This window comes from Phenylobacterium sp. VNQ135 (genome assembly GCF_049445735.1).
Lineage (GTDB): Bacteria > Pseudomonadota > Alphaproteobacteria > Caulobacterales > Caulobacteraceae > Phenylobacterium.
Genome location: NZ_JBMSDS010000005.1, coordinates 273,287 through 326,249, shown reverse-complemented (window position 1 = coordinate 326,249; position 52,963 = coordinate 273,287). Strand labels below are relative to the sequence as shown.

Below are 52,963 nucleotides of genomic sequence, written 5' to 3'. Positions count from 1 at the left end.
CAGCAGGGCCTCGGCCTCGGCGCGAATGCGAGCGGCCTCGTCCAAATCCGCCTTGATCTTGGCGGCCTTAGCGTCCAGCCCCGAGGCGGCGAGCTTGAAAGCGCCCGCCATCCAGAGGATCGCTAGGAACACGATCAGACCCGCGCCGACCCACAGCTCGGGGTTGGCAAGGTTCCAGAACTCGGCGTGGAAGATCGCGGGCATCGCTTATCCCTGGCTCTTAACGGCGGCAGCGACGGCGTCGCGCGGCGCCTTAGCGCCGGTCAGCTTCTCGATCATCGCCTCGGCGGCGTCGGTCGCAACGGTCGACAGCTGCTGCATGGCGGAGTCGCGGGCCGCGCGGATGCGGGTCTCGGCTTCAGCCTGCTTAGCGGCAAGTTCCGCTTCGAGAGACGCACGACCGGCGGCGGTTTCGGCGGCAGCCTTGGCGCTGGCCTCGGCCGCCGTCCGCTGGGCGGCGGCGCGGGCGTCGGCAAGGGCGCGCTTGGCGGCCTCGGCCTGAGTGTCGGCCTCCTGCTGCACGGCGCGCGCGCTGCTCAGCGCCTGCTCGATCGTATTGGCCCGTTCATCGAAGACACGCCGCATGCGCGGCGCGAAGACCTTCGATATCAGGATGTACAGCGCCACGAACAGGATGAGCAGATAGGCGATCTGGCCGCCCCAGTGCTCGAACTGGAACTGCGGCAGGCCACCGGAGCCGTGCTCCGCGCCTGTCGAAGTGGTCGCGCCGTGTTCGCCCACGCTCGCCGCCGAAGCTTCGGCGGCGTTCTCGACCGAGTAGGTCGTCGCGGGATCGGTCTCTACAGCCATAACTGAACGGTTCCGAAGTCAGAAGTTCGCGCGGGCCTAAGCGCCGTGAGGCGAGCCCGCGCCAGCGGACTGGTGGATCAGCCGAACTTCAGCAGGATGCCGAGCACGAACGACAGGATGCCCAGGGCTTCGGCCAGAGCGGCGCCCACGAACAGGTTGCCGATCTGGGTCGCGGCGGCCGACGGGTTGCGCAGGGCGCCCGACAGGAAGTTGCCGAAGATGTTGCCCACGCCGATGCCGGCGCCGATCATGCCGAGGGTCGCGAGGCCCGCGCCGATTTGCTTAGCAGCTTCAAGTTCCATGGATCTGTTCTCGTCCTAGTGGTGGATCAGGAAACGGGTCAGTGGCCGTGGCCGAGGTTGACCACGTCGTTGAGGTAGATGCAGGTCAGCACGGCGAAGACGAACGCCTGCAGGAAGGCCACGAGGCATTCCAGCGCCGTCAGCGCCACGACCATGCTGAGGGAGAGGGCTGCGCCGGGGATGCCCAGCAGGCCCAGGCCGCCGCTGGCGGCAAGGCCGCCCAGCGCTACAACGAAGCCGGCGAACACCTTCAGGGCCACGTGGCCGCCCAGCATATTGCCGAACAGACGCAGCGCCAGGGTGACCGGCCGCAGCAGGAAGGAGACGAACTCGATCACCACGATGACCGGCAGCAGCACCCACGGCACGCCCGAGGGCACGAAGAGCTTGAAGAAGCCGAGGCCGTTCTTGGCGAAGCCGACGATCAGCACCAGCAGGATCGTCATGAGGCCGAAGGTGGCGGTGATCGCGAGCTGCGAGGTGACCGTGAAGGTCAGCAACAGGCCCAGCACGTTCATCGCCAGGATGAACATGAAAATGGTGAACACGAACGGGAAGTACTTCTTCCCATCGTGGCCGATGATCGACTCGGCGAGATTGTCGATCATGCCGAAGAGGGTTTCACCCACGGCCTGGAGCCGCCCCGGGACCACCTGCATCCGTGCGGTGACCAGCGACAGGAAGGCGACCACGGCCACGAAGGCGATGGTCATCGCCATGTGCGAGTTGGTGAACGCCAGCTCGGTCCGGCCGAACAGCGGCAGGTTCACGGTCCCGAAGTCGACGAGCTTTTCGATCTGGAACTGGTGGATCGGGTCGTTCGCGGCCATCGGCCCTACGGCTCCTCGTCGTCGTCATCGAACGGAATCGCCTGCGGCGGTTCCGCATCCTGCTTCGCCATCGCCATCAGGCGGTTGGCCGTTCGCCGCGCCATCCAGATCGACAGGGCAAACCCCAAGAGGACTCCCCCGATCAACCCCCACGGCGTGGTGTTGAAGACCCGATCGACGATGAAACCGGCCGCCAATCCCACCAGCACCCCGCCGAGCAGTTCGGCGATGATGCGGTAAGCCTGGCTGACGGCCTGCTCACCGGCGTGCGACGTCACCGGACGCTGGGTCCGGGCCCCCAAGGCGGCCGCCCGTTCGTCGAGGCGTCGGAGCGCCTCTTCGCGTGCGTCATCAGCAGGGGCCATGAACGTGCAATACGAGTTCCCCGGGCGGCTGATGCCCCCCGGCTTGATCGCGGCGGAACCTATAGACGCGAAGTCGGCGCGTCAAGGCTACCTGATCACCTCTTAATCGGTTGATATTGCTCATGTATTCGGCGGGGTCGGGCGCCTCCGCGGCAGCTGCGACTATTGCGCCGCCATGGCCTCGGCTTGGCGGAGGTCGACCGAGACGAGTTGCGATACCCCGCGCTCGGCCATGGTCACCCCGAACAGCCGGTCGGTTCGCGCCATGGTGACCGGGTTGTGAGTGATGACGATGAAGCGCGTTTCCGTCCGGCGGCACATCTCGTCGATCATGTTGCAGAACCGGTCGACGTTGGCGTCGTCGAGGGGAGCGTCCACCTCGTCCAGTACGCAGATGGGCGCCGGCTGCGCGAGGAAGACGGCGAAGATGAGCGCCGCTGCGGTCAGGGCCTGTTCGCCGCCGCTCATCAGGCTCATCGACGCCAGCCGCTTGCCCGGAGGGCAGGCGTAGATCTCGAGCCCCGCCTCGAGGGGATCGTCTGATTCGACCAGCCGCAGTTCAGCCTGCCCGCCTTGGAACAGCGTCTGGAAGAGCGTCTTGAAGTGCTCGTTGATGACGCCGAAGGCGGCCGTCAGCCGCTCGCGGCCCTCGCCGTTGAGCTCGTCTATACCCTGGCGCAGGCGCGCGATCGCGCCGGTCAGGTCCGACCGTTCCGCCTGCATCGTCTCAAGCCGGGCTGCATATTCCCCAGCCTCCTCCTCCGCGCGCAGGTTCACAGGCCCGATTCCCTCGCGCTGCCGCTCGAGGTTGAAGAGGTGAGCCTCCATTCCTTCGGCGTCGGTGGGGACGGCCACGGCCTCGTCGCTCAGTTTCCGCCCGAGCGCTTCGGGTTCCATCTGGGCCGTGTCGCGGATCATCGCCGTGACTTCGGCGAGTCGCTGCGTAGCGGCCTCCGAATGCGCCGTGAAGCTGGCGCGCAGCTCGCGGGCTTCGCCCGCCTGCGCTTCGGCGGTGCGCAGCGCCCGGTCGGCTTCCGCGCGCTCGTGCTCCGCTGCAGCCAGGGCGTCGGAGGTCTTGGCGCGACGGGCCTCGGCGCTAGCCAGTTCGTCGAGCAGCTTCTCCCGGCGGGCCTCCAGCGTGGAGGGCGCCGCGCGAGCGGCCTCCAGGGCCGCATAGGCCTTCGTGCGAGCGTCCGCGAGTTGCTCGAGACGCTTGGCGGCCGCGGTCGAGCGACGGGTCCAGTCGTCGCGGTCGCGGACGAGAGATTCGAAGCGGCGGCTACGTCCGACGCGCTCGCGGATCTCCTGCTCGTGCGCCGATCGCGCGGCGGAGGCCGCCTCACGGGCCGCAGCCGATGCGCTGCGGGCGGCGGCGAGGCGTTCGGGCAGATCGTCTTCACCCGACCCGCTCGAGGCCTCGGCGCGCACCGCGGCGAGCTGCCCCTCGTGCTCGCCAAGCTCGGCTTCGAAGCGGCCGATGAGGTCGTCCAGCGATGCTGCACGCGCTTCATTGCGCGCCGCCTCCTGGTCGAATCGCTGCAGCGCCGCCCGCGCCTGTGCGGCCCTTTGCTCAAGCACGGGTGGTTCGCGCCGGGCGTTGCGAAGCCCTTCCTCGGCCTTGCGGAGTCGCTCGGCGGCGGTCGCCTGTGCCTCGCGGGCGGCCTTGACCCTGGGCTCGAGCTTTTCGATCTCCCTCTCGACTTCAGCGAGCCGCGTCTTTTGCTCGAGGCGCACAGCGGCGGGCTTCGGCGCTTCAGCCCGCGACGTGAAGCCGTCCCAGCGCCAGAGATCGCCTTCGCGCGACACGAGCCTTCCGCCGGGCGGCAGCAGCTTCTGCAGCCGCTCGCCGTCAGCGCGCTCGACGACGGCGACGTAAGCTAGGCGCGCCGCCAGGGCCCTCGGCGCCTTGACCAGCGGAGCCAATGGCGCGGCGCCGTCCGGCCAAGCCGGTTCCGGCGCCTCGCCACCACCCCAGAAGGCCGGGGCTGCCGGGTCGAGGGCGGCGTCAAGATCATCGCCCATCGCCGCCGCCAGCGCTGCCTCGTACCCCCGGTCAGGCGCGACCGAGTCCAGGGCTGGCGCGAAGCCGCCGCGCTTGGCCTGGGCGACCAGGCCGGCCAGGGCGCGGGCTTCAGCGGTGAAGCGCCCGAGCTGTTCTTCGAGCTTGCGCGAGCCCTCGCGCGCGGCGCCTTCGCCGGCAACGGCTTGAGTGCGTTCCTCCTCGGCGCCGTCCAGCGCCGCTCGGGCGGCCGTCAAGGCGGCCTCGGCCGCCTCCAGGTCAGCCTTCGCCTGCGCCGCCTGGGGGTTGATTGTCGTGGCGACCGCCTGCCGCTCCTGACGGGCCTGGTCGAGGGCGCGTCGGGTCCGGGCGACGCGGCCTTCGGCTTCTTCCAGGCGGGCGCGGGCCGCTCTCACTTGGGCGTCACGAGCCGCCAGCTCCCCAGCAAGCCGCTCGACGTCAGCTTCTGCGGCAGCGCGCGCAGACTCAGCGGCCCTGGCAGCCGTCTCGAGCTCCGGTCCGCGTTCCGGTGCGGCTGCGATAGCAGCCTCGATCGTCGACAAATCCTCTGCCAAGCGCTTGAGCGCGATCTCGGCGTCTTCGACGATATGCGTCTCGCGCGCCTGATCGGAGTCGATCCGCTCCACTTCGCCGCTGAGGCGGGCCAGTTCTGCAGCGTGCGCCTCTTCCTCTCGCTCGAGGCGGTCCTTGTCGATCGCAAGCTTGTGCAGCACCGCTGCGGCAATGGTCTCCGCTTCCCGCAGTGGCTTGAGGGCCTCTTCCGCCGTGGCCGCTCGGATCGTGGCGGCCGCCGCGGCGCTCGCCGTCTCTTCCACAGCCCGGATCGCCGCCGCGGCCTCGGCTGAAAGCCGCTCGGCCGCCGCCTTCGCTTCGGCATACTTCGCGTAGAGCACCGCGCCCTGCAGCGCGCGAATCTCGGCCGAAAGGCGCCTGTAGCGCTCCGCTTGGCGCGCCTCGCGGCGCAGGCGGTTCAGCGCGGTCTCGAGTTCGCCCGCCACATCGTCCAGGCGCGCGAGGTTGGCCTCAGCTGCCCGAAGGCGCAGTTCGGCCTCGTGGCGGCGGGAGTGCAGGCCGCTGACGCCAGCTGCCTCTTCCAGGATCAGTCGCCGGTTCTGGGGCTTGGCGGCGATCAGCTCGGAGATCTGTCCCTGCCGTACCAGCGCGGGCGAGCTCGCGCCCGTGGATGCGTCGGCGAACAGGAGCTGGACGTCACGGGCACGCACCTCGCGTCCGTTGATGCGGTAGGTGGACCCTTCGCCCCGGTCGATGCGGCGGACCACCTCGATGACCGGATGGTCGTTGAAGGCGGGCGGAGCCCGTCGTGCCGCATTGTCGATGGTGAGTGACACTTCGGCGTGGTTGCGGCCGGCGCGGTTGCCGCTGCCAGCAAAGATCACGTCGTCCATGCCGCCCGCGCGCATCGCCTTGGCGGAATTGGCGCCCATCACCCAGCGCAGGGCCTCCAGCAGGTTGGACTTGCCGCAGCCGTTCGGCCCGACGATGCCCGTGACGCCGGGCTCGATCCGGAACTCGGTCGGATCGACGAAGGATTTGAACCCCGACAGTCGCAGCCGCTGGAAGTGCACCTTAGATCAGCGCCTCCCGCCCTTGGCTGCGGCCGCGATCGCCGCGTCCATGTCGGCGACCGTAGGGACGGTCGAACCCGTCATGCGCTTGCCGTTCACGAAGAAGCTGGGGGTGCCGTTGACCTTGTCGACCTCGATGCCGTAGCGCACGCGCGCCTCCAGGGCTTCGAGCGCCTTCTCGTCGCGCAAGCAGGCTTCGAACTGCGCCTCGGTCAGGCCATTGTTCTGCGCGATCTCCACGAAGATCGGCTTGATGTTGCCGGTCTGCCAGCGGCTCTGGCTGCGCAGGATCTCGTCTACGACGTTGAAGTACTTGCCCGGCCCGGCGCAACGAGCCGTCAGGAAACCCGCGGCAGCCACCTGTTGCGGCGGCGTCAGCAGTTCGCGATAGGTCCAGCGTACCTTGCCCGTGTCGATGTATTTGGCCTTCATCGTCGGGAAGACCTCTTCGTTGAAGTGCGCGCAGTGCGAGCAGCTCACCGAAAGATACTCGACGACATGGACCGGCGCCTTCGCCAAACCCAGGGTCATCTCCGGTCCCGGGTAGGCCGCCGCCGCGCGGGCGAACACCGGCGCCGACGCCAGGGCCAGGCCCGCGCCGATGATCAGGGTGTCGCGGCGGCGGACGCCCGCCATCTTACTTCGACGCCTCGGCGATCGCGGCGTCGAGTTCGGCCATGCTGATCTCGCCTTCCTTGATCTTCTTGCCGTTGACCACGAAGGTCGGCGTGGCGGAGATGCCGTCCTGCCGGATGGCCTTCTCGACGCGTTCGTTCAGGGCCGTCAGCGCCGCCTCGTCCTGAACACAGGCGTTGAACTGCTCCTCCGTCATGCCTGCCGACTGAGCGACGCGCAGCAGGCCGCCGCGCATGTCGCCGCTCTGGAACATCTCCTGCTGGCCGCGGAAGAGCGCGTCGATGACCGTGAAGTATTTGTCCTTGCCGGCGCAGCGCGCCACCAGGAACCCGGCCGCAGCGACCTGTTCGGGCGGCGTCAGGAACTCCTTGAAGGTGTAGTGCACCTTGCCGGTGTCGATGTACTTGGCCTTGAAAGCCGGGAAGGTGGTCTCGTTGAAGGCCGCGCAGTGGCTGCAAGTCACCGACGCATACTCTACGACCTTAACCTTGGCGTTCGCATCGCCGAGGCTCATGTCCTCCGCCGACACGGTCCCGGTTCCGCCGCCCTTGTTGCAGCCGGCGAGCGCGAGGCTGGCGCCCGCTGCGGCGATGAGAAGAAGGCGGCGGCTGAAGATCGACATCGAGACACCTTTCGGCAGTTCTGAACGAAAGATTAAAGCGCGATTCCCGCAAAGGGGCGCAAATGCCGCGCTGACGCACCGTAAGCGGCGTTGAAGCACGGGTTTCAAGACCTTTTAGCGTCGGGCCCGCAGGACTCCACGACCTAGGGCGAGCAACGCTGTCTTCAGTTTGCCTTCCGGAGCTGCCGCCAGCCCTTGCGCCAGTTCCGCCTCCGCGGCTGCGTCCAGCGGCGCCTGACGACGACGCGAGGTCGGCGCCGGCGCTTCCGAGCGCCGCAATGGTCCCTGCACGATGCGCAGCTTCTGAACGGCGTCCGGACCGAGGAACAGGTTCACGCGAGCCAGGATATCGTGCGCCTGGTGCTGCACGATGGCCGCCGAAGCGCCGGCGACCCGGATCTCGAGCGAGGAGGCGGCTCCGTTGCGCCCCTTCACCAGCTTCACAGGTTCCGTGCGGCGGGCTATGTCGGGGCCGACAATCTCCTTCCAACGGGCCGAAAGGGCGCTCGCGCCCTGGCCGAACTTCGCATCCAGGTCGCGTACATAGCCGGTCAGCGCGCGGCCCGCTGGCGGCGGCGGCCGGTGAGCCGGACGGCTGCGCTTGCGCTTCAGGATCTCCAGCGCTTCGGCGGTGCTGGGCAGGCGGCGTCGCATGGCGTCATCTTTAGACCGACCGGCCGTCGGCGCGAAGCGCAACCGGGACCCGGCGCCGCAGATGCGCACCGGCGTGCGCCGGGCTAAGACAGCGGCCGTGTCCCTCCGCGCCCAACTCCTGAGCTGGTACGACGCCCACGCGCGCGAGCTTGCTTGGCGCATCGGGCCGGGCGCGCGCGCCACCGGCGTCCGCGCCGACCCCTACCGCGTGTGGTTGTCGGAGGTCATGCTGCAGCAGACCACCGTGCCGCATGCGACGCCCTACTTCCTGAAGTTCACGCAGCGCTGGCCGACCGTGAACGACCTGGCCGCCGCGGCCGACGAAGATGTCATGGCCGCCTGGGCCGGCCTTGGGTACTACGCCCGCGCCCGCAATCTCCTGGCCTGCGCGCGCGCTGTCGCCGGCGAGCACGGCGGCGTCTTTCCGGATAGCGAAGAGGGCCTGCGGAAGCTGCCGGGCCTCGGCGCCTATACGGCTGCCGCAGTGGCCGCCATCGCCTTCGACCGACCGTCGAACGTGGTCGACGGCAACGTCGAGCGCGTGATGGCCCGGCTGTTCGCAGTCGAGCCGCCGTTGCCGGACGCGAAGGCCGAATTGAAGCGGCTGGCGGGTGCGCTGGTGACCGACGACCGCCCCGGCGACTGGGCCCAGGCCCTCATGGACCTCGGCGCCACGATCTGCCGGCCAAAGTCGCCCTTGTGCGACCGCTGTCCAGTGCTCGACCACTGCGCCGGCTTCGCGACGGGTGCGCCCGAGGCCTACCCTCGGAAGACCGCCAAGGCTGAGCGGCCGCATCGGCACGGGGTAGCCTATGTCCTGACCCGGGGCGACGAGGTCGCGCTGGTCCGTCGGCCCCCGAAAGGCCTTCTGGGCGGCATGCTGGCCCTGCCGACCAGCGACTGGCGGGCTGAGCGGTGGAGCGACGCCGAGGCCCTGCGCGCGGCGCCGGCCGAGGCGGCCTGGCGCGGCGTGGGCGAAATCGAGCACGGCTTCACCCACTTCATCCTCACCCTGCGACTGCTGCGGGCCGAGGGCGACGCCGTCGGGGTGATCTGGAGTCCGAGGCGCGACCTCGACGCGCTGCCCAGCGTCTTCCTCAAGGCTGCACGAGCGGGGCTGACGAACCTGCTCTAGTCCGGCTCGCCCGTCGGAAACACGAAGAGCAGGACCACGAAGGCTAGCAGCGACATGGCGAGCGCCGCCCCCGGAATGGCCGGCACCCCGAAGGCGGCCAGCGCGGCCCCGCCCAGCCCCGATCCAAGCGCCTGGCCGACGGAAATCACCGAACCGTTGAGCGCCATGGCGACGGGCGCGCCGTCGGTCATGTGGATCAGGCGGGCCTGCACCACCGGCGTCATCGAGAAGAGCGCCGTCGCTGCGACGAAGATGGCCAGAGCCACGAGGAGCATGCTGGGCCAGCCGGGCGGCAAGGCGTGGTGGGTCGCTGCGAAGTGCAGGGTCATGGCCGCCGCCTGGATCGCGAACCCCTGGAGGATCCAGCTCTTGCCAGCATAACGGTTGGCGGCCCGCCCGCCGAGCCACAGGCCGAGGATCGAGCCGACGCCGATCATCATCTGGAAGGCTCCGACGCCTGCGCCCGTGACCCCGGCGCCGACCCGCACGAGCGGCGCGATGTAGAGGTTCACGGTCATGTTCGCGGCGAAGAGCAGGAAGGTCGTCATGTACAGGGGCCAGATATGGCCGACCGGCAGACGGCCGCCCTGCCGCGGCGGAGGCGGGTTCACCCGGGGCATGAAGGCCAGCACGCCGGCGAGCGCCAAGGTCGACAGTCCCGCCGCAAAGACGAAGGTGGCGCGCCAGCCGAACACCGAGCCCACCACGCTGCCGAGCGGGATGCCGAGCACGAAGGCGAACGTCATCCCGCCCGCCGTGATGGCGATCGCAGAGCCACGCTTCTCCGGCGGGGCCAGGGCGGCCGCAGCGATGCTGGCCGACGGCCCAGCGACGGCGCCGGCGAGACCCGCCAGCGCGCGCAGCCCCAGCAGAGTCGCAAAATCGGGTGTGATGGCGCAGGCCAGGTGCGCGCCGACGCCCAGCGCCAGCGAGACCGTCAGCACGATCTTCCGATCCACGCGACCCAGCAGCCAGGCCACCGGCGGTCCAAGCAGGGCGGCGGTGAGCACATAGGCCGTCTGCAGCTGGCCGGCCACGGCCGTCGAGACGCCGAGGTCGCGCGCCATCACCTCCAGCAGGCCGGCGAAGATGAACGCGGCCGAGCCGAAGGCGAAGGTGCAAAGCGTGAAGACGAGGACGCGCGGGCTCATCCCCTACGCGTCTAACAGGCGTTCGAAGCTAGGCCGAGAGCTGAGAGCGCACCTTGGCGCGCAGCACGTCGATGGGGGCGAGGCCCTTGTCGGACTTGAAGTGCCAGTAGGTCCAGCCGTTGCAGGCCGGGGCGGACTGCACCATGGCGCCGACCTTGTGGATCGAGCCTGAGAGGTCGCCGACCACCAGGCTGCCGTCCGCACGCACGCGCGCGGCGTTGCGGCCCTTCGGGCAGTAGAGCACGTCCCCCGGACGCAGGAGGCCCGCCTCGACGATCGTGCCGAATGGGATGCGCGGCTCGGACCGCTTCGAGCCGGTCACCGCCATCTCCTCGGCCGTCGCGGGGATCACCTTGGCGATCCGCTGCTTGGCGATCTTTGCGTACTCGGCCTCGCGCTCGATGCCGACGAACTTGCGGCCAAGCCGCTTGGCGACGGCGCCGGTGGTGCCGGTGCCGAAGAACGGATCGAGGATGACGTCGCCCGGCTTGGTCGAGGCGAGGATCACCCGGTGCAGCAGGGCTTCGGGCTTCTGGGTCGGGTGGGCCTTGGCGCCCGCGTCGTCCTTCAGGCGCTCGTCGCCCGTGCAGAGCGGCAGCGTCCAGTCCGAGCGCATCTGCAGCTCGTCGTTGGCCATCTTCATGGCGTCGTAGTTGAAGGTGTAGCGCCGGCCGCCGCGCGACTTCGACGCCCAGATCAGGGTCTCGTGCGCGTTGGTGAACCGGGTGCCCTTGAAGTTGGGCATGGGGTTGGACTTGCGCCAGACGATGTCGTTCAGGATCCAGAAGCCCAGGTCCTGCACGGCGACGCCGACGCGGAAGATGTTGTGATAGCTGCCGATCACCCAGATCGCGCCGTCGTCCTTCAGCACGCGGCGGCATTCCTTCAGCCAGGCGCGGGTGAAGGCGTCATAGGCCTCGAAGCTCTCGAACTGGTCCCAGTGGTCGTCGACGGCGTCGACCTTGGAGTTGTCGGGGCGTAGCAGATCGCCGCCGAGCTGGAGATTGTAGGGCGGGTCGGCGAAGACCAGGTCCACGGAACGGTCCGGGAGCTTGCGCAGCTCCTCCAGGCAGTCGCCCTGGATGATGGTGTCGACCGGAAGGCCCATGCTGAAACCCTAGAGGAACAGGAGCCTGAATCCTCGGGCCTTATGGTGAAGGGCGCGTTGACGCGCATGGTCAACGGAAGGTTAAGCCTCGAAAGGCAGCTCTTCCTGCAGGGCGTCCTCGAAAGCCATCAAGGGATCCTTGCCCATCAGCGCCAGCTTTACCGGCCCCCAGTTCAGGCGGTGGATCTCGCAGGGACCGAGGCTGAGCAGGGCCTCGGCGTGGATGGGCGCGCGATAGCCCTTGTGGCTGGCGAAGCCATAGCCGGGATAGCGCTCGTCCATCTCGGTCATCAGGCGGTCTCGGGCGACCTTGGCCAGGATGGAGGCCGCGGCGATCGACTTCGACTTGCCGTCGCCGCCGACGACCGTCTTCACCTCGCACGGCAGCTTGAAGCGGTAGTTGCCGTCGACGAGGGCGAACATCGGCTGCACGGCCATGGCCTCGATGGCCCGGCACATGGCCAGCCCCGTGGCGTGCAGGATGTTGAGGCTGGCGATCTCCTCGACGCTGGCGAAACCGACGCCCCAGGCCACCGCCTTGGCCTTGATCTCGATCTCCAGGCTCTCGCGGGCCTTGGCCGACAGCTTCTTGGAGTCGTCCAGACCCTTCGGGACCTTGCGCGGGTTCGGGTCGAGGATGACGGCGGCGGCCGAGACCGGACCGGCCCAGGGACCGCGGCCCGCCTCGTCGACGCCGCAGACCGGGCCGCCGACGAACGCCTTCTCGAGGAGCAGGGTCGGACCCTTGGCCATCAGCGGGCGAGCTCCTTCACTTCATCGTGCCGGAAGCAGCAGGTGAGATGGTCGTTGACGAGGCCGGTGGCCTGCATCCAGGCGTAGACGATCACCGGGCCGACGAACTTGAAGCCCTTGGCCTTCAGCGCCTTGGACACCTCGACGGCGAGCGGCGTCTGGGCCGGGACCTGGCCTGCGTCCCACGTATTCTGGAGCGGCTTGCCGTCCACGAAGCCCCAGCAGAAGTCGGCGAAGTCCTCGCCGCGGTCGCGCATGTCCAGGTAGATCTTCGCGCCCGAGATGGCGGCGTCGATCTTGGCGTTCGAGCGGATGATGCCGGGATTGGCCATCAACCGGGCGCGGTCGGCGTCGTCGTAGGCGGCGACCTTCTCGGGATCGAAGCTGTCGAACGCCTCGCGGAAGGCCTCGCGCTTGCGCAGGATGGTGATCCACGAGAGCCCCGCCTGGAAGCCATCGAGCACCAGCTTCTCCCACAGGGCGCGGGAGTCGTACTCGGGCACGCCCCACTCCTCGTCGTGGTAGCGCTCGTAGAACGGATCGCCGTTCATCCCCTTCCAGGTGCAGCGGGTCAGGCTCATCGCGGGCACCCTCGCCCCAGGCGGCGGAACTTCTCAAGGTCCGTTTCGCCGCATCCGGACATCTAAGCGGCGTTATCCCCAGCACTTTGCGGAAACCAGGCCGGCACCTCGACCTGGGCCGCACGGTCGCCGGCGGTGAGCGGGACCCCGAGCGCGCGGTCGAGGCGGACGAGAGCGATCGCTCGGCCGTCCATGCCGGATAGCACCTCGCCGGCGCGCAGGTCGCCGGCCAGCAGCTCCGTGCCCGGCTCAGGCGCGGGGCCGTCGAAGACGATCGGCAGCATGCGGTTCTTGATCGTGCCGCGGCGCTTCATGCGCGAGGTGGTCTCCTGGCCCACGAAACAGCCCTTCTTGAAGTCGATGCCGGAGAGCAGGTCGAAGTCGGCCTCGATGGGATAGGTGCTATCGCTTCCCCAGTCGGCGCTGCCGGGCACGCCGAGCGCGAGCCGGTGGGCGTCGTAGGCGGCCTCGTCGGCGTCGGCCCGGGCCGGACCGTAGATACGACGGCCGAGTTCGGGCAGGCGGGGATCGGCGACGCCGGCGGATCCGGCGGGGAACTCGGCGAAGACGGGCAGGTCGCTGGCGGCGAGGTCGACCTTGGCCCGCAGGCGATAGATCGTCAGGCGCTGGAGCAGGGCGTCCCGGTGCTCGGCGGCCACGTCGATCAGGGCGCCGTCCTCGGTCCCGACGAGGAACAGGTCGTACAGCAGCCTGCCCTGGGGCGTCAGCAGGGCGCCGAAGCGCGCCTCCCCGGGCTCCAGCGTCTCGACGTCCTGGGTGAGCAGGCCTTGCAGGAAGGGGCGCCAGTCGGGCCCGCCGATGGCGATTACGGCTCGGCTGTTCAGCGAAGCGACAGTCATGCCGGGCAATTTGGGATGCGCCGCGGTGGAGCGCCAGCGCCGGCTTCGGCTATTGGAGACGCCATGTCGTCCGGTCCGTTCCCGATTCTGTTCATCACCGCCACGCGGATCGGCGACGCCGTGCTGTCGTCGGGGCTCATCCGGCGGCTGCACGACGAGATCCCGAACGCGCGCTTCACGATCGTCGCCGGGCCGGTCGCCGCGCCGCTGTTCGCCGAGGTCCCGAACCTCGACCGCGTGATCGTCATGGAGAAGTCGAAGACCGGCGGCCACTGGTTCGAGCTGTGGCGCGAGGTGCGCAAGCGCCGCTGGGGCCTGGTGGTCGACCTGCGCGGGTCGGGGCTGACGAAGTTCCTGCGGACGCGCCGCCGCGCGATCCACCGCAAGAGCGCCGAGCCGGTGCACAAGGTGATCGAGGCCGCCCGCGTCCTGAAGATCGAGGACGAGCCGGCGGCGCCGTTCCTCTACGCCTCGGCCGACACCGAGGCTTACGCAGCCGAACTGGTGAAGGGCGAAGGGCCGATCCTGGCGCTCGCGCCGGCCGCCAACTGGATCGGTAAGACCTGGCCGGTCGAGCGGTTCGCCCAGGTGGCCATGCGGCTGCTGCGCGAGCCGGGACCGCTGCAGGGCGGGCGGCTGATGATCGTCGGGGGATCCCGCGATGCAGGCCTCGTGAAGCCGCTGCGCGACGTGGCCCAGAGCCGCATCATCGACCTGACGGGCAAGGACCTGCTGACGGCCTACGCGGCGCTGAAGCACGCCCGGCTATTCATCGGCAACGACAGCGGGGCGATGCATCTCGCCGCCGCGGCGGGCGCACCGACCATCGGCCTCTTCGGTCCCTCGGACGAGCGGTTGTACGGTCCGTGGGGGACGAACACGCGGGCGGTGCGGGGGCCCCGCGAGTTCGAGCAGATCCGCAGCGTCGATCCGGGCCTGGACCAGGCGATCTGCCACATGATGGACCTGCCGGTGGAGAAGGTGGTACGCGCGGCGAAAGAGCTCCTCGCCGCGACGGAAGGCTGACCCATGCCCGAGACCTACGACCTGATCGTGCGCGGCGGCGAGGTGGTGAACCATGCGGGCCGCGGGGCGGCCGACGTGGGCGTGCGCGGCGGCAAGGTGGTCGCCATCGGCGACCTTTCCCAGGCCAGCGCCGGCGAGACCTTCGACGCGAGCGGCCTGACGGTCATGCCGGGCGTGATCGACACCCAGGTCCACTTCCGCGAGCCCGGCCTCGAATGGAAGGAAGACCTGGAGACCGGCTCCCGCGCGGCGGTGCTGGGCGGCGTCGTCGCCGTCTTCGAGATGCCGAACACCGAGCCGACCACGACGGACCCGGCGGCGCTGGAGGACAAGCTGGCCCGCGCCGCCGACCGCATGCACTGCGACCACGCCTTCTACGTCGGCGGGACGCACGAGAACGCCAGGTTCCTGGGCGAGCTGGAGCGGCTGCCGGGCTGCTGCGGCATCAAGGTGTTCATGGGCGCGTCGACCGGCACGCTGCTGGTGCAGGACGACGAGGGCATCGAGATGGTGCTGCGCCACATCCACCGGCGCGCCGCCTTCCACTCCGAGGACGAGTACCGCCTGGCCGACCGGCGGCCGCTGGCGCGGACCGGCGACTGGACCAGCCACTACGAGGTGCGCGACGCCCAGTCGGCGATCCAGTCGACCGAGCGGCTGGTGCGGCTGGCCAAGCAGCTGGGCAAGCGGATCCACGTGCTGCACGTGACGACGCGCGAGGAGATCGAGTACCTGGCGCAGCACAAGGACGTGGCGAGCGTCGAGGTGACGCCGCAGCACCTGACGCTGGCGGGGCCTGAGGCCTACGAGCGGCTGAAGGGCTACGCCCAGATGAACCCGCCGATCCGCGGTCCGGAGCACCGCGAGGGCCTGTGGGCCGGGATCGCCAGCGGCGTCGCCGACGTGATCGGCTCGGACCACGCGCCGCATACCAAGGAGGAGAAGGCGCGGCCCTATCCCGCCTCGCCTTCCGGGATGCCGGGCGTGCAGACGCTGCTGCCGGTGATGCTGACCCACGTGGCGGAAGGCCGTCTGTCGCTGGAGCGGCTGGTGGACCTGACGAGCCATGGAGCCAACCGGGTCTTCGGCCTGGCCGACAAGGGACGGCTGGCGGTGGGCTACGACGCGGACCTGACGATTGTCGACCTGAACGCCCGCAAGACGATCCGTCACGAGGACATGGCCACCCGCGTCGGCTGGACGCCCTTCGACGGCTTCGAGGCCAGGGGCTGGCCGATGGCGACGATCATCCGGGGGCGGGTGGTGATGCGCGACGGAGAGATCGTGGCGCCGAGCCTCGGGCAGCCGGTGCGGTTCGCCGAGACGCTGGATCATCACTGAGGACGGGCGGCGCGGGCGGCGCCGGTCTTCTTGAGAACCACGAACCAACACGAACCCACACGAACGGGTCGGCGCATGCGGTGCGAGCCCGGAAGCGCGGGGGCTTACGGGAGGAAGGCGCGCCGGAGGCGCGCGGTCTAATCTGAGGCTCTGAGGGACGACAACCAACCGCGCTGTTCGTGTTGGTTCGTGTTTGTTCGTGGCTGAATCCCGCGGCGGCGGGTTCAGGCGGAGCTTTGGAAGGCAAAGTGGGCTTCAGCCCCCTCCACCGCTTCGCGGTCCCCCTCCCCCTGTGGGGAAGGATAGGGGGCGGCGGTAAGGCCGAGCTTGCGGATGATGCGATCGACCTGCTGTTCGAGGGGCAGGTGGATGAAGTTCGGGTCGAGGGCTTCGTAGGCGAGGAGGCCTTCGAGTTCGGCGTTGACCTCTTCGTCCTCTTCCCAGTCGGCTTCGCGCCAGGTGAGCGTCTGGACGGTGTTGCGGATGCGGTTCCAGGGGCGCTCGGCCTCTTTCTCTTCGGCAGCCTCGGCGCGGCGGGTCTCCTCGCGGTCGAGCGAACGGACGTCCTTCCGCAGCTTCACGCGGAGCGCATAGGTCAGGCGCAGGGAGCGGCTGACGCCTTCCAGGGCCTTGGCGAGATCGGCCACCTCGGACGCCTCTTCCGCCGCCTGGGCCATGCCGTGGAGCTTGTCGGCGAGCGCGAGCTGGAGGCTGGCGACATGGGCGAGGCCCGCGTCCATCTCCTGCAGCATGTCGGCGTCGCTCAGCATGAACAAAAGAAGAACATAGAACGGGCGCGAAGTCAAAAACTTTCGTCATCCCGGCCGCAGCGAAGCGAAGAGCCGGGACCCAGGAGGGTTCTGCCGTGCGGCGGCCCCTGGGTCCCGGATAGCCGCTGCGCGGCTTCCGGGATGACCATTCGGGGAGGGGCGAGACGCGGTGAAATGACGCTGTTCACGCGGGCGCGCGGCCGGGCGATAGTGGCCCGTCGGTGAAGTGACGGGCGCCGGCGACGAGTGTCGACACGCGCCCGGGAATACGCCGTTGCCCCAGCTTGACCTGACCACCCTGAGCGGACCGGAACTCCGGCAGCTGCTGGACAGCGCGCGGTCGCGCGGCCAAGCGGCCCAGTCGTACGAGATCCTGCAGGAGATGGCCCGGCGTCGCGAGGACGAGCCGGGCGACGTGCGCAAGCGACGGTTCGGGGGCCGCCGCCGCCCCGCCGGAGAGCCGCACATCATCGACCTCGACCTGGGCGACCCGCTGGAACGGGCGCCTGAACCGTGGGAGGTGGACGCCGCCCTGGAGCCGGCGGCGATGACCTTCGAAGAGGACGACGGGTTCCTGCAGCCGCCGCCGCCCGCGGCGGCCCAAGAGACAGGGGCCGAGCCGCCGCTGACCCTGGCCCGGGAGCCTGCGCCGAGTCGCGCCCGACGCCCGCCGAAGGCGGCAAAGGCCGCGAAGGCGGCAAAGGCCGCGAAGGCGGCGAGGGCGTCGAAGCCGCCGCCTGCCCCCCGGGCTCCGCGGCCGGCGCGCAGGCCTGGAGCCGCGCTGGGATTCGCACTGGGCGGCCTGGCGGGCGTCGTGCTGGGGATCGGCGTCGGCGGCAGCCTGCGGGAGGCCCTGGCCCTGCCGACGGAACCCTCGGAGCCGCCGCCGATGAGCGTGGCGCAGCTGCCGCCGCCCCCGCCGCCGCTGCCCGAGCCGGAGGTCCTGGCCGAGGCGGCGCCGCCAGCCCAGCCGCAGCTCGCCGAACTGCCCGCCGAAGAGGCCATGACAGCCGCCGCCGACGCCGCGGCGACGACGCCGGCGATGGAGCCGGAACCCGAACCGGCGCCCGAGCCGGCCAAGCCTGAGCCCGCCAAGCCCAGCGCGGCCGACACCTGTGCGGCGGAGGCCACGCCGGCCGACCGGGCGATCTGCGGCGATCCCGAGCTGCAGCGCCTGCAGAAGGACCTGCGCCAGGCCTATGCCGACGCCCTGGCGGCCCATGCCGATCGCGACGTGCTGCGCAGCCGCCAGCTTGCCTGGCGGGATGCGCGGAACGGGGTGTCGGACCCTTCGAAGCTGGCGGCGCTGTACGAGGCGCGGATCCGCAAGCTGAACGCGGCGACGGCCGACGCCCGCGCCCGGCGCTGACCCCCGGCTTGTGTCGGGTACCGTGCTTATACGGGGTCCGGGAACGGCTGGACCTTAGCCGCCATTGATCCCGTGCGCCGCAGCTTCCGGCGCTTCTGCTGGTCGACGACCCTCTGGCGCGCTTCCGTCCCTCGCCCGCCAGAGGGTCTGTCCCTCTCCCGCACCCGCCCTCTCCGCCCAAGGTCAAGCTTTCGCCGCATCCGCCCGCGATCTCTGCGCCAGGTGGAGGGACGTCGATGAAGGCATGGTTCGGAGCCGCGGTGCTCGCGGCGGCGGTCATGGCGGGCGGGGCGGCGAGCGCGGCGCAGGCCCAGGCGCTGCCCGATCCCGAGGCGACGGTCGTCGAGGAACTGGTGGTGCGGGCGGCCGAGCCGGGGCCCGCCTGGTGGTCGGTGCGGGACGCCGACACGACGGTCTGGATCCTGGGCGTGGCGAGCGACGACCTGCCGGCCGGCGTGACCTGGGACAGCCGAACGCTCGAGCGGCGGCTGAAGGGCGCCAACACCCTGATCGTCGGCGACCGGATCGGACTGACCGCCAAGTTGACCGAAGTGCCGGCGCTGCTGCGCGCGCGGGGCCAGCTCAAGTCGAAGACGCCGCTGGAGACGACGCTTCCCGAGCCGCTGCGGGCGCGCTTCGTCGCGGCGCGCGACCGGGCGGGGCAGCCGGCCAGGCGCTATGCCGGATGGACGCCGCTCGTGGCCGGCCAGATGCTGCTCGCCGACAGCCGGCGCGGCGCCAAGGGCAAGCCGGTGTCTCGCACCGTGCTGGACGCCGCCAAGCGGGCCAAGGTGAAGCCCAGCTATCCCGTCCGCTATGCGGCCATGCCCTACGTCCGCCAGGCGATGGCCAGCCTGACGCCGGAGCTGCACGAGCGCTGCCTGGACCAGGCGCTGGACGACGCTGAGGCGCCGGCCGGGCGCACGCTGGCGGCGGCGCGGGCCTGGGCGCACGGCGACGTGGCGGGAGCGCTCGCCGAACCGCGCAGCTTCGAGAAGTGCGTCCTGCTGTTGGCCGGCGGCGCCGAGCTTTGGCGCCAGGCGCGGACCGACCAGGCGGCGGCCATCGCCAAGGCGCTGGAAACGCCCGGTCACGCCGTGGCGGTGGTCAGCCTGCGGATGCTGTTGGCCGAGGACGGCGTGGCCGCCGCGCTCGCGCAGCGCGGGCTGGAGGTGACGGGACCGGGCGGCCGCTGAGGTTCCGCCGAACTTGCGTCGCGATCGCGGCGTTTCCTCGCGCGATTGACGGGAGGAGCGTCGGGATGACCGGCTCGCATGAGACGTTCTGGTGGCTGCTGGCCCTGGTGGGGCTGGCGGTCGTGGTGTTCGCCGCCCTGCTGTGGTTAAGGCTGCGCCGGCGGGCGGAGACCGAGCGGCGGGCGGAAGAGGCGCGGCGCGACGACCCCGCCGCGTGACCCCTAGGTCCGCTCCTACATCCGCTCCCTACATCCTCTCCGGCGTCTCGATGCCGAGCAGGGTGAGCGCGAGCTCGAGCTGCTTGAGCGTGGCGGCGGCGAGCGTCAGGCGCGAGGCGCGGACCGGCGGTGCGGCGACCAGGATCGGGCAGGCGGCGTAGAACTTCGAGAACGCCTGGCTGAGCCGGTAGGCGTGCTCGGCCAGCGCGTTCGGGGCCTTCTTGTCGTAGGCCTCGGCGAGCGCCGTCTCGAAGGCGTCGAGGGTCAGGACGAGATCGCGCTCGGCCGGCTCGGCGACGACGACGCGGCCGGCTTCGGCGCCCTCGTCGGCGGCCTTGCGCAGCAGGCTCTTCACCCGCACCGCCTGGTACAGCAGGTAGGGGCCGGTCTTGCCCTCGAAGCTGGTGAAGCGGTCGAGGTCGAAGACGTAGGAGGTGCCGCGGAAGTTCTGCAGGTCGGCGAACTTCAGGGCGGCGACGGCGACCTTGCCGGCGATGTCCTCGAACTCGGCTTCCGGCAGGTTTTCGCCGAGGCCCGCCTCGTGCAGGCGCTCGCGGGCCTTGGAACGGGTCATCTCGATGAGGTCGTTCAGCTTCAGGACGCCGCCCTCGCGCGTCTTGAAGGGCTTGCCGTCGGTCCCGTTCATCGTGCCGAAGCCGATGTGCTCGAGCCGGCCTTCCTCGGCGTAGCCGGCGAGGTAGGCGGCGCGGAAGACGATCTCGAAGTGGTCGGCCTGGCGCTGGTCGACGCAGTAGATGACCAGCTCGGGGTCGAACTGCTGCTTGCGGTCGAGGATGGTGGCGAGGTCGGTCGTGCCGTACATCGCCGAGCCTTCGGACGAGACCACCAGCAGCGGCGGCAGCTCGCGCTTGTCCCCTTCGCGGGAGACCCGCACGATCCGGGCGCCCTGGTCGTCGACCAGCAGGCCCTTGGCGTCGAGTTCGGCCACCATCGGCTGGATCAGGTGGTCGACGTCGCTCTCGCCCTTCCACCAGTCGAAGTCGACGCCCAGCGCGTGGAAGTCGCGCGTCAGCGCCACCTGGGTCACGTCGCGGAACCGGCGCCACAGCAGGTAGCAGCCGGGGTCGTGGTTCTGCAGGTCGGCGGTGAGCTTGCGGGCCCGGTCGCGGTAGGCGGGGTCGGCCTTCCCCTTGGCGGCGGCCTCGGGATACAGCCGGTCGAGGTCGGCGAGCGTGACGCGCTCGAACTCGGCCGGGATCGGCCCGTTCGGATCGGCGTCCTTCATGGCCGCGATGCGCTCGGCGATGTCGGGGTTCTCGTCCATGACGGCCCCGATCAGCAGGCCCATCTGGTAGCCCCAGTCGCCGAAGTGGGCGTCGCCCACCACGTCGTCGCCGCGAAAGCGGTAGAGGCGCTTGATGCTCTCGCCGATGATGGAGGCGCGCAGGTGGCCCACGTGCATGGGCTTGGCCACGTTGGGGCCGCCGTAGTCGACGATCACCCGGCGCGGATCGGCCACCCGTTCGGCGCCGGCGCGCGCGTCGGCGGCGATGGCGTTGGCCCGGTCCGACAGCGCGTCGTCCGAGACCTTCAGGTTCAGGAAGCCGGGGCCGGCGATCTCCACCGCGGCCAGGCGGGCGTCGCCCTTCAGCCGTTCGGCGACGGCGGTCGCGATCTCGCGCGGGTTCCTGCCCACGCGCTTGGCGGCGGCGAGCGCGCCATTCGACTGGAAGTCGGCGAGGTCGGGACGGTCGGAGGCGGTGACGCGGGCGAGGTCTGCGGGAACGCCTTCGGCGGCGAAGGCGGCCTCGACCGCTTCGCCCAGGGCCGATTTCAGGTCGCTCATTGCGGAGTGGTCGAGCCTGCGGTGTTGGAAGCCTGGCCGCCGACGTTCAGGCGGAAGCGCTTGCCCTCACGGTTGAAGGCGGCCATCTGCGGCGTCACGTCGAAGCCCACCAGGATCTCGAAGTTGGAGCCGGAGGTGGTCATCTCGGCGCGCGGGATGACGATGCGGTTCAGGGTCTCGCGCACATAGACCCGGTCCTCGCCTTCCTTGAAGGTGACGGGGAGCTCGAAGGTCTGCTTCTCGAGCACCGAGCGGTTGCGGTCGGTGACGGCCACCCAGTAGCGGAAGGTCTTCTGGCGGCCCTCGGCCTGGGGACCGCGGCCGAGTTCGAAGAGCACCTCCATGGCCACTTCGATCGGCTTGTCGTCCTTGTACTCGCAGCCGGCCGAGATGCCCTGGATCTCGCCCGAGAAGCCGACGTTGGCGGAAGCCTCGCGGCCGTCCTTGAACTCGACGTAGCGGGCGGCGTCGTACAGCGTCTTCACGAACGGGCAGGGGCCGGCGTTGCGCAGCTGCGGCAGCGGCGACTGGCGGTTGCCCCATTCGGCGTCGCGCTTCCGCTTCTTGGCCGCGTCCTCTTCCTGCTGGCGCTGCTGGTCCTGGCCGCCGCGACGCGACTGGGCCTGGGCGAGTTCGGGCAGGGCGGCGGCGGCCGTGAGGGCCACGGCGGCGGCGACGAGCAGGTGGCGGCGCATGGGAAGGCGTCTCGAAAACAGAGAAGCGGCGAGCAAGCCTCGCCAGTCGAGGCCTAGTTACAGCCTCACGATTGCGGCGGCAACGCGGCTCAGCGCGCGCGCCAGGGAACGCAGAGCTGCACTGTGCGCTGTGCAGACCACGGCCAAGCCTGACTGGAGCTGCACATGTCCATCCTCGTCTTCGCAATCATCGTCCTCGTCGTCGCCGCGCTGCTCGCCTGGGCGGTGCAGAAGCTGCCGCTGCCGGCGCCGTTCGGAACCATCATCCAGGCGCTGATCCTGATCGTCGCGGCGGTGGTGATCGCCCAGCGGGCCGGGCTGTTCTGATCCGCAACCGCGGGCGCTAACCCTGGCGCGGAGGCGACCGGCGCACTAGGTTCCGCGCCATGTCGAGCCGTCCGCCCCTCACCGTCCTGCTGGCCAGCCCGCGCGGCTTCTGCGCGGGCGTCGACCGGGCGATCCAGATCGTCGAGCGGGCCATCGAGACCTATGGCGCGCCGGTCTATGTGCGCCACGAGATCGTCCACAACCGCCACGTCGTCGACCGGCTGAAGGCGCTGGGGGCGGTGTTCGTGGAGGAGCTGGACCAGTGCCCCGAGGACCGGCCGGTGGTGTTCTCGGCCCACGGGGTGCCCAAGTCGGTGCCGGCGGCGGCCAAGGCGCGGAGGATGCTGTACCTCGACGCCACCTGCCCGCTCGTCTCGAAGGTGCACGTGGAGGCCCAGCGCCACTACGACGCCGGACGCGAGATCGTGCTGATCGGCCACGCCGGCCATCCGGAGGTGGTGGGCACCATGGGCCAGCTTCCCGACGGCGCCGTGGCGCTGATCGAGACGGTGGAGGACGCCCGCGCGTTCCAGCCGAAGGACGCCGCCAACGTGGCCTTCGTCACCCAGACGACGCTGTCGGTGGATGACACGGCCGAGATCGTCGAGGCGCTGCGGACCCGCTTCCCGGCCATCGCCGCGCCGCACAAGGAAGACATCTGCTACGCCACCACCAACCGCCAGGAGGCGGTGAAGGCGATCGCCGGCCGCGCCGACGTGCTGCTGGTGCTGGGCAGCGCCAATTCGTCGAACTCGGTGCGGCTGGCCGAGGTCGGAAAGCGCGCGGGCGCGGCGGCCTATCTCATCGACGACGCCGGCGGGCTGGACTTCGCCTGGCTGGACGGCGCGCGGACGGTGGGCGTCACCGCCGGCGCCTCCGCGCCCGAGGTGCTGGTGCAAGGCCTGCTGGACCGGCTGGCGGAGCGCTTCGACGTCACCCTGGAAGAGGCCGAGGTCGCGCGCGAGACCGTGACCTTCAAGCTGCCGCGGGCGCTGGCCGGCGCTTGACCCGCCCCGCGACGTACCGCATGCGGCTCGCATGGCGGTCTACACGGACATCACCGACGCGGAGCTGGCGGACCTGCTGGCCGATTTCGACCTGGGCCAGCCGCTGTCGTTCAAGGGCATCGCCGAGGGCATCGAGAACTCGAACTTCCTGCTCGAGACCGAGACCGGCCGCTATTTCCTGACGGTCTACGAGAAGCGCGTGCGGCCCGAGGAGCTGCCGTACTTCCTGGGGCTGATGCGCTGGCTGGCCGAGCATGGCTTCCCCTGCGCGACGCCGATCGCCGACCGCAACGGCGACATCCTGAAGACGGTGCGCGGCAAGCCCTGCGCCATGGTGAGCTATCTGTCGGGCCTCTCCGTGCGCCGGCCGACGGTGGCCCACTGCCGCGAGGCGGGCGAGAGCCTGGCCTGGCTGCACGAGGCGCAGCAGGGATTTCCGATGACCCGGGCCAACGACCTGGGGCAGGCGGCCTGGGCGCCGATGTTCGAGAGCCTGCACGCCGCCGCCGAGGGGCTGAAGCCGGGCCTCGCCAAGGTGATCGCCCAGGATCTGGAAAGCCTGGCCCAGCGGTGGCCGAAGGGCCTGCCGCAGGGCGTGATCCACGCCGACTACTTCCCGGACAACGTCTTCTTCCAGGGCGGCAAGTTCGCCGCGGCCTTCGACTTCTACTTCGCCTGCAACGACGCCCTGGCCTACGACATCGCCGTCGCCCTGAACGCCTGGTGCTTCGAGCCGGACGGCAGCTTCAACATCACCGCGGCCCGGGCGCTGGTGGCGGGCTACGAGAGCCGCCGCAGGCTGAGCGAGGCCGAACGCGCGGCGCTGCCGGTGCTGGCCCACGGGGCGGCGATGCGGTTCTTCCTGACGCGCCTGCACGACTGGGGCGCGACGCCGGCCGGCGCGCTGGTGAAGCCGAAGGACCCGCTGGAGTACGAGCGCAAGCTCGCGGTTCACCGCAGCTCGCCCGATCTCGTGCTGTTCGGGACCGCGTCGGCCGAATGACGCCGCAGGTGGTGATCTACACGGACGGCGCCTGTTCGGGGAATCCGGGGCCGGGCGGCTGGGGCGCGATCCTGCTGTACGGCGACAAGCGTAAGGAGATCCGCGGCGGCGAGCTGGCCACGACCAACAACCGCATGGAGCTGATGGCGGCGATCCAGGCGCTGGAGGCGCTGACCAAGCCCTGCTGGGTCGAGCTGCACACCGACAGCCAGTACGTCCAGAAGGGCATCCACGAGTGGATCCACTCGTGGAAGAAGCGCGGCTGGCTGACCGCCGACAAGAAGCCGGTGAAGAACGACGACCTCTGGAAGCGGCTGGACCAGGCGCGGGCGCGGCACCAGGTGGACTGGCGCTGGGTCAAGGGCCATGCGGGCCACGAGCTGAACGAACGGGCCGACGAACTGGCGCGGCAAGGCCTGGCCGAGACGCGGGCGGGCGCCGACTAGGCCGCTGCGGCCAGGACCAGCGACCGGTGGGCCGAGACGCCCGCCATCACGCCGGCCGCCGAGGCGAGCGTGGCGTTGTGCATCGGCTGTGCGGCGTCGCCCGCCGCGAATACGCCCTCGATCGTCGTGCGCTTGATATCGTCCACCTGGATGTACGGCCCGGTCGGGCCGTCGGCGAAGGCGCAGCCGAGCTGTTCGGCCAGACGGCTGGCCATCCGCGTGCGGGGCGCGGTGAAGACGGCATCGGCGGGAACGATGCGTCCGTCCGCGAGGCGCAGAGCGTCGGTCGACGGGCCGTCGCCGAGCAGCTCCGCTACCGGCGTGCGCTCGATCGCCACGCCCCGCGCCTGGAGCTGTGCAAGCTCTTCCGGCGAAGGCTCGAAGGCGCCCTGCGTGTAGTAGGTCGTCGGCCCCCAGTCCGGCAGCAGCAGGGCCTGGTGCGCGGCCATCGGATGGTTCGCGACGACGGCGATCCGGCCATCGCGCACTTCATAACCGTGGCAGTAGGGGCAGTGGAGGACGCTCACACCCCAGCGGGACGCCATCGACGGCAGCGGGAGCTCGTCGATGAGGCCGGTGGCGAGCACGAGCCTTTGCGCCGTCGCCTCGCCGCGGCCCGCCATCCGGACACGGAAGCCGCCGCCTTCCGCCTCGGCGGCGGTCGCCACGTCGCTCGCGAAATCGAAGGTGGGATAGGCGGAGAGCTGGCCGAGCCCCTGCCGTACGATGGCGGCCGGGGCGACGCCGTCCTGGCCGAGGAAGCCGTGAGAATGGGCGGCGAAGCGATTGCGCGGCTGTCCCGCGTCGACCATCAGCACCCGCCGCCGGGCCCGGGTGAGCTGCATCGCGGCGGAGAGACCGGCGAAGCTGCCGCCGACGACGATCGCGTCATAATCCATGTCGCACCTTTTGGAATATTAGAAGTTACATGAAAATGGCCCGGCCGATCCTGTTATGCAACTTCTTTTGTTTCGAGAGGCGGCGTGATAGAACGGCGGTGCGATGCGGGGCGACAGCCGACTCTCACGGATGCTGCACGTGCTGATCCACATGGATCGTCACGACGGCCCTGTCACATCCGAACTGATCGCGCGCATGCTCAACACCAATCCGGTGGTGGTTCGCCGAGCCATGGCCGGGCTGCGGGAGCAGGGCTACGTCACTTCGGAGAAGGGACATGGCGGCGGCTGGACCCTGGCGCGGCCGCTCGAGCAGATCACGCTGCGCGACGTCTACGACGCCCTAGGGCAGCCGACCGTCTTCGCCCTGGGCGTCACACAGGATGACCCGGCCTGTCTGGTGGAGCAGGCCGTCAACGACGCGGTGAGCGAGGCCCTGCGGGAGGCCGAGGCGCGACTGCTCAGGCGGCTCGGCGAGATCACCGTCGGCGCGCTTGCCCAGGAGTTCGAGCGCCGGCGCGCCGCGCGGGCGACGTAAGCGGGCGGCAGGGCGATGCGAGTGACACGCCTGAAACACGGCTGGCGCCAAGCCGTGCCAAACCGCATGTTCTAAAAGACGCTGGGGAGGCACAGTCATGAAGAGCAGGTATCTGGGGGCGGCGGGTCTGGCGCTGGCGACGGCGCTGGCGTTCGCGGGCGCGGCCGAGGCGCGGTCGCCGAAGACGGTCGATCCGGCCGTCTCGTCGATCGTGAAGGGCGACGCCGCCGCGCTGGGCTTCGACCCGGCGAAGCTGGACGTCGCGCGACAGGGGCTGAAGGCCGACGTGGCCTCGGGCAAGATTGCCGGCGCATACCTGCTGGTGGGCCGCAAGGGCAAGGTGGCGTTCGAGGAGGGCTTCGGCGTCCAGGGTCCGGGCCAGACGGCGCCGGTCACCAACGAGACCATCTTCCGCGTCTTTTCCATGACCAAGCCGATCGTGTCGGTGACGGCCATGACGCTGGTGGAAGAGGGCAAGCTCGACATCGACGCCCCGGTCTCGAAGTACCTGCCGGAGTACGCCAACCTCGTGGTCTGGCAGAACGACGGGACGACGGTTCCGGCCACGAAGCCGATGCTGGTGCGGCACCTGATGAGCCACACCTCGGGCCTGATCTACGGCTTCGTCCAGCCCGGCTCGCCGATAGGCAAGGCCTGGGCGGCGGGCGGCGAGAACCGCAACGACCTGCCGAACCGCGAATACGCCAAGGTCATCGCCAAGCTGCCGCTGAAGGCCGAGCCCGGCACGGCCTGGAACTATTCCCGCTCGACCGACGTGCTGGGCGCCGTGGTGGAAGTCGCCGGCGGCAAGCCGCTGGATGTGCTGATCCGGGAGCGGATCACGGCCCCGCTGGGCATGACCGACACCGCCTTCTACCAGCCCGAGGCCAAGCGGGCTCGGTTCGCCGAGCCCGCCAAGGGCGACCCGATGGTCTATTACGACTACGCCAAGCCGACGCCCTTCCTGTCGGGCGGCGGCGGCCTGTCCTCGACGACCGAGGACTATCTGCGCTTCGTGCTGATGCTGGCCGGCGACGGCGAGTACAAGGGCGTGCGAATCCTGAAGAAGGAAACGCTCATGCGCATGCGCCAGGACGAGACGACGCCGGAGATCCGCCAGGCGGGCATGTTCTTCCCGGGCCGCGGCATGGGCTTCGGCCTGGGCTTCAGCCTGGTGCTGGACGACACGGTGCAGCGGCCGGGGAACGGCACGTTCTCGTGGTGGGGCATCGCCGGCACCGAGTTCTGGGTCGACCCGAAGAACGAGGTCTTCATGGTGTTCATGGTGCAGGCCCGGGAAGCGGCCAGCGAGTACCAGCGCAAGAACCGGACGTGGATCTACGACGCCCTGGTGAAGTGACGGCGTTTTAATTTCCCGACGACTGTCGCGGCGGCGCGGAGCCGGTTAGCTTCGCGCCGCTATTGTCTCGACAGGAGTGGGTATGCGGCTTTCCCGACGTGATTTCGGTCTTTCGCTCATTGCGGCGACCATGCTCTCGCCCGTGGCGGCGGCGGCCCAGTCGGACCTCGACCGCCAGCTCACCGCCTACCTCGACGCCGAGTTCGAGGAAGAGCTGCAGATGGACCCGCTGGAGCTCACGGGCCTCGGGCGCAAGGAGCAGTACGACCGGCTGACCGACCACTCGGACGCGGCGGCGGCGAAGAAGCTGGCCTGGCGGCGGCAGAGCGTGGCGGAAATGAAGCGCCGCTTCGATCCGGCCAAGCTGTCGGACGATGCGCGGGTGTCGTTCGAGATGTGGGCGCTGGAGCTCGACCGTGCCGAGGAAGCCCACCGCTGGCGCGACCACAACTACATCTTCGACCGCGGCGGCTATCACACCCGCCTGCCCAACTTCATGATCAACCAGCACCGCGTGGACACGCCCGCGGACATGGCCGCCTACATCAGCCGCGTGGCCCAGATCGGCCCCGCCGTGGACGTCCAGCTCGAGCGGGCGAAGAAGGCCGCCGCCAACGGCGTGCGGATGCCGCGGTTCGCCTACGAACAGTCCGCCGAGGAGGTGAAGCGCCTGACGACCGGCGCCCCGTTCTCCGCCGGCGAGGACTCCGCCCTGTTCGCCGACGGCAAGGAGAAGATCGCGGCGCTGAAGCTGCCGCAGGCCGAGGCCGACCGGATGACCAAGGCGCTTGCCGACGCCATGACGGGCAAGATGAAGCCGGCCTACGACCGGCTCGCCGCGTGGCTTGCCGCCGATGCGGCGAACACGACGCCCGAGGCCAAGGGGGCCGGCGCGCTGCCCGACGGCGCGGCCTTCTACAACGCCATGCTGCGCCAGCAGACGACCACCGACCTCACCGCCGACCAGATTCACGAACTGGGCCTGTCGGAGGTGAAGCGCATCCGCGGCGAGATGGAGCAGCTGAAGGCCAAGATCGGCTTCTCCGGCACGCTGGAGGAGTTCTTCGTCTTCATGCGGACGGACGACCGCTTCTACGTCGCCAACGACGACGCCGGCCGGGCCCGCTACCTGAAGATGGCCGAGGACTATCTGGCGGGCATGTACGCGGCGCTGCCGAAGTATTTCAGCCGCATCCCGAAGGCCCCGCTGATCGTCAAGCGCGTCGAGAGCTTCCGCGAAGAGCCGGGCGGGGCGGCGCACTACAGCTCGGGCGCGCCGGACGGCTCACGGCCGGGCATCTTCTACGTGCACCTGGCCGACACCCGGGCCACGCCGATCTACGAGATCGAGGGCACCTGCTACCACGAGGGCTGGCCGGGCCATCACATGCAGATCATGCTGGCCCAGGAGATGACGGGCGCGCCTGCATTCCGGGGCCAGTACGGCTACGGCGCCTATATCGAGGGCTGGGGCCTCTACGTGGAGCTGCTGGCCAAGGAAGCCGGCTTCTACACCGATCCCTACAGCGACTTCGGCCGGCTGGGCCGCGAGATCTGGCGGGCGATCCGCCTGGTGGTCGACACCGGCATCCACGCCAAGGGCTGGAGCGAGGCCCAGGCGCTGGAGTTCTACTCCTCGAACTCGCCGCAGCCGATCGGCAAGATCCGCTCGGAAATCCGCCGCTACTTCGTCAATCCGGGCCAGGCGACCTCTTACAAGGTGGGCATGGTCAAGATCCTGGCGCTGCGCGAGCAGGCGCGGAAGGACCTGGGCGCCAGGTTCGACCTGAAGGGCTTCCACGAGGCGGTGCTGGGCGCCGGGTCCCTGCCGCTGCCGGTCCTGGAGTCGCGGGTGAACCGCTGGGTGGCCAGCCGCAAGGCCTAGCCCGGAAAGCGCACCGTCACGCGCAGACCCGGGCCGTTGTCGGCAAGGGTGATCGTGGCGCCGTGGGCCTCGGCCGCGGCGGCCACGAGACTGAGGCCCAGGCCGAAGCCCGGCGCCTGGCCGTCGGCGCGCCAGAAGCGCTCGAACACCTGCTCCCGGGCCTCGGGCGGGACGCCCGGACCGTCGTCGGCCACCACCACCGCCACGCCGCCCGTGGTCATGCGGCCCTCGACGCTGACGCGGCCGCCCTCCGGGGCGAACTTGATCGCATTGTCCAGCAGGTTCGAGACCATCTGGAAGATCAAGTCGCGGTCGCCCGCGACGGCGAGGGTCGGCTCCACGGCCTCGGTCAGGGTCTGCCGGCGGTCCTCGGCGGCGGGGCGGTGCAGCTCGGCGGCGTCGGCGAGCAGGGCCGAAAGGTCGACGCGGGACCTGGCCACCTGGGGGCCGCTCTGCAGCCGGGCGATGCGCAGCAGGGCCTCGAACATCGACTGCAAGCGGGCGGCCTCGTCGAGGGCGGCGGCGGTGAGCGCCTGGGTCTCGGCCGGATCTTCGGCGGCGGCCAGGTCCTCCAGCTCGGCGCGCAGGCGGGTGAGCGGGGTCCGCAGCTCGTGCGCGATGCTGTCGGAGACGCGGCTGATGGAGGCCACGAGCTGCTCGATGCGGGCCAGCATCTCGTTGAGCGTGGCGGCGAGCTGGTCGAAATCGTCGCCGGAGCCGCGCAGGGCGACGCGGCCGGAGAGGTCGCCGGCGATGACGGCGCGGGCGGCGCGGTTGATGCTCTCCAGGCGCTGGGCGACCGAATAGGTCATGACGAGACCGCCGATGACGCCCAGCGCCAGGGTCATGCCGAGGCCCCAGGACAGCGCCTCCGTGATCAGGTCCTCGCGCTCGTCGAGGTCCTCGGTGTCGCGGCCGACCAGCAGCCGCCAGCCGCCGGGCAGGGCGAGGTCGCGGACCACGGCCTCGTGCTCCTCCTCGGCGCCCGTCGCATAGGTGCCGAATTCGTAGCGCACCCACTCGGGGCCGCGGATGCGCGGCCAGTCCAGCAGGTTGGCGGCCACCACCGCGCCGTCGGGGGCGATGAGGACGTGGTAGGGCAGCCGGCCTCGCGGTTGCGCCGCCCGCCGCTCCAGGGCCCGGATCAGGGCGTCGCGGCCCTGGGCCCGGTGGATGGCGACAAGGCGGTCGCTCTCGACCGTGAGCTGGCGCTCCACCTCCTGCAGCGGGCGCCATACGCCGCCCAGGTAGCTGGCCCCCAGCATCAAGCCGATCGAGGCGTAGAAGAGCGCCATGTAGACCAGGGTCAGCCTGAGCGTCAGGCTGCGGAGCGGGTTCGGCCGCCTCATGCGCGCAGGCTGTAGCCCATGCCGCGGACCGTCTGGATCAGCGGCGGATCGAAGTCCTTGTCCACCTTCTGGCGCAGGCGGCTGACGTGCTGGTCGATGATGTTGGTCTGGGGATCGAAGCTGTAGTCCCAGACCGCCTCCAGCAGCATGCTGCGGCTGACCACGCGGCCGGCGTTGCGCAGCAGGTATTCCAGCAGGCCGAACTCGCGGACGGTGAGGTCGATGGGCTTGCCGCCCCGCGTCACCGTCCGCGTGATGAGGTTCATCTCCAGGTCGGCGAGGGAGAGCGAGGTGGTCTCCTGCACCGGCGCCTTGCGGCGGCTCAGCGCCTCCACCCGCGCGAGCAGCTCGGAGAAGGCGAAGGGCTTGGCGAGGTAGTCGTCGCCGCCGGCCCGCAGGCCCTTCACGCGGCTGTCCACGTCGCCCAGCGCCGAGAGGATCAGCACGGGCGTGGGATCGCCGGCGGCGCGCATGGTCTGGAGAATCTTGAGGCCGTCGACGTTCGGCAGCATGCGGTCGAGGACGACGACATCATAGGTCTCGGCGGCGACGCGGAACAGCGCCTCGCGGCCGTCGGCCACGTGGTCGACCACCCAGCCCTCGGCCTTCAGGCCCTTGACCACGTGGTCGGCGACGCGGACGTCGTCCTCCACAACCAGCACATGCATGCCGAACTCCCGGCCGGCGCCTAGTCGATCACCGGCGTGATCGCGCCGGTGCGCAGGTCGACGCGAACCTCGCGGTCCTGAGCGCCGGCGAGCTCGGCCTCGTAGTAGTACCGGCCGCCTTCGCGCTCCAGCCCGATGTCGGTGACCCGGCCCTTGGTGGCGCCTTCCACCAGGGCGATGGTGGCGGTCAGCGTGCGCGGCGCCGCCTGGGCGGCCTTCAGGTGCTCGCCGGTGAACGGCAGGCGGACCGCGGCAAGCTTCTGCTGGCGCATGACCTTGCCGGTGGCGGCGTCGACATGAGCCTCCATGGCGCGGCCGTCCTTCACGAGCCCGATCTCATAGACGAGGCCGGCGGGCTCATGGTCGAGCTCGGCGTCGAAGGCGCGGCCGCCCACGGACTGTTCGGCGGCGGCGACGGCCTGGGCCAGCGACACGGCCGGCGCGGCGTGGCCAGACGCGTGGCCTGGCGCCTGGGCCGCGACGGGCAGGGCGACGGCCGCTGCGGCGGCGGCGAGGATCAGCATCTTGGTGTTCATCGGTCGGTACTCCTTATTGGCCCCCGGATGCTCGCTTCTACCGGGCCGGGATGGCGGGCTGCTTCCGGCCGCATTTGGATTTCGTCATGAAGGCCAGGGGCGGCGAGGACGAGCCGGCACATGGCCTCGACGGCCTTGGCGAGGTCGTAGTCGGCGGCGCGGTCTTTCGGCAGCACGCGGCTGGCCGGGTCGAGCTGTGCGGCGATCACGCGGGCCAGGGCGGTCGGTTCCGGCTCGGCCAGGGCGCCGTAGCGGCCGGCGGCCAGCACCTCGGGCGCGCTGCCGGCGGTGACGGCGGCGACCACCGGCACGCCGCACGCCATGGCCTCCAGCAGGCTGTTGGAGGCGCCCTCCCACCGCGAGGGCAGCACATAGGCGGCGGCGCGCGCCACCAGCGGGAACGGGTTCTCGACCTCGCCCTCCAGCCGCACCGCGTGGGCCACGCCGAGATCCCGCGCCAGGTTCGTGAGGCGGGCGCGGGTGGCCGCGCCGCCGCGGCCCAGGATGAGCAGGCGCAGGTCGCGCCGGCCGTGGGCGCGGAGGATCGCCAGCGCCTCGATCAGCGCCTCGCAGTTCTTCTGCCGGTGCAGCCGGCCGACGGCGACGAGGAACGGGCGGCCGTCCGTCAGCCACGGATGCTTGCACGCCGCGGCGGCGCGTGCGCGGACCAGCGCGGCGTCGACGCCGTTCGGGATCACCTCCAGCCGGCCCAGCCGGCGCGCGTCGTCGAAGACCGGACGCTGGGCCGCCGCGGCGGAGACCGACACGAGCCGGGTGGCGTCGCGCGCGATCAGCCGCAGGCCGCCCTCGCGCAGGAGCCGCTGGAAGGGCCCCTCGCCAGCGTGGAAGGGATCGTTGCTGATCCGATAGACGCGCGGGAGGTGGGGCAGGCCGCGCAGCGCCGCCCAGACCGCCAGGTGTGCGTGGTTGCCCATGGACACGACCGCGGCGGGCCGGGTCCGCGCCAGATGCTGGGCCAGCGCGGGGGCGGCGAGAGCCAGGGCCAGGGGCCGGGGACCGGGCGCGCGACCCAGGCGGATGTGCGGGAGCCCGTCCAGCTCGGCGGCGAGCGGTCCGGACTCAAGGCTGACCACCTGCACAGGAGCACCGCGGCGGGCGAGGGCCTTCGCCAGGTTGATGGTGTTCCGGGCCACGCCGTCGCGGGCGAGCGCGGCCGAGACGAGGATGAAGGGGGCGGGCGGCGACATCCCGCCACCCGTGCCGGCCTCACATGGCGTCAGGTTTGGGCGAACATTTGATTTTCGCCATGTTCGCAACGGCGCCGCCTGCAGGGCGGTGCTTCAACATCGAAATTCATCCTTAGACGCCGAATGGTAGTGATTCGCTCCGGGTCCGGAGGGTCGGAGGGCGTCGGATGGCTGCGGTGATCGAGGAACACCCGGAGGTCCAGGTGTTCGACGAGATCAGCATGATCGAGCACGGCGTGCGCGTGGTGATCGGCGACTGCCTTCCGGTGGGCCTGAGCTATCCGCAGTTCGAGGTGCTGAACCTGATCGCGCGGCGCGGGCTGGACCTGACGCCGGCGCAGATCGCCGTGGCCCTGCAGATGACGCCCGGGGCGATCACCAACACCCTGCAGCGGCTCGACGCCATGCGGCTTATCGTGGTCGAACCCTGCGAGAGGGACCGGCGCAAGAAGCGGGTCCGGCTGACCGCGGAGGGGCGGGAGGCCTACAATCGTTCCATGACGGCCCTCCGGCCGAAGATGGAGAAGCTGCGCGAGGCCTTCACCCAGAAGGAGTTCCGCGAGGCCCTGCCGTTCCTGCGGGCGCTGCGGGCCTGGATGACGGAGCAGGGCTGAGGCTTGCCGTCCGCAGCGGCAATGCCGGAAGCTGCGCCCGAACGACGAGGAGTTCGCCTTGCGCGACGGACTTGAGGACGCCCCGGCGGAAATCGTGCGGCCGAAACTCAGCTATCCCTTCGAAGTGGGGCCCGCCTCCGGGGAGGCGGTCGACATCGCGCCCGGCGTGAAGTGGCTGCGCATGCCGCTGGGCGGGGCGCTGGCGGCGATCAACGTCTGGGCGATCCGCGAGGGCGAGGGCTGGGCCATCGTCGACACCGGCATGGGCGGCGTGGCGACGCGCGACGCCTGGCGGGCGGCGTTCCAAGGGCCGCTGGAGGGCCTGCCGGTGACGCGGGTGTTCGTCACCCACATGCACCCCGACCACATCGGCATGGCCGGCTGGCTGACGCGCAAGTTCGACTGCGAACTGTGGATCACCCGCCTGGAGTTCGTGACCTGCCGGTCGCTGGCGCTCGATACGGGCCGCGACGCGCCGGAGGTGGCGGTGCGGTTCTACCGCGCCTGCGGCTGGGACGAGGACGCCATCGACCAGTACAAGGCCAAGTTCGGCGGCTTCGGCCGCGGCCTGCACGTGCTGCCGGACAGTTTCCGCCGGCTGAACGATGGCGACCGCGTCAGGATCGGCGACCATGAGTGGGAGGTGGTCGTGGGCTGCGGCCACAGCCCCGAGCACGCCTCGCTGTGGTGTCCCGATCTCAAGCTGATGATCTCGGGCGACCAGGTGCTGCCGAAGATCTCGTCGAACGTCTCGGTGTTCCCGACCGAGCCCGAGGCCGATCCGCTGACCGACTGGCTGACCTCGCTCTCGGCGATCAAGGCCCGCGTGCCGGACGAGGTGCTGGTGCTGCCGGCGCACAACGAGCCGTTCCACGGACTGCACGCGCGGCTGGACCACCTGATCGCCGGCCACGAGCGGAGCCTGCGCCGGCTGGCCGCCGAACTCGCGGAGCCGCGCCGGGTGATCGACGTCTTCCACGTGCTGTTCCGCCGGACGATCGGGCCCGAACTGCTGGGTCTGGCCACGGGAGAAAGCCTGGCGCACCTCAACTGCCTGCGCCGCCGGGGCCTCGCCGTGCGCGAGCGGGATGCGGACGGAATCGACTGGTACCGCGCCGCCGCCTAAGCTTGACGGGAAACATCCCATCAAGGAGGCCGCCATGGCTGAACATGTGCTCACCGAGACGTCCGGCGGCGTCCTGACGATCACCCTGAACCGCCCCGAGAAGAAGAACGCCCTGACTCGGGCGATGTACCAGGCGATGGCCGACGGCATCGACGCCGCCGACGCCGACCCGAACATCCGCTGCGTGCTGATCCAGGCCGAGGGCGACATGTTCACGGCCGGCAACGACCTGGCCGATTTCGCGGCGGTGAACCGGGGCGACGAGTCGGCCAACGCCGCGCGGGAGAAGGGCAATCCGCTGCTGAACGCCCTGGAGCGGGCCAGGACGCCGATCGTGGCGGCGGTGAACGGCCGCGCCGTGGGCGTCGGCGTCACCATGCTGCTGCACTGCGACCTGGTCTATGTGGCCGAGGACGCCCTGCTGACGACGCCGTTCGTGAACCTGGCCCTGGTGCCGGAGGCGGCGTCCTCGATGCTGCTGCCGGCCCGCATCGGCCATGCGCGGGCCTTCGCCATGTTCGTGCTGGGCGAGGCGGTGGACGCGAAGAAGGCCGAGGCCTGGGGCATCGCCAACGCCGTCGTCCCGGCCGGCGAGCTGCGGCCCCGGGCGCGGGCGGCGGCCGAGGCCGTGGCGGCGCGGGCTCCGGCGTCAGTGGCCGCCACCAAGGCCCTGATGCGCCGGCCGGCCGAGCCGATCGCCGACCGCTATCAGGAAGAGGGCCGGCTGTTCGCGGCCCAGCTCAAGTCGCCGGAGGCGGCCGAAGCTTTCGCCGCCTTCGCCGAGAAGCGCCCGCCGGACTTCTCCAAGGCGCGGGCGCAGGAGCCGGCATGAGCCGCGTCGCCGTCCGCGTCGCCACGGTCGCCGACGCGCCGCTGATCCTGTCGTTCATCCGGGAACTGGCCGAGTACGAGCGGCTGCTGCACGAGGTGGAGGCCACCGAGGCCGACATCCGGCGCGACCTGTTCGGCGAGAACCCGCGGGCCTTCTGCGAGATCGCCGAGGCGGACGGGACGCCCGTGGGCTTCGCCCTGTGGTTCTACAACTACTCCACCTTCCGCGGCCGGGCCGGGATCTACCTCGAGGACCTGTTCGTGCGGCCCGAGGCGCGTGGGCTGGGGGCCGGCAAGGCGCTGCTCAGCCGGCTGGCGGAACGGTGCGTGGAGGCGGACCTGGGCCGGCTGGAGTGGGCGGTGCTGAACTGGAACGCGCCCTCGATCGCCTTCTACGACAGCCTCGGCGCCGGGGCGATGACCGAGTGGACGGTGCGCCGGCTGGACGGCGAGGCGCTGAGACGCCTCGCCGGCGGCTAGCCTCAGGCCGGCTGCTTCTTGGGCGCGGGCGCAGCGCCGCCGAGGTCGTAGAACTTGGGCGCCATCTGCGGGACGGCTTCCTTCAGGATGCTCTGCACCGTCCATTCCTGGCCCTCCGGCTTCGAGCAGGTCTCGATCGGCCGGGGCTGGGAATAGAGGATGATGTTCTCGCCCGAGACGCCGAACACCTGGCCCGAGACGTTCGCCGCCTCGGGGCTGACCATGGCCACCGAGAATCGGGCCGGCTGGTCGGGGCGGATCTTCTCGGCCATCACGGCGCGGCGGGCGGCATGGGCCTCGTCGCGGATCGGCACCGACTGGGTCATCCGCGTCCAGGCGACGGGGGCGATGCAGTTGGAGCGGACGTTGTTGCGGGCGCCCTCCATGGCGATGATCCGCGACAGGCCCGCGATGCCCATCTTGGCCGCGCCGTAGTTCGCCTGGCCGATGTTGCCGTAGAGGCCCGAGGTGGACGTGAAGAACATGTAGGCGCCGTCCTGCTGGTCGCGGAACAGCTCGATGGTCGCGCGAGCCACGTTGAACGAGCCGCGCATGTGGACGTCGATGACGCGGTCCCAGTCGTCTTCCGACATCTTGTGGAACATCACGTCGCGCAGGATGCCGGCGGGATTGATCACCGCGTGCAGGCCGCCGAAGGTGTCCAGCGCCTGCTCCACCATGCCCTGGACGGCGCGGTAGCTGGTGACGCTGTCGGAGTTGGAGGCCGCCTCGCCGCCGCGCTCGCGGATGAGCCGGGCGACCTCCTCGGCCGGGCCCGCCGAGCCCTCGTCCTCGCCCTTCAGGCCGCCGCCCAGGTCGTTGACCAGAACCTTCGCGCCCTCGGCCGCCGCGATCAGGGCGCAGTCGCGCCCGATGCCGTTGCCGCCGCCCGTGACCAGGACGACCTTTCCGTCCAATGCGCCCATGCTGAAATCCTCCCTGAATTTATGGGAGGAAGCCTATTCAAGCCGGTCGGCGCGGCGCAAGTCGGGGAAGAGGCGCGCCCAGACGCCGGTGACGATCAGGGCGCCCACGCCGCCGAAGATCGCGGCGCGGACCGGACCGAGCCAGCGGGCCACCACGCCGCTCTCGAACTCGCCGAGCTCGTTGGACGCGCCGATGAACACCGAGGAGACGGCGGCCACGCGGCCCCGCATGGCGTCCGGGGTCACGAGCTGGACCAGGGTCTGGCGGATGTAGACGCTGAGCATGTCGGCGCCACCCAGGACCGCCAGGGCCGCCACGGACAGCCAGAGGCTCTCCGAGACGCCGAAGACGACCGTCGCCGCGCCGAACATCGCCACGCCTGCGAACATGAAGAGCCCGGCCTTGCGGCGGATCGGGTTGGCCGCGAGCCAGAGCGCCACGACCGTCGCGCCGATGGCCGGGCCGGCGCGCAGGATGCCGAACCCCTCCGGGCCGACGTGCAGCACGTCGCGGGCGAAGACCGGCAGCAGGGCGGTGGCCCCGCCCAGCAGCACGGCGAAGAGGTCGAGGCTGATGGCGCCGAAGACGATCTTCTGGCGCCAGACGTAGGCCAGGCCTTCCTTCATCAGCTGCCAGCGAGAGCCCGGGTTCACCTCGGGCTGGGCGTTCTTTCGGATCGAGAAGACGAAGACACCGGCCAGGCCGTAGAGGCCGAAGGTGGTGAAATAGGCGGTCTCGGGCGAGTGGGTCAGCAGCAGGCCGCCGGCGGCGGGACCGGCGATCGAGGCGGTCTGCCAGGCCAGCGAGTTCCAGGCGATCGCCCGCGGCAGCAGCTTGCGCGGCACCAGCATGGGGCCCAGCGCCGTGTTGGCCGGAGCGAAGAACGCGCGGCTGGCGCCGAACAGGGCGGCGATGACCAGGAGCAGGGCGGGGCTCGCCCAGCCGTTGATGGTGGCGATGGCGAGCGTGAGGACGCTGGCGATCTCGCCCGTCAGGCAGAGCAGCAGCACCTTGCGCCGGTCATAGCGGTCGGCGGCCTCGCCCGCCGGCAGGGTCAGCAGGAAAACCGGCACGAAGGCGGCGAGCCCGATCATGCCGACCAGGAAGGCGCTCTCCTCGACCGAGCGGCTCTCGCGGGCGAGCGCGTACATGTGCCAGCCCATGGCCACCGACTGGATCTGGCTGGCGAAGCTGCCGGTCCAGCGCGAGCCCCAGAACACCAGGTAGTCGCGCTCCCGCAGCAGGGCGCGGGCGGAGGGGACTTCGTCACCAGGATCGTCAGGGGGAACGGCGTCGGCCATGGGCGGCTCGACCCTGCCTTGCGTCGCTTCGGGCTGCAACGGCGTTCCTCCGCGGCGATTGACGCACGGGAGCCATGGCCCTATGTGCGCGCTTCCCGATGACGGCCCGGAGGGCCCAGAGATGCGACGACGTCCGCGCGCCTGAGCGCCCTGAACCGCCCGGCAGGCTCAGGCATTGAAGCCGTCCTGCCGACGTCGCCGACAATCCGCATCTCGAGAATTCCGCATGTCCGTCCAGTGCTGCGCGCCCGCCGAGGCGCTTTCCCTTGTCCATGAAGCCGCGCAGGACGCGGCCCTGATCGAAGGCCTGCTGGACCGCGCGTTCGGGCCGGGCCGCTTCGCGAAGTCGTCGGAACGGGTGCGCGAGTTCGCCGACTTCGCGCCCGAGCTGTCGTTCTGCGCCTGGGAGGCGGGCAAGCTGGCGGGCGTGGTCCGCATGTGGCGCGTGAACGTGGGCGAGACGCCGGTGGTGTTCCTGGGCCCGCTCGCCGTGGAACCCGGGCTGCAGAGCGCAGGCGTCGGCGGCAGGCTGGTCGCCCAGGCCTGCGCGGCCGCCAAGGCGGCGGGCGAGGCGGCGGTGCTGCTGGTCGGCGATCCGCCCTATTTCGAACGCTTCGGCTTCGTCGCCGCGCCGAACGCCGTGATGCCCGGCCCGGTGGACCAGCGCCGCGTGCTGATGCTGCCGCTCCGGGACGTGACGCTCAGCGGCGACGTGCGCCCGCGATAGGTTGAGCCGACTCCCCGCGGCCCCTACGTTGCGGCGGTGACGACGAAGACCACACTGGACGATCTGGCCGAAGCCGCGGCCCCGAAGCGCGGCCTGCCGCCCGTGCACCTGTGGAATCCGGAACGTTCGGGCGAGATCGACATCGTCATCCGCAAGGACGGCTCCTGGGTCCACGAGGGCGGCGTGATCGGACGCGAGGCCCTGGTGCGGCTGTTCTCGACGATCCTGCGCAAGGACGCGGACGGGACCTATCTGGTCACGCCGGTGGAGAAGCTGAGGATCACCGTCGAGGACGCGCCCTTCGTCGCCGTGCGCGTCGACCGGGCGGACGAGACCCTGCGGTTCACCACCAACGTCGGCGACGTGGTCGAGGCCGGTCCCGATCATCCGATCCGCATCGAGCAAGGCGAGGGCGGCGAGCCCCGGCCCTATGTCCACGTGCGCGGCGGGCTGGAGGCGCTCATCGCCCGGCCGGTGTTCTACGAGCTGGTCGAGATGGCGCAGGAGCGCGACGGCGTGCTGGGGGTCAGCTCGAACGGCGTCTGGTTCCCCATGGAAGATCGGGTCGGCCGGCCGTGAACGACCTCAGCCCGCCCCGCGACCTGAAGGCGTGGATCGCCGACCACCTGGACCCGCTGCACGACGGCGGGGCGGTGGCCGGAGTGAAGCGCCGCTCGGACTACGATCTCACCCCCGGCGGCTGGACGGCGCCGCCCGACCAGTCGCTGACGCCGGCCTCGGTGCTGATCGGACTTGTTGAGCGCGACGCGGGCTACACCGTCCTCCTCACCCGCCGGTCGGACACGCTGCGCAATCACACCGGACAGGTGGCCTTCCCCGGCGGGCGACAGGACCCCGGCGAGAGGCCATGGCAGACGGCGCTGCGCGAGGCCCACGAGGAGATCGGCCTGGAGCAGCATTTCGTCTCGCTCGCAGGACTGTCCACGCCCTACCAGACCGGCACGGGCTACCTGGTGACGCCGGTCGTGGGCTTCGTGACCCCGGGGTTCGAGCTGACGCCGAACCCGGACGAGGTCGCCGACATCTTCGAGACGCCCTTCGGGTTCCTGATGGACCCGAAGAACTACGAGCAGCACGAGCGCGAACTGCCGAACGGCGAGCGCCGCCGCTTCTACGCCATGACGCACGAGGATCGATACATCTGGGGCGCGACGGCGGGCATCCTGCGGGCGCTGTACGACCGGCTGTACGGGGCGGCGCTTGCTTAGGGTGCTGCTCCTCAGGGCGGCCCTGGTGGCGGCACCCTTCGTCTTCTGGTTCGCCTGGCGAGCCTGGGCGCGGCGCAGCGGCCGCGAGATGGGCGCGACGCCCTGGGCCTGGCTGACGGCCGCGGCGGGGCTGCTGCTGGGCCTGTCGTTGCTGGCGACCGCGATCTTCCATACGGACACTCGCGGACAGACCTATGTGCCGGGCGAGGTGGGCCCCGACGGCCGGGTGAGCCAGGGACGCTACGAGGACCGATGACCGAGACCGTCGGACAACCGGCCTGGATGACCGCCCGCTCGGCGGTGCGGGTCATGGACGCGCTGGAGGCGGCGGGCGGACCTGACTGCGCGCGCTTCGTCGGCGGCTGCGTGCGCAACACCATCATCGGCGTGAAGGTGGACGACGTGGACATCGCCACGCGGCTCACGCCCGACCAGGTGACCAAGGCGCTGGAGGCGGCGGGAATCCGCGCCGTGCCCACCGGCATCGAGCACGGCACGGTGACGGCGGTGGCCGACCACACGCCCTATGAGATCACCACCCTGCGCCGCGACGTGACGACCGACGGCCGCCGGGCCACGGTGGCCTTCACCGACGACTGGGCCGAGGACGCCGCGCGCCGGGACTTCACCGTCAATTCGCTTTACGCGCGCCGGGACGGCTCCATCTACGACCCGAGCGGCCACGGCGTCGCCGACGCGAGGGCCGGGCGGATCGTCTTCATGGGCGAGCCCGAGCAGCGGCTGCGCGAGGACTACCTGCGCATCCTGCGCTTCTTCCGCTTCCACGCCTGGTACGGCCGCGGCGAGCCGGACGCCGCGGCGGTGGCGGCCTGTGCGGCGCTGAAGGCCGACATCCGGAGCCTGGCGGCCGAGCGCATCTCGAAGGAGCTGCTGAAGCTGCTGGCCGCCGACGACCCGCGCGCGGCGGTGCGGCTGATGGCGGACACGGGCGTGCTGGACGTGATCCTGGAGCTGCCGGCCAACCTGGCGCGGTTCGACGGCCTGGTGGCGCTGGAGAGCGAGCAGCTCTTCGAGGCCGACGCGGTGCTGCGGCTGGCGGCCCTGCTGCCCGATGACCAGGCGGCGGCGTTGAGGCTGGCCGAGCGCCTGCGGCTGTCGAACGCCGACCGCGACCGGATCGCCTCGGCGCTGGCGCCCACGCCCGAGCTGAAGAGCTGGATGAGCCCGCGCGAGATCCGCCGGGCCGTGTATCGCAGCGACAAGCAGACCTTCCGCGACCGCGCCAAGCTGGCCTGGGCCGCCGCCGAGAGCTCGGCCAGCGCCATGCAGTGGCGGGGCATGATCGCGCTCGCCGAGGGCTGGAGCCCGCCCGTCTTCCCGCTGACCGGCGAGGACGTGATCAAGGCCGGCGCGCCCAAGGGGCCGATGGTGGGCCGCGTGCTGCGCGAGGTCGAGGACTGGTGGATCGACCACGACTTCCTCGACGACAAGCTCAGCGCCATCGAGAAGCTGAAGGCCGTGGTGCAGGGGATGGCCTATTGAAGCGCGATCTCCTGAAGGTCGGCATCCTCAAGACGGGCCGGCCGCCGAAGCCGGCGATCGCGCAGTTCGGGACCTATCCCGAGATGTTCATGAACCTCCTGGGCGAGGACGCCTACGCCTGGCGGACCTATGCGGTCGACGAGGGCGATTATCCCGAGGCGCCGGAGGATTGCGCCGCCTACATCGTCACGGGCTCGTCGGCCGGGGTCTATGAGGACGAGGCCTGGATCGGCCAGCTGATGGCGTGGCTGCGGGCCGCCAGGGGACGGACGAAGCTGGTCGGCGTCTGCTTCGGACATCAGGCGATGGCGCAAGCCTTCGGCGGGCGGGTGATCAAGTCGCCCAAGGGATGGGCGATCGGCGAGCAGGCGTATCGCGTGCTGTCGCGCGAGCCCTGGATGGACGAGGCGTCCACGATCCGGCTGCCGGGATCGCACCAGGACCAGGTGGTGGAGCCGCCGCCGGGCGCGGATGTGATCGCGGCTTCCGAGTTCACGCCCTATGGCGCGCTGGCCTGGCGCGACCAGCCGGCGATCTCGATCCAGCTCCACCCGGAATTCGAGCCGGCCTACGCCAAGGCGCTGATCGAGGCCCGGCGGGGCAAGGTCTATACCGACGAACAGGCCGACCGCGGGATCGTGAGCTATGACGGGCCCGACGACCGGGCGCGCGTCGGCGGCTGGATCCGGCGGTTCCTCGAAACCTGAGGCGCGGCCCGCGGGTTGAACCCGCATGAAGAAGCCGCACGCCTATCTGCTGATCGCCGCGAGCGCCCTGGCGGCCCTGGTCTTCGGCCTGGCGACGCCGGCGATCGGGGCCTAGGGCCAGGCCACCATCGGCGGCATGGACGACAGGATCGTCTCGACGTTGCCGCCGGCCTTCAGCCCGAACATCGTCCCGCGGTCGTAGAGCAGGTTGAACTCCACGTAGCGGCCGCGGCGGACGAGCTGCTCGGCGCGCTCGCCCTCGCCCCAGGGCTCGACCATGCGGTGGCGGACGATCTTCGGATAGACGTCCAGGAACGCCTCGCCGACCGCGCGGGTGAAGGCGAAGTCCTTCTCGAAATCCCCGGTGTTCAGACGGTCGTAGAAGATGCCGCCGACGCCGCGGTGCTCGCCCCGGTGAGGCAGGAAGAAGTACTCGTCGCACCAGGCCTTGAACCTCGGGTGGTACTCGGGGTCGAAGGCGTCGCAGGCGGCCTGCATGGCGGCGTGGAACAGCTTGGCGTCGTCGGCGTCCTGGCTGCGCTGCTCGTCCAGCATGGGCGTGAGGTCGGCGCCGCCGCCGAACCAGCTTTCGGCCGTCGAGAGGAAGCGGGTGTTCATGTGCACGGTGGGCACGCGCGGGCTGACCGGATGGACGATCAGGCTGATCGAGGCCGAGACGTAGGACGGGTCCTTGTCGGCGCCCGGCATCTGGGCGGCCATCTCGGGCGAGAACTTCGCCACCGCCGAGGAGGTGTGGACGCCGGCCTTCTCGAACAGCCGGCCCTTGAAGTGCCCGCCGATGCCGCCGCCCACGCCGGTCTCGCGGCTCCAGGGGCGGAAGTCGAAGCGGCCCGGCTCGCCGGGGAAGAGTTCGGGCGGGGCCTCGTCCTCGAGGCGCTCCAGCTCGGCGCAGATGCGCGTCTGCAGGCTCTCGAACCACTCTTTGGCGCGGAGGCGGCGGTCTTCGATCTCGGGGGGCAAGGACATCGCGGCTAGTCTTGGCGCTCCAGCGTCGGGAAGGCCCTGATCTGCCTCAAGGCTTCGCCGAGCGCCAGGGTCGCGGCGGTGACGACGTTCAGCGAACGGGCGCCTGGGGCCAGCGGAATGATCACCCGCGCATCGGCGGCGTCGTGGACCTCGTCCGGGACCCCGGCGCTCTCGCGGCCGAACAGCAGGACGTCGTCCGGGACGAAGGCGAAGTCGTGGAGCGGCGTCGCGCCGCGGGTGGTGAAGAGCACCAGGCGCCCGGGCTTCACCGAGAGGAATCGCTCCCAGGAGGCATGCCGGGCGACCTCGGCGCGGGCCGCGTAGTCCATCGCCGCGCGGCGGATCGAACGGTCGTCCAGCGGGAAGCCGCAGGGCTCTATGACGTCCAAAGGGACGCCCAGGCAGGCGGCCAGCCGGATGGCGGCGCCCAGGTTTTGCGGAATGTCCGGTTGAAAAAGGCCCAAACGCATTCTAAGGCACCCGCCACGGGACTAGGCCGGGGCGCAAAGACAGAGAATCACGGACGGGCCTTCGCAAGCTACGAAGCCTCTCCGCGATCCACGTCTCCTACCCGACCTCTGTTTCGACAGGGCCTCCTTATCAGGTCCGAAGGCTTCTGGTCCGTCGCTGCAGGGCGGGCCGTCATCGAAGGGTAGCTTTAAGGTGGCCGACACCGTCGTGGGCGCAAATCCCGATCCGCACGCCTCGGGTGAGGACCCGAACCGTCGCGACTTCATCCACATCGCGGCCGGCGCCGCGGCGGTCGGCGCGGCAGCCGCGCTGGCCTGGCCGCTGGTCGACCAGATGAACCCCTCTGGCGACACCCTCGCCCTGGCCTCGATCGAGTTCGACCTGACGAAGGTCTCGCCGGGCCAGCAGGTGGTCGTGAAGTGGCGCGGCAAGCCGCTGTTCGTGCGCAACCGCACGCCGGCCGAGATCGCCTCGGCGGTGAAGGACGACAACGCCGCCCTTCGCGATCCGCAGAAGGACGAAGAGCGCCACAAGCCCGGCAAGCCCGAGTGGCTGGTCCTGGTCGGCACCTGCACGCACCTGGGCTGCGTGCCCACGTTCGGCGGCGGCGACTACGGCGGCTGGTTCTGCCCCTGCCACGGCTCGCACTACGACACCTCGGGCCGGATCCGTAAGGGTCCCGCGCCGAAGAACCTCGTCGTTCCGGAGTACGCCTTCGTCTCCGACACCAAGGTCAAGATCGGCTGATATCGATGAGCGGACACTCCACTTACGAGCCGAAAACCGGCTTCGAGCGCTGGATGGACATGCGCCTGCCGGTGATCCGGCTGGCCTACGACAGCGTCATCGCCTTCCCGACCCCGAAGAACCTCAACTACTGGTGGACCTTCGGCGGCATCCTGGCGCTCATGCTGGGCATCCAGATCGTCACCGGCATCGTGCTCGTCATGCACTACGTGCCGCACGTCGATCACGCCTTCAATTCGGTCGAGCGCATCATGCGGGACGTCAACTACGGTTGGCTGATCCGCTACATGCACGCCAACGGCGCCTCGATGTTCTTCGTGGCCGTCTACATCCACATCCTGCGCAACCTCTACTACGGCTCCTACAAGGCGCCCCGTGAGGTGCTGTGGATCCTGGGCTGCGTGATCTACCTGCTGATGATGGCCACGGCCTTCATGGGCTACGTGCTGCCCTGGGGCCAGATGAGCTTCCACGGCGCGGTCGTGATCACCAACCTGCTGGGCGCCCTGCCGATCGTCGGCGAGAGCATCACCACCTGGCTGTGGGGCGGCTTCGCCGTCGACAACCCGACGCTGAACCGCTTCTTCTCCCTGCACTACCTGCTGCCCTTCGTGATCGCCGGCGTCGTCGGCCTGCACATCTGGGCGCTGCACGTGCCGGGCAACAACAACCCGACCGGCGTGAACGTGAAGTCGAAGGAGGACGTCGTCCCCTTCCACCCGTACTACACGGTGAAGGACGGCTTCGCGATCAGCGTGTTCCTGATCCTGTTCGCCAGCTTCGTGTTCTACAACCCGAACATCCTGGGCCACGCCGACAACTACATCCCGGCGAACCCGCTGGTGACCCCGTCGCACATCGTGCCCGAATGGTACTTCCTGCCGTTCTACGCGATCCTGCGGGCGGTCCCGGACAAGCTGGGCGGCGTGCTGCTCATGTTCGGCGCCATCGGCGTGCTCTTCGTGCTGCCGTGGCTCGACACGTCGAAGGTGCGCTCCATGCGCTACCGTCCGACGGCGAAGCTGTACTTCCTGATCTTCCTGCTGGCCTGCCTGGTGCTGGGCTTCTGCGGCGCCAAGCTGCCGGACGATCACGTCATCCCGATCGGCTCGACCTTCCAGCTCCTGGACGCGGACCTGAACTCGTTCGTGTGGCTGAGCCGGATCGCCACGGCCTACTACTTCGCCTACTTCCTGCTCGTCCTGCCGATCCTCGGCCTGGTCGAGAAGCCGCTGCCGGTGCCGGAGTCGATCTCCGCCCCGGTCCTGGACCACGACAAGAAGGATTGAGCCTGAAGATGCTGCGCAAAGGTATCGCGCTCGCGGCGCTGGGGCTCGCCTTCGTCGCCGGCCCCGCTTTCTCGGCCTCGCACCCGAAGGAGCCCAAGGAGATCGCCTGGGGCTTCGAGGGCCCGTTCGGCAAGTTCGACCAGGCCCAGCTGCAACGGGGCTACAAGGTCTATCGGGAGGTCTGCGCGGCCTGCCACGCGATGGACCTCGTCTACTTCCGCACGCTCGGTGAGAAGGGCGGGCCGTTCTACGATCCGAAGTACCCGAACCCGAACGACAATCCGTACGTGAAGGCGCTGGCCGCCGACATCCAGGTGCCGGACGTCGATTCGGAGACCGGCGACGCCATCCAGCGTCCGGCGACCACGGCCGACCGGTTCCCCAATCCGTTCCCCAACGAGGCGGCGGCGCGGGGCTCCAACGGCGGCGCCTATCCGCCGGACCTGTCGGTGATCACCAAGGCGCGCTCGGGCGGCCCGCGGTACATCTACTCGCTGCTGACGGGCTATGTGAATCCGCCGGCCGGCCTCACCGTGTCGCCGGGCCAGCACTACAACCCGTACTTCCCGGGCGACCTGACCGCCTACTGGAGCGGCGACCACCACAAGGTGCCGCCGGGCGGCTTCCTGGCCATGCCGCCGCCGCTGGCGCCGGGCAAGGTGACCTTCGACGACGGCACGCCGTCGACGGTGGATCAGCAGGCCAAGGACGTGACCGCGTTCCTGACCTGGGCGTCGGAGCCGAAGATGATCGAGCGCAAGACGTTCGGCTTCGGTGCGATGATCTACCTGCTGCTGTTCTCGGTGCTGCTGTGGTTCAGCTACCGCCGCATCTGGCGCAACGTGGCCCACTAGGGCTCAGCGCCACCGCGAGACACGAGGGCCCGCCGGAGCGATCCGGCGGGCCTTCTGCTTATCGGGCGGGGGCGAGCTGGAGCCGGCCGCCGGGAAAGTCGAAGCGCAGGCGGTAGTGGGCCAGGGCAGGGGCGCCGATAGCGCCGGCCGCCTCGCCCTGCGCCGGCTCCAGGCCCGCGGCCTGGTCGGCCAGGCGTCGCCCCGCCAGCCGCAGCTCGGCCAGCCTCGCCAGCCAGACGCCCGCGGGGCCGAGCTCCTGCGGACGATCCGTCCCGGAGACGGCGGCGACGTCGTCGGCCAGACGCACCGCCGCGGGCTGTCCCGTGGCCGGCGCGAAGAGGCCGCGCAGCACGTGGGCGCCGTCCTCGACCCTCGCCTCCACGACGGGGCGTCCGGCGTCCCAGGCCAGCGGCAGGCTGGCGGCGGCGCGGAAGGCGGGCGCCGACCCCGGCCGCGACAGGCGCACGCGGCAGGGCGCGAAGGTCACGTCCACCACGAGGTCCTTCAGGATGTCCGCCCCGAGCACGCCGACGATCGGCGTCGGCAGGTTCCAGCCGCGATAGTCCAGGTCGGCGACGGGGATCGTGCGCGGCTCCAGCGTGAGTCCGGCGACGCGCACGTTCCCGGTGACGGAGGGCGCCTCGACATCTTCGGTGGCGACGCCTTCGGCCTGGGCCTTCGTCTCGTGGAGCTGGGTCACCGGCTGGCCGGTGTCGAGCACATAGTCCCCGGCGATCCCCGCCACCTCGGCCGGCACGACCACGACGCCGCCCTCGAACCAGCAGGCCGTCTCGCCGGCGCGGGCCGCCGCGGGCAGGGCGGCGGCGGCCAGGAGGGTCGTCAGGGTGAGTCTCGCGCGGGCCACGCCCGACCATAAGGCGCCTTACCCACGCCGCAACGACAGGCGTAAGGTGGCGGCAGATGCCCTCCCGCCAGCCCGTCCACAAGCCTGCCTGGCGCAACTTCCGCCGGATGCAGGACGTGACCGCCGCCGCGGCAGTGCTGATCTATGCGGGCGCGGTCCTGCACGCTTTCGAACGCCTGCCGGGCCCCCCGGAGCTGATCGTCGAGCGCACCCTGGTGTGGCCCGGGATCTTCCTTTCGCTGTCGCTCGGGCTGCCGCTGCTGCTCGGACCGCTGCGCCGGCCGCTCGCCCGCTACGTCTGGATGAGCTTCAAGGCCGGCTTCGGCCAGACCGCGGGCTCGGTGGTGACCGGCGTCGCCCTACTGATGGGCGCGGCGCTGTTCATGTACTGGCAGATCGCCGGCGCCACCCAGGGGGGCCGCTACCCGGCCGGGGTGTTCGCGGGCTACGGCGCCGGCATCGGCATCCTGGCCGCCCAGGCCGCGCTGGTGCGGGTGCTGGAGAAGCACCCCGAGGTGCGGCGCGAGATCGAGGAGGCGGCCTAGGCCTCGCCGCGGCCGCCGCCGTTCCGCGCGAAGAGCGCCAGGGTGCGCAGCCGGGCCAGGCGCGCGGAGTCCTCGTGGTAATCCGCCCGGCGGTCCGACACGAAGCCGTGGCCGGCGTCATAGAGGTAGATCGGCAGATCCGGGTGCTTCTCGCGGATCTCCTCGACCTTCTCCATCGGGATCGAGGCGTCGGTCTTGCCGAAGTGCAGGATGGTGGGGCAGCGCGGCGTCTCGTCGACCAGCTCGCTGATCCGGCGGCCGTAGAAGCCGGCGGCGGCCGACACGCCCTCGCAACGGCAGGCGATCAGCCAGGTGGCGGCTCCGCCCCAGCAGTAGCCGGCGACGAACCGCGGGCCTTGCAGCGCGTCGAGGGCCGCCTGGGCGTCGGCGGCCACCTGGTCCCACGGCGTGGCCTTGGAGTATTCCACGCCCTTCTGGATGGCCTCGGCGCTGTAGTCGGCGGCGAAGCCGCGCTCCAGGCGATCGTAGAAGGCCGGCGCGATCACCTCATAGCCATCGGCGGCGAAACCGTCGGCCAGTTCGCGGATATGGTCGGTGACGCCGAAGATCTCCTGGATCAGCAGCAGCCCGCCGCGGCGGGCGTCGTCCGGAACCGCGCGATAGGCGTCGAATTGGAAGCCGTCGAGGCTGCTCGTCAGCCGGATGGTCTCGCCCATCGGCTCACGCCTTGTCGAACAGCTCGAGGGTCCTGTGGCGGGCGAGGTCGGCGGCCTCGGCGTTGTAGCGCTCGGGGCTCTCGTTGTTGAAGCCGTGGCCGGCGCCTTCGTAGATGTAGACCGGGACGTCCGGGTTCTCGGCGGCAAGCGCAGCGGCCACCTCGTCGGCCGGAATGCCGGGGTCGGTGCGGCCCAGGTGGACGATCACCGGGCAGAGCGGCTTCAGCCCGGCGTTCGCCTGCACGAGGCTTCCGTAATAGCTGGAACAGGCGGCGAGGCCTTCGACCTTGGCCGCGGCCAGCCAGGCGAGCGAGCCGCCGTAGCAGTAGCCCACCACATGCACCTTGCCGCCATGCTTGCCCAGGAAGTCGCGGCAGGCGGCGATATCGCTCAGCGCCTGGTCCAGAGGCGTGGCGCGGGCGTGCGCGAGCCCAGCCTGCAGGCCCTCGGGATCATGGGCGGCGGTGAAGTTGCGCTCGCGGCGGTCGAACAGCGACGGCGCGATCGCCTCGTAGCCCATCTTGGCCCAGCGCTCGACGTCGGCGCGGACGTGGCGGTCGATGCCGAAGATCTCCTGCAGCACGATCACGCCGCCCTTGTGGGGCGTGAAGGCGGGCTCGTGATAGGCGGAAAACTCGAACCCGTCGGCCCCGGTGAGGGTGATCGTCTCAGCCATGTGTCCCGCCCCTTCTGCTTCGCTCTACACGTTGAACCGGAAGTTCATCACATCGCCGTCCCTGACGACATACTCCTTGCCCTCGGAGCGGAGCTTGCCGGCGTCGCGGGCTCCGGCCTCGCCCTTGAGGGCCACATAGTCCTCGTAGGCGATCGTCTCGGCGCGGATGAAGCCCTTCTCGAAGTCCGTGTGGATGACGCCGGCCGCCTGCGGGGCGGTGTCGCCCTTGTGGATGGTCCAGGCGCGCGCTTCCTTGGGGCCGACGGTGAAGTAGGTCTGCAGGCCGAGCAGGTGGTAGGCCTCACGGATGAGCTTGTTCAGGCCCGGCTCGTCGAGGCCGAGGGTCTCGAGGAACTCGGTGCGCTCGGCGGGATCGAGCATGGCGATCTCGCTCTCGATCTGGGCCGAGATGATCACATGGTCGGCGCCGTCGCGCTTGGCCCGCTCGGCCACCGCCGCCGACAGCTCGTTGCCCGTGGCCGCCGAGGCTTCGTCGACGTTGGAGACGTAGAGCGCCGGCTTCGACGTCAGCAGCTGCAGCATCCGCCAGGCCTTCTCGTCCTCGGCGGAGATCTCGGCCTTCCGCGCCGGGCGGCCGGCGTTGAGCTCGGCCAGCGCCACCTGGACGAGGCGCAGCGTCTGGGCGCTCTCCTTGTCGCCGGTCTTTGCGCGCTTCTCCAGGTTGACGACCCGCTTCTCCAGGCTTTCCAGGTCGGCCAGCATCAGCTCGGTCTCGATGGTCTCGAGGTCGGCCAGCGGGTCGACCTTGCCCTCGACGTGGGTGATGTCGTCGTCGATGAAGCAGCGGGCCACGAACGCCACGGCGTCGCAGTCGCGGATGTTGGCCAGGAACTGATTGCCGAGGCCTTCGCCCTTGGACGCGCCGCGCACCAGGCCGGCGATGTCGACGAAGTTCATGCGCGCCGGGATGATCTCCTTGGACGGGATGATGGCGGCCAGCTTTTCCAGGCGCGGCTCGGGCACGGCCACGTCGCCGACGTTCGGCTCGATGGTGCAGAACGGATAGTTCGCCGCCTGGGCCGCGGCGGTCTGGGTCAGCGCGTTGAACAGGGTCGACTTGCCCACGTTGGGCAGGCCGACGATGGCGACTTTCAGAGCCATGAGACTTTCGCAGTTCCTTGAGTGGCGGCGGACCTAGCACGGGTCGCCCGAGGCGTCATTCCCCGCGCGCGAGCTTCCGGGGGTCGACCTTTTCGGCCGGGGCGAGGCGCATGACCTCGGCCTGGTACTTCTCGTCGTCGCCGACCGCCAGCAGCGGCAGGGCGTCGGCGCAGGCCTGCAGAAGAGGCTCCAGCCACTTCATCTCGGCCTTGTGGAAGTCGGAGAGCACGTGGCCGTGCACCAGCTCCTTCTGGCCGGGATGGCCCGTGCCCAGGCGGGCGCGGCGGAAGTCGGGGCCGATCTGGCTCCCGACCGAGCGGATGCCGTTGTTGCCCGCCGCGCCGCCGCCGGTCTTCATGCGGAAACGGCCGGGCGCGAGGTCGATCTCGTCGTAGAAGACGACCACGTCGGCGGGCTTCAGCTTGAAGAACTTCATGGCCTCGCCCACGGCGCGGCCGCTCTCGTTGTAGTAGGTCTGGGGCTTCAGGATCAGCGCGCGGACGGCGCCCTGCGGCGTGTCGATGGAGCCTTCGGACGCCTGGCTCTGGAAACGCGAACGCGCCGCTGAGAACCCCCAGCGGCGCGCGATCTCGTCCACGGCCATGAAGCCGACGTTGTGGCGGTTCTTCGCGTAGGTCGGGCCAGGATTGCCCAGGCCTGCGATCAGCAGCATCGCCGGAGCGAGGGTGATTAGCCCTCGCCGCCCTCGGCCGCCGCTTCGCCTTCGCCTTCAGCCGCCTCTTCGGTGACTTCGGCCATGGCGCCGGCCACGCTGGCCACCACGGTTTCGCCGTCGATCGCCGCCTCGGCCTTGGCCGGCAGCTTCAGGTCGGCGACGCGGATGGTCGCGCCGATGTCGAGGCCGGTCAGGTCGAACACGATCTCTTCCGGGATCGAATCGGCCGGGCAGGACACCGTCAGGGTGTGCAGGGCGATGTTCAGGGTGCCACCGCGCTTCAGGCCCGGCGCCTCTTCCTGGTTGGTGAAGTGCACGGGCACTTCGATCTTGATCTGCTGGTGCTCGTCGACCCGGTACAGGTCGAAGTGCCACGGCTCGTCGGTGACCGGGTGCATGTCCACGGCCTTGGCGATGACCGGCTGGGTCTCGGAGCCGTACTTCAGGGTCACCAGGTGGCCCAGGAGCTTGCCCGTGTAGAGCGCCTTGCGGAACTCGTTGGACTTCACCGCGATGGCCACGGGGGCCTTGTCGCCGCCGTACAGGACGCCGGGCACCAGGCCCGAGCGGCGGGTGGCGCGCGCGTTGCCGGAACCGGTCCCTTCGCGCACTTCAACGTTCAAAACGATCTCGGCCATGGCCTTGCCTCAAAACGAAGCCGCCGCGCGAACCGCGCGGCGACGGAATTCCGAAAGACCCGTCCGGGTCGAAAGGTGCGCGTAGATACACAAAAGCCCCGGCCTGCGCAACGGCCGGGGCCCTGAAAAGTCAGGCGGCTTTCACCGCCGGGTCGAGACGGGCGTCGCCTTCGCCGGCGCGGCCTCGGTGAGCTTGGTGGGAGCCTCCACCGGCTCGGCCACGCCGGCGCTCTTCATCACGCAGCGGCCGGTGTCCATCAGGCTGTGCACGCCCAGGCAGAACACGTCCTCGTAGTGCGGCTTGGAGACCGCCAGGCACTGGTAGAGGTTGAGCTTGGACATGTTCAGGCAGGTGGCGGCGTTCGGGTCGGCCAGGATCGGCATCACCTGTTCCAGGCTGGCGTCGTCGGCGAAGCCCAGCACCGCGAGGGCGGCCACCGCCATCGAGCGCACCACCACAGGCGTATAGGGCGGGGCGGCCGTCTGGCCGCTCACGCCCAGGGCGCCGCGCTGGGTCACCGCCTGCTGCAGCCGCGCCGTCTCGGTAGTGTCGCCCATCACCGGCGTGGCGGAGAGCTGCTTGGCGAGGCTCAGGCGGGCGTCGCGGCCGGCGACGTCCTTCTTGGACCAGGCGGCGCGCTGAACGTCGTAGGCCGCCTGGCGCACGGCCTTGCCCTGGGCGAGCAGCTTGCGGCCGTCCTCGCCCAGCGCGCCCATGACCATGCCGGCGGCGCCGGACGAGCCCTGGATGCCGATCACGTAGGCCGGGTCCTTCATGATCTCGTAGGCGATGGTGCGGCGCTGAGTCGGGTCGGCGGCGTAGGTCTGCACGCCGGCCACGAAGCCGGGATCCTGCAGGGCCACGACGGCCCCGTAGGAGATCGCCCCGCGCAGCAGCTGCTGCGGCTCG

60 protein-coding genes (2 of these 60 cut by a window edge) are annotated in these 52,963 nt (G+C 70.4%); 27 read left to right on the top strand and 33 right to left on the bottom strand.

The genetic code is table 11. The features are described 5' to 3' along the window. The 9 genes from ACO2Q0_RS19365 to ACO2Q0_RS19325 form a co-directional block, all read right to left on the bottom strand. Nucleotides 1-204 carry the 5' portion of an ATP F0F1 synthase subunit B gene (locus ACO2Q0_RS19365; protein WP_423353150.1) on the bottom strand. Its footprint begins 312 nt before the window's first position, so the window shows 204 of its 516 coding nt (coding positions 1-204); it begins with the start codon at nt 202-204; its stop codon lies beyond the left edge, outside the window. Nucleotides 205-207: 3 nt separating this feature from the next. Beyond that, a complete protein-coding gene (locus ACO2Q0_RS19360; RefSeq protein ID WP_423353149.1) occupies nt 208-810 on the bottom strand; it encodes a hypothetical protein in 603 nt (200 codons plus the stop codon). A 77-nt stretch (nt 811-887) separates the two neighbouring features. Then, entirely contained in the window at nt 888-1,112 is a 225-nt protein-coding gene (locus tag ACO2Q0_RS19355; RefSeq protein ID WP_423353148.1) for a F0F1 ATP synthase subunit C, read from the bottom strand. Between the two features lie 38 nt (nt 1,113-1,150). Further along, complete coding sequence (locus ACO2Q0_RS19350; RefSeq protein ID WP_423353147.1) at nt 1,151-1,942, bottom strand: F0F1 ATP synthase subunit A; 792 nt, start codon at nt 1,940-1,942, stop codon at nt 1,151-1,153. Between the two features lie 5 nt (nt 1,943-1,947). Further along, nucleotides 1,948-2,307 (bottom strand): AtpZ/AtpI family protein, encoded by a 360-nt coding sequence (locus tag ACO2Q0_RS19345; RefSeq protein WP_423353146.1) that lies wholly within the window; start codon nt 2,305-2,307, stop codon nt 1,948-1,950. A gap of 162 nt (nt 2,308-2,469) precedes the next feature. After that, complete coding sequence (gene smc / locus ACO2Q0_RS19340) at nt 2,470-5,913, bottom strand: chromosome segregation protein SMC (protein ID WP_423353145.1); 3,444 nt, start codon at nt 5,911-5,913, stop codon at nt 2,470-2,472. 6 nt (nt 5,914-5,919) lie between these two features. Then, nucleotides 5,920-6,549, bottom strand: coding sequence for a DsbA family protein (locus ACO2Q0_RS19335; protein ID WP_423353144.1), 630 nt, complete (start codon nt 6,547-6,549; stop codon nt 5,920-5,922). Between the two features lies 1 nt (nt 6,550). After that, nucleotides 6,551-7,171: a DsbA family protein gene (locus tag ACO2Q0_RS19330; protein ID WP_423353143.1), complete on the bottom strand. Its 621-nt coding sequence runs from the start codon at nt 7,169-7,171 to the stop codon at nt 6,551-6,553. A 114-nt stretch (nt 7,172-7,285) separates the two neighbouring features. Next, nucleotides 7,286-7,825 (bottom strand): DUF721 domain-containing protein, encoded by a 540-nt coding sequence (locus ACO2Q0_RS19325; RefSeq protein WP_423353142.1) that lies wholly within the window; start codon nt 7,823-7,825, stop codon nt 7,286-7,288. A 61-nt stretch (nt 7,826-7,886) separates the two neighbouring features. On the opposite strand from ACO2Q0_RS19325, the gene mutY reads away from it, so the two are divergent. Next, a complete protein-coding gene (gene mutY / locus ACO2Q0_RS19320) occupies nt 7,887-8,960 on the top strand; it encodes an A/G-specific adenine glycosylase (protein ID WP_423353358.1) in 1,074 nt (357 codons plus the stop codon). On the opposite strand, the gene ACO2Q0_RS19315 is transcribed toward mutY, so the two are convergent. From ACO2Q0_RS19315 to ACO2Q0_RS19295, 5 genes are all read right to left on the bottom strand, one after another. Continuing rightward, the gene (locus ACO2Q0_RS19315) at nt 8,957-10,111 is read right to left on the bottom strand and encodes an MFS transporter (RefSeq protein ID WP_423353141.1); all 1,155 of its coding nucleotides are present in this window, start codon (nt 10,109-10,111) and stop codon (nt 8,957-8,959) included. The genes mutY and ACO2Q0_RS19315 overlap by 4 nt on opposite strands. Before the next feature lie 28 nt (nt 10,112-10,139). Further along, entirely contained in the window at nt 10,140-11,219 is a 1,080-nt protein-coding gene (locus ACO2Q0_RS19310; RefSeq protein ID WP_423353140.1) for a site-specific DNA-methyltransferase, read from the bottom strand. 81 nt (nt 11,220-11,300) lie between these two features. After that, on the bottom strand, nt 11,301-11,972 hold the full coding sequence (locus ACO2Q0_RS19305) for a ribonuclease HII (protein WP_423353139.1): 672 nt from the start codon (nt 11,970-11,972) through the stop codon (nt 11,301-11,303). Beyond that, nucleotides 11,972-12,553, bottom strand: coding sequence for a DNA-3-methyladenine glycosylase I (locus tag ACO2Q0_RS19300; protein WP_423353138.1), 582 nt, complete (start codon nt 12,551-12,553; stop codon nt 11,972-11,974). The genes ACO2Q0_RS19305 and ACO2Q0_RS19300 overlap by 1 nt, the downstream gene beginning before the upstream one ends. Nucleotides 12,554-12,615: 62 nt before the next feature. Beyond that, nucleotides 12,616-13,413 (bottom strand): YgfZ/GcvT domain-containing protein, encoded by a 798-nt coding sequence (locus ACO2Q0_RS19295; protein ID WP_423353137.1) that lies wholly within the window; start codon nt 13,411-13,413, stop codon nt 12,616-12,618. Between the two features lie 63 nt (nt 13,414-13,476). On the opposite strand from ACO2Q0_RS19295, the gene ACO2Q0_RS19290 reads away from it, so the two are divergent. Both ACO2Q0_RS19290 and ACO2Q0_RS19285 read left to right on the top strand, forming a co-directional pair. After that, complete coding sequence (locus tag ACO2Q0_RS19290; RefSeq protein WP_423353136.1) at nt 13,477-14,439, top strand: glycosyltransferase family 9 protein; 963 nt, start codon at nt 13,477-13,479, stop codon at nt 14,437-14,439. 3 nt (nt 14,440-14,442) lie between these two features. Next, nucleotides 14,443-15,780: a dihydroorotase gene (locus ACO2Q0_RS19285; protein WP_423353135.1), complete on the top strand. Its 1,338-nt coding sequence runs from the start codon at nt 14,443-14,445 to the stop codon at nt 15,778-15,780. A 224-nt stretch (nt 15,781-16,004) separates the two neighbouring features. Here ACO2Q0_RS19285 and ACO2Q0_RS19280 read toward each other — a convergent pair whose 3' ends face one another. Further along, nucleotides 16,005-16,550 carry a hypothetical protein gene (locus ACO2Q0_RS19280; protein WP_423353134.1) on the bottom strand — a complete coding sequence of 182 codons (546 nt, stop codon included), beginning with the start codon at nt 16,548-16,550 and terminating at the stop codon, nt 16,005-16,007. 274 nt (nt 16,551-16,824) lie between these two features. On the opposite strand from ACO2Q0_RS19280, the gene ACO2Q0_RS19275 reads away from it, so the two are divergent. The 3 genes from ACO2Q0_RS19275 (at nt 16,825) to ACO2Q0_RS19265 (ending at nt 19,333) form a co-directional block, all read left to right on the top strand. Then, nucleotides 16,825-17,919, top strand: coding sequence for a hypothetical protein (locus ACO2Q0_RS19275; protein WP_423353133.1), 1,095 nt, complete (start codon nt 16,825-16,827; stop codon nt 17,917-17,919). 236 nt (nt 17,920-18,155) lie between these two features. Then, complete coding sequence (locus ACO2Q0_RS19270) at nt 18,156-19,115, top strand: TraB/GumN family protein (RefSeq protein ID WP_423353132.1); 960 nt, start codon at nt 18,156-18,158, stop codon at nt 19,113-19,115. Between the two features lie 65 nt (nt 19,116-19,180). Further along, complete coding sequence (locus ACO2Q0_RS19265; RefSeq protein ID WP_423353131.1) at nt 19,181-19,333, top strand: hypothetical protein; 153 nt, start codon at nt 19,181-19,183, stop codon at nt 19,331-19,333. Nucleotides 19,334-19,361: 28 nt separating this feature from the next. Here the strand turns inward: ACO2Q0_RS19265 and argS are convergent, their stop codons facing one another. Both argS and ACO2Q0_RS19255 read right to left on the bottom strand, forming a co-directional pair. Then, a complete protein-coding gene (gene argS / locus ACO2Q0_RS19260) occupies nt 19,362-21,140 on the bottom strand; it encodes an arginine--tRNA ligase (RefSeq protein WP_423353130.1) in 1,779 nt (592 codons plus the stop codon). Beyond that, entirely contained in the window at nt 21,137-21,835 is a 699-nt protein-coding gene (locus ACO2Q0_RS19255; RefSeq protein ID WP_423353129.1) for a Tat pathway signal sequence domain protein, read from the bottom strand. Before ACO2Q0_RS19255 ends, argS begins: the two co-directional genes overlap by 4 nt. A gap of 165 nt (nt 21,836-22,000) precedes the next feature. Here ACO2Q0_RS19255 and ACO2Q0_RS19250 point away from each other — a divergent pair, with 165 nt between their 5' ends. From ACO2Q0_RS19250 to rnhA, 4 genes are read left to right on the top strand one after another with little or no spacing between them, the layout of a single operon-like run. Further along, nucleotides 22,001-22,162: a hypothetical protein gene (locus tag ACO2Q0_RS19250; protein WP_423353128.1), complete on the top strand. Its 162-nt coding sequence runs from the start codon at nt 22,001-22,003 to the stop codon at nt 22,160-22,162. A 59-nt stretch (nt 22,163-22,221) separates the two neighbouring features. Further along, nucleotides 22,222-23,169, top strand: a complete 948-nt coding sequence (gene ispH / locus ACO2Q0_RS19245; protein WP_423353127.1) for a 4-hydroxy-3-methylbut-2-enyl diphosphate reductase — start codon at nt 22,222-22,224, stop codon at nt 23,167-23,169. A gap of 31 nt (nt 23,170-23,200) precedes the next feature. Continuing rightward, a complete protein-coding gene (thrB, locus tag ACO2Q0_RS19240) occupies nt 23,201-24,172 on the top strand; it encodes a homoserine kinase (protein ID WP_423353126.1) in 972 nt (323 codons plus the stop codon). Beyond that, nucleotides 24,169-24,618 carry a ribonuclease HI gene (gene rnhA, locus ACO2Q0_RS19235; protein WP_423353125.1) on the top strand — a complete coding sequence of 150 codons (450 nt, stop codon included), beginning with the start codon at nt 24,169-24,171 and terminating at the stop codon, nt 24,616-24,618. The genes thrB and rnhA overlap by 4 nt, the downstream gene beginning before the upstream one ends. Here rnhA and ACO2Q0_RS19230 read toward each other — a convergent pair. Beyond that, entirely contained in the window at nt 24,615-25,517 is a 903-nt protein-coding gene (locus ACO2Q0_RS19230; RefSeq protein WP_423353124.1) for an NAD(P)/FAD-dependent oxidoreductase, read from the bottom strand. The two genes, rnhA and ACO2Q0_RS19230, sit on opposite strands and share 4 nt — an antisense overlap. A gap of 103 nt (nt 25,518-25,620) precedes the next feature. On the opposite strand from ACO2Q0_RS19230, the gene ACO2Q0_RS19225 reads away from it, so the two are divergent. From ACO2Q0_RS19225 to ACO2Q0_RS19215, 3 genes are all read left to right on the top strand, one after another. Further along, on the top strand, nt 25,621-26,055 hold the full coding sequence (locus ACO2Q0_RS19225) for an RrF2 family transcriptional regulator (RefSeq protein ID WP_423353123.1): 435 nt from the start codon (nt 25,621-25,623) through the stop codon (nt 26,053-26,055). Nucleotides 26,056-26,152: 97 nt separating this feature from the next. Further along, nucleotides 26,153-27,415 carry a serine hydrolase domain-containing protein gene (locus ACO2Q0_RS19220; protein ID WP_423353122.1) on the top strand — a complete coding sequence of 421 codons (1,263 nt, stop codon included), beginning with the start codon at nt 26,153-26,155 and terminating at the stop codon, nt 27,413-27,415. Between the two features lie 82 nt (nt 27,416-27,497). Further along, nucleotides 27,498-29,300, top strand: coding sequence for a DUF885 domain-containing protein (locus tag ACO2Q0_RS19215; RefSeq protein WP_423353121.1), 1,803 nt, complete (start codon nt 27,498-27,500; stop codon nt 29,298-29,300). Here the strand turns inward: ACO2Q0_RS19215 and ACO2Q0_RS19210 are convergent. The 4 genes from ACO2Q0_RS19210 to ACO2Q0_RS19195 are packed head-to-tail and all read right to left on the bottom strand — an operon-like array spanning nt 29,297 to nt 33,061. Then, nucleotides 29,297-30,649, bottom strand: coding sequence for a HAMP domain-containing sensor histidine kinase (locus ACO2Q0_RS19210; RefSeq protein ID WP_423353120.1), 1,353 nt, complete (start codon nt 30,647-30,649; stop codon nt 29,297-29,299). The genes ACO2Q0_RS19215 and ACO2Q0_RS19210 overlap by 4 nt on opposite strands. Further along, nucleotides 30,646-31,317 carry a winged helix-turn-helix domain-containing protein gene (locus ACO2Q0_RS19205; RefSeq protein WP_423353119.1) on the bottom strand — a complete coding sequence of 224 codons (672 nt, stop codon included), beginning with the start codon at nt 31,315-31,317 and terminating at the stop codon, nt 30,646-30,648. The genes ACO2Q0_RS19210 and ACO2Q0_RS19205 overlap by 4 nt, the downstream gene beginning before the upstream one ends. Before the next feature lie 20 nt (nt 31,318-31,337). Next, nucleotides 31,338-31,853: a PepSY domain-containing protein gene (locus ACO2Q0_RS19200; protein ID WP_423353118.1), complete on the bottom strand. Its 516-nt coding sequence runs from the start codon at nt 31,851-31,853 to the stop codon at nt 31,338-31,340. Beyond that, a complete protein-coding gene (locus ACO2Q0_RS19195; protein ID WP_423353117.1) occupies nt 31,850-33,061 on the bottom strand; it encodes a glycosyltransferase in 1,212 nt (403 codons plus the stop codon). Before ACO2Q0_RS19195 ends, ACO2Q0_RS19200 begins: the two co-directional genes overlap by 4 nt. Before the next feature lie 167 nt (nt 33,062-33,228). Here ACO2Q0_RS19195 and ACO2Q0_RS19190 point away from each other — a divergent pair, with 167 nt between their 5' ends. The 4 genes from ACO2Q0_RS19190 to ACO2Q0_RS19175 are packed head-to-tail and all read left to right on the top strand — an operon-like array spanning nt 33,229 to nt 36,112. Then, a complete protein-coding gene (locus tag ACO2Q0_RS19190) occupies nt 33,229-33,675 on the top strand; it encodes a MarR family winged helix-turn-helix transcriptional regulator (RefSeq protein WP_423353116.1) in 447 nt (148 codons plus the stop codon). 58 nt (nt 33,676-33,733) lie between these two features. Beyond that, entirely contained in the window at nt 33,734-34,801 is a 1,068-nt protein-coding gene (locus ACO2Q0_RS19185; protein ID WP_423353115.1) for an MBL fold metallo-hydrolase, read from the top strand. A 34-nt stretch (nt 34,802-34,835) separates the two neighbouring features. After that, nucleotides 34,836-35,633: an enoyl-CoA hydratase-related protein gene (locus tag ACO2Q0_RS19180; protein ID WP_423353114.1), complete on the top strand. Its 798-nt coding sequence runs from the start codon at nt 34,836-34,838 to the stop codon at nt 35,631-35,633. Continuing rightward, nucleotides 35,630-36,112 carry a GNAT family N-acetyltransferase gene (locus tag ACO2Q0_RS19175; RefSeq protein WP_423353113.1) on the top strand — a complete coding sequence of 161 codons (483 nt, stop codon included), beginning with the start codon at nt 35,630-35,632 and terminating at the stop codon, nt 36,110-36,112. Before ACO2Q0_RS19180 ends, ACO2Q0_RS19175 begins: the two co-directional genes overlap by 4 nt. A 2-nt stretch (nt 36,113-36,114) precedes the next feature. On the opposite strand, the gene ACO2Q0_RS19170 is transcribed toward ACO2Q0_RS19175, so the two are convergent. Both ACO2Q0_RS19170 and ACO2Q0_RS19165 read right to left on the bottom strand, forming a co-directional pair. Beyond that, the gene (locus ACO2Q0_RS19170) at nt 36,115-37,038 is read right to left on the bottom strand and encodes an SDR family NAD(P)-dependent oxidoreductase (RefSeq protein ID WP_423353112.1); all 924 of its coding nucleotides are present in this window, start codon (nt 37,036-37,038) and stop codon (nt 36,115-36,117) included. Nucleotides 37,039-37,071: 33 nt separating this feature from the next. Then, nucleotides 37,072-38,340 carry an MFS transporter gene (locus ACO2Q0_RS19165; RefSeq protein ID WP_423353111.1) on the bottom strand — a complete coding sequence of 423 codons (1,269 nt, stop codon included), beginning with the start codon at nt 38,338-38,340 and terminating at the stop codon, nt 37,072-37,074. Between the two features lie 226 nt (nt 38,341-38,566). Between ACO2Q0_RS19165 and ACO2Q0_RS19160 the strand changes: the two genes are divergently transcribed. The 6 genes from ACO2Q0_RS19160 to ACO2Q0_RS19135 are packed head-to-tail and all read left to right on the top strand — an operon-like array spanning nt 38,567 to nt 42,506. Then, nucleotides 38,567-39,067, top strand: a complete 501-nt coding sequence (locus tag ACO2Q0_RS19160) for a GNAT family N-acetyltransferase (protein ID WP_423353110.1) — start codon at nt 38,567-38,569, stop codon at nt 39,065-39,067. 36 nt (nt 39,068-39,103) lie between these two features. Continuing rightward, a complete protein-coding gene (locus tag ACO2Q0_RS19155; protein WP_423353109.1) occupies nt 39,104-39,646 on the top strand; it encodes a DUF1285 domain-containing protein in 543 nt (180 codons plus the stop codon). After that, nucleotides 39,643-40,296 (top strand): CoA pyrophosphatase, encoded by a 654-nt coding sequence (locus ACO2Q0_RS19150; protein ID WP_423353108.1) that lies wholly within the window; start codon nt 39,643-39,645, stop codon nt 40,294-40,296. The genes ACO2Q0_RS19155 and ACO2Q0_RS19150 overlap by 4 nt, the downstream gene beginning before the upstream one ends. A gap of 1 nt (nt 40,297) precedes the next feature. Further along, the gene (locus tag ACO2Q0_RS19145; protein ID WP_423353107.1) at nt 40,298-40,552 is read left to right on the top strand and encodes a hypothetical protein; all 255 of its coding nucleotides are present in this window, start codon (nt 40,298-40,300) and stop codon (nt 40,550-40,552) included. Beyond that, a complete protein-coding gene (locus ACO2Q0_RS19140; protein WP_423353106.1) occupies nt 40,549-41,799 on the top strand; it encodes a CCA tRNA nucleotidyltransferase in 1,251 nt (416 codons plus the stop codon). The genes ACO2Q0_RS19145 and ACO2Q0_RS19140 overlap by 4 nt, the downstream gene beginning before the upstream one ends. Continuing rightward, nucleotides 41,796-42,506 carry a type 1 glutamine amidotransferase gene (locus ACO2Q0_RS19135; RefSeq protein WP_423353105.1) on the top strand — a complete coding sequence of 237 codons (711 nt, stop codon included), beginning with the start codon at nt 41,796-41,798 and terminating at the stop codon, nt 42,504-42,506. Before ACO2Q0_RS19140 ends, ACO2Q0_RS19135 begins: the two co-directional genes overlap by 4 nt. A 111-nt stretch (nt 42,507-42,617) precedes the next feature. Here ACO2Q0_RS19135 and hemF read toward each other — a convergent pair whose 3' ends face one another. Then, complete coding sequence (hemF, locus tag ACO2Q0_RS19130) at nt 42,618-43,493, bottom strand: oxygen-dependent coproporphyrinogen oxidase (protein ID WP_423353104.1); 876 nt, start codon at nt 43,491-43,493, stop codon at nt 42,618-42,620. Nucleotides 43,494-43,498: 5 nt separating this feature from the next. Continuing rightward, nucleotides 43,499-43,963: a tRNA (cytidine(34)-2'-O)-methyltransferase gene (locus ACO2Q0_RS19125; protein WP_423353103.1), complete on the bottom strand. Its 465-nt coding sequence runs from the start codon at nt 43,961-43,963 to the stop codon at nt 43,499-43,501. A gap of 193 nt (nt 43,964-44,156) precedes the next feature. On the opposite strand from ACO2Q0_RS19125, the gene petA reads away from it, so the two are divergent. The 3 genes from petA to ACO2Q0_RS19110 are packed head-to-tail and all read left to right on the top strand — an operon-like array spanning nt 44,157 to nt 46,854. Further along, complete coding sequence (gene petA / locus ACO2Q0_RS19120; protein ID WP_423353102.1) at nt 44,157-44,711, top strand: ubiquinol-cytochrome c reductase iron-sulfur subunit; 555 nt, start codon at nt 44,157-44,159, stop codon at nt 44,709-44,711. A 5-nt stretch (nt 44,712-44,716) separates the two neighbouring features. Next, a complete protein-coding gene (locus tag ACO2Q0_RS19115) occupies nt 44,717-46,000 on the top strand; it encodes a cytochrome b (protein ID WP_423353101.1) in 1,284 nt (427 codons plus the stop codon). A gap of 8 nt (nt 46,001-46,008) precedes the next feature. Then, entirely contained in the window at nt 46,009-46,854 is an 846-nt protein-coding gene (locus ACO2Q0_RS19110) for a cytochrome c1 (protein ID WP_423353100.1), read from the top strand. Between the two features lie 58 nt (nt 46,855-46,912). Here ACO2Q0_RS19110 and ACO2Q0_RS19105 read toward each other — a convergent pair whose 3' ends face one another. Beyond that, nucleotides 46,913-47,719: a hypothetical protein gene (locus ACO2Q0_RS19105; protein WP_423353099.1), complete on the bottom strand. Its 807-nt coding sequence runs from the start codon at nt 47,717-47,719 to the stop codon at nt 46,913-46,915. A 56-nt stretch (nt 47,720-47,775) separates the two neighbouring features. On the opposite strand from ACO2Q0_RS19105, the gene ACO2Q0_RS19100 reads away from it, so the two are divergent. Then, a complete protein-coding gene (locus ACO2Q0_RS19100; RefSeq protein WP_423353098.1) occupies nt 47,776-48,264 on the top strand; it encodes a hypothetical protein in 489 nt (162 codons plus the stop codon). On the opposite strand, the gene ACO2Q0_RS19095 is transcribed toward ACO2Q0_RS19100, so the two are convergent. From ACO2Q0_RS19095 to ACO2Q0_RS19070, 6 genes are all read right to left on the bottom strand, one after another. After that, nucleotides 48,261-48,941 carry a dienelactone hydrolase family protein gene (locus tag ACO2Q0_RS19095; RefSeq protein WP_423353097.1) on the bottom strand — a complete coding sequence of 227 codons (681 nt, stop codon included), beginning with the start codon at nt 48,939-48,941 and terminating at the stop codon, nt 48,261-48,263. The two genes, ACO2Q0_RS19100 and ACO2Q0_RS19095, sit on opposite strands and share 4 nt — an antisense overlap. A 4-nt stretch (nt 48,942-48,945) precedes the next feature. Further along, nucleotides 48,946-49,617, bottom strand: a complete 672-nt coding sequence (locus tag ACO2Q0_RS19090) for a dienelactone hydrolase family protein (RefSeq protein WP_423353096.1) — start codon at nt 49,615-49,617, stop codon at nt 48,946-48,948. Nucleotides 49,618-49,641: 24 nt separating this feature from the next. After that, nucleotides 49,642-50,739, bottom strand: coding sequence for a redox-regulated ATPase YchF (gene ychF, locus ACO2Q0_RS19085; RefSeq protein ID WP_423353095.1), 1,098 nt, complete (start codon nt 50,737-50,739; stop codon nt 49,642-49,644). Between the two features lie 55 nt (nt 50,740-50,794). Beyond that, nucleotides 50,795-51,412 carry an aminoacyl-tRNA hydrolase gene (gene pth, locus ACO2Q0_RS19080; protein ID WP_423353094.1) on the bottom strand — a complete coding sequence of 206 codons (618 nt, stop codon included), beginning with the start codon at nt 51,410-51,412 and terminating at the stop codon, nt 50,795-50,797. Nucleotides 51,413-51,429: 17 nt separating this feature from the next. After that, nucleotides 51,430-52,053 (bottom strand): 50S ribosomal protein L25/general stress protein Ctc, encoded by a 624-nt coding sequence (locus ACO2Q0_RS19075; protein WP_423353093.1) that lies wholly within the window; start codon nt 52,051-52,053, stop codon nt 51,430-51,432. Nucleotides 52,054-52,194: 141 nt separating this feature from the next. Then, nucleotides 52,195-52,963 carry the 3' portion of a hypothetical protein gene (locus ACO2Q0_RS19070; protein WP_423353092.1) on the bottom strand. The gene runs 263 nt beyond the window's last position, so only the last 769 of its 1,032 coding nucleotides appear in the window; its start codon lies beyond the right edge, outside the window; the stop codon is at nt 52,195-52,197.

Bases quoted from the DNA above. Each gene is read 5' to 3' on its own strand.
- ACO2Q0_RS19180 (WP_423353114.1), top strand. From the start codon at position 34,836: ATGGCTGAACATGTGCTCACCGAGACGTCCGGCGGCGTCCTGACGATC.
- ACO2Q0_RS19100 (WP_423353098.1), top strand. From the start codon at position 47,776: ATGCCCTCCCGCCAGCCCGTCCACAAGCCTGCCTGGCGCAACTTCCGC.
- pth (WP_423353094.1), bottom strand. From the start codon at position 51,412: ATGCTGCTGATCGCAGGCCTGGGCAATCCTGGCCCGACCTACGCGAAG.
- ACO2Q0_RS19335 (WP_423353144.1), bottom strand. From the start codon at position 6,549: ATGGCGGGCGTCCGCCGCCGCGACACCCTGATCATCGGCGCGGGCCTG.
- ACO2Q0_RS19300 (WP_423353138.1), bottom strand. From the start codon at position 12,553: ATGAGCCTGACCCGCTGCACCTGGAAGGGGATGAACGGCGATCCGTTC.
- ACO2Q0_RS19225 (WP_423353123.1), top strand. From the start codon at position 25,621: ATGCGGGGCGACAGCCGACTCTCACGGATGCTGCACGTGCTGATCCAC.
- ACO2Q0_RS19270 (WP_423353132.1), top strand. From the start codon at position 18,156: ATGAAGGCATGGTTCGGAGCCGCGGTGCTCGCGGCGGCGGTCATGGCG.
- ACO2Q0_RS19170 (WP_423353112.1), bottom strand. From the start codon at position 37,038: ATGGGCGCATTGGACGGAAAGGTCGTCCTGGTCACGGGCGGCGGCAAC.
- ACO2Q0_RS19330 (WP_423353143.1), bottom strand. From the start codon at position 7,171: ATGTCGATCTTCAGCCGCCGCCTTCTTCTCATCGCCGCAGCGGGCGCC.
- ACO2Q0_RS19215 (WP_423353121.1), top strand. From the start codon at position 27,498: ATGCGGCTTTCCCGACGTGATTTCGGTCTTTCGCTCATTGCGGCGACC.
- ACO2Q0_RS19250 (WP_423353128.1), top strand. From the start codon at position 22,001: ATGTCCATCCTCGTCTTCGCAATCATCGTCCTCGTCGTCGCCGCGCTG.
- ACO2Q0_RS19230 (WP_423353124.1), bottom strand. From the start codon at position 25,517: ATGGATTATGACGCGATCGTCGTCGGCGGCAGCTTCGCCGGTCTCTCC.
- ACO2Q0_RS19210 (WP_423353120.1), bottom strand. From the start codon at position 30,649: ATGAGGCGGCCGAACCCGCTCCGCAGCCTGACGCTCAGGCTGACCCTG.
- ACO2Q0_RS19090 (WP_423353096.1), bottom strand. From the start codon at position 49,617: ATGGCTGAGACGATCACCCTCACCGGGGCCGACGGGTTCGAGTTTTCC.
- thrB (WP_423353126.1), top strand. From the start codon at position 23,201: ATGGCGGTCTACACGGACATCACCGACGCGGAGCTGGCGGACCTGCTG.
- ACO2Q0_RS19315 (WP_423353141.1), bottom strand. From the start codon at position 10,111: ATGAGCCCGCGCGTCCTCGTCTTCACGCTTTGCACCTTCGCCTTCGGC.
- ychF (WP_423353095.1), bottom strand. From the start codon at position 50,739: ATGGCTCTGAAAGTCGCCATCGTCGGCCTGCCCAACGTGGGCAAGTCG.
- ACO2Q0_RS19295 (WP_423353137.1), bottom strand. From the start codon at position 13,413: ATGACTGTCGCTTCGCTGAACAGCCGAGCCGTAATCGCCATCGGCGGG.
- mutY (WP_423353358.1), top strand. From the start codon at position 7,887: ATGCGCACCGGCGTGCGCCGGGCTAAGACAGCGGCCGTGTCCCTCCGC.
- ACO2Q0_RS19280 (WP_423353134.1), bottom strand. From the start codon at position 16,550: ATGCTGAGCGACGCCGACATGCTGCAGGAGATGGACGCGGGCCTCGCC.
- ACO2Q0_RS19205 (WP_423353119.1), bottom strand. From the start codon at position 31,317: ATGCATGTGCTGGTTGTGGAGGACGACGTCCGCGTCGCCGACCACGTG.
- ACO2Q0_RS19290 (WP_423353136.1), top strand. From the start codon at position 13,477: ATGTCGTCCGGTCCGTTCCCGATTCTGTTCATCACCGCCACGCGGATC.
- ACO2Q0_RS19265 (WP_423353131.1), top strand. From the start codon at position 19,181: ATGACCGGCTCGCATGAGACGTTCTGGTGGCTGCTGGCCCTGGTGGGG.
- argS (WP_423353130.1), bottom strand. From the start codon at position 21,140: ATGAGCGACCTGAAATCGGCCCTGGGCGAAGCGGTCGAGGCCGCCTTC.
- ACO2Q0_RS19345 (WP_423353146.1), bottom strand. From the start codon at position 2,307: ATGGCCCCTGCTGATGACGCACGCGAAGAGGCGCTCCGACGCCTCGAC.
- ACO2Q0_RS19160 (WP_423353110.1), top strand. From the start codon at position 38,567: ATGTCCGTCCAGTGCTGCGCGCCCGCCGAGGCGCTTTCCCTTGTCCAT.
- ACO2Q0_RS19255 (WP_423353129.1), bottom strand. From the start codon at position 21,835: ATGCGCCGCCACCTGCTCGTCGCCGCCGCCGTGGCCCTCACGGCCGCC.
- ACO2Q0_RS19115 (WP_423353101.1), top strand. From the start codon at position 44,717: ATGAGCGGACACTCCACTTACGAGCCGAAAACCGGCTTCGAGCGCTGG.
- ACO2Q0_RS19190 (WP_423353116.1), top strand. From the start codon at position 33,229: ATGGCTGCGGTGATCGAGGAACACCCGGAGGTCCAGGTGTTCGACGAG.
- rnhA (WP_423353125.1), top strand. From the start codon at position 24,169: ATGACGCCGCAGGTGGTGATCTACACGGACGGCGCCTGTTCGGGGAAT.
- ACO2Q0_RS19125 (WP_423353103.1), bottom strand. From the start codon at position 43,963: ATGCGTTTGGGCCTTTTTCAACCGGACATTCCGCAAAACCTGGGCGCC.
- ACO2Q0_RS19195 (WP_423353117.1), bottom strand. From the start codon at position 33,061: ATGTCGCCGCCCGCCCCCTTCATCCTCGTCTCGGCCGCGCTCGCCCGC.
- ACO2Q0_RS19360 (WP_423353149.1), bottom strand. From the start codon at position 810: ATGGCTGTAGAGACCGATCCCGCGACGACCTACTCGGTCGAGAACGCC.
- ACO2Q0_RS19325 (WP_423353142.1), bottom strand. From the start codon at position 7,825: ATGCGACGCCGCCTGCCCAGCACCGCCGAAGCGCTGGAGATCCTGAAG.
- ACO2Q0_RS19285 (WP_423353135.1), top strand. From the start codon at position 14,443: ATGCCCGAGACCTACGACCTGATCGTGCGCGGCGGCGAGGTGGTGAAC.
- ACO2Q0_RS19140 (WP_423353106.1), top strand. From the start codon at position 40,549: ATGACCGAGACCGTCGGACAACCGGCCTGGATGACCGCCCGCTCGGCG.
- ACO2Q0_RS19350 (WP_423353147.1), bottom strand. From the start codon at position 1,942: ATGGCCGCGAACGACCCGATCCACCAGTTCCAGATCGAAAAGCTCGTC.
- ispH (WP_423353127.1), top strand. From the start codon at position 22,222: ATGTCGAGCCGTCCGCCCCTCACCGTCCTGCTGGCCAGCCCGCGCGGC.
- ACO2Q0_RS19165 (WP_423353111.1), bottom strand. From the start codon at position 38,340: ATGGCCGACGCCGTTCCCCCTGACGATCCTGGTGACGAAGTCCCCTCC.
- ACO2Q0_RS19095 (WP_423353097.1), bottom strand. From the start codon at position 48,941: ATGGGCGAGACCATCCGGCTGACGAGCAGCCTCGACGGCTTCCAATTC.
- ACO2Q0_RS19220 (WP_423353122.1), top strand. From the start codon at position 26,153: ATGAAGAGCAGGTATCTGGGGGCGGCGGGTCTGGCGCTGGCGACGGCG.
- ACO2Q0_RS19175 (WP_423353113.1), top strand. From the start codon at position 35,630: ATGAGCCGCGTCGCCGTCCGCGTCGCCACGGTCGCCGACGCGCCGCTG.
- hemF (WP_423353104.1), bottom strand. From the start codon at position 43,493: ATGTCCTTGCCCCCCGAGATCGAAGACCGCCGCCTCCGCGCCAAAGAG.
- ACO2Q0_RS19305 (WP_423353139.1), bottom strand. From the start codon at position 11,972: ATGGCCAAGGGTCCGACCCTGCTCCTCGAGAAGGCGTTCGTCGGCGGC.
- ACO2Q0_RS19355 (WP_423353148.1), bottom strand. From the start codon at position 1,112: ATGGAACTTGAAGCTGCTAAGCAAATCGGCGCGGGCCTCGCGACCCTC.
- ACO2Q0_RS19200 (WP_423353118.1), bottom strand. From the start codon at position 31,853: ATGAACACCAAGATGCTGATCCTCGCCGCCGCCGCAGCGGCCGTCGCC.
- ACO2Q0_RS19110 (WP_423353100.1), top strand. From the start codon at position 46,009: ATGCTGCGCAAAGGTATCGCGCTCGCGGCGCTGGGGCTCGCCTTCGTC.
- ACO2Q0_RS19075 (WP_423353093.1), bottom strand. From the start codon at position 52,053: ATGGCCGAGATCGTTTTGAACGTTGAAGTGCGCGAAGGGACCGGTTCC.
- ACO2Q0_RS19310 (WP_423353140.1), bottom strand. From the start codon at position 11,219: ATGGGCCTTCCGGTCGACACCATCATCCAGGGCGACTGCCTGGAGGAG.